At 59.0% G+C, this 55,271-nt stretch carries 48 protein-coding genes, 1 other RNA gene and 1 pseudogene; 31 read left to right on the top strand and 19 right to left on the bottom strand.

Annotated features, from left to right (window positions below; genetic code table 11):
* The coding region (locus tag HNQ83_RS23095) for a M10 family metallopeptidase (protein WP_256669141.1) at positions 1 to 1,534 on the bottom strand (1,534 nt) is incomplete at its 3' end.
* A 262-nt stretch (positions 1,535 to 1,796) separates the two neighbouring features.
* Between HNQ83_RS23095 and HNQ83_RS23090 the strand changes: the two genes are divergently transcribed.
* Together HNQ83_RS23090 and HNQ83_RS23085 are read left to right on the top strand one after the other, a co-directional pair.
* Positions 1,797 to 2,441 carry an MBL fold metallo-hydrolase gene (locus HNQ83_RS23090; RefSeq protein ID WP_175391065.1) on the top strand — a complete coding sequence of 215 codons (645 nt, stop codon included), beginning with the start codon at positions 1,797 to 1,799 and terminating at the stop codon, positions 2,439 to 2,441.
* 104 nt (positions 2,442 to 2,545) lie between these two features.
* Positions 2,546 to 3,274 carry an OmpA family protein gene (locus HNQ83_RS23085; RefSeq protein WP_175391064.1) on the top strand — a complete coding sequence of 243 codons (729 nt, stop codon included), beginning with the start codon at positions 2,546 to 2,548 and terminating at the stop codon, positions 3,272 to 3,274.
* Positions 3,275 to 3,533: 259 nt separating this feature from the next.
* On the opposite strand, the gene HNQ83_RS23080 is transcribed toward HNQ83_RS23085, so the two are convergent.
* On the bottom strand, positions 3,534 to 3,968 hold the full coding sequence (locus HNQ83_RS23080; protein WP_047533043.1) for a YhcB family protein: 435 nt from the start codon (positions 3,966 to 3,968) through the stop codon (positions 3,534 to 3,536).
* Positions 3,969 to 4,112: 144 nt separating this feature from the next.
* On the opposite strand from HNQ83_RS23080, the gene HNQ83_RS23075 reads away from it, so the two are divergent.
* From HNQ83_RS23075 to zapE, 3 genes are all read left to right on the top strand, one after another.
* The gene (locus HNQ83_RS23075) at positions 4,113 to 4,742 is read left to right on the top strand and encodes an alpha/beta hydrolase (protein WP_175391063.1); all 630 of its coding nucleotides are present in this window, start codon (positions 4,113 to 4,115) and stop codon (positions 4,740 to 4,742) included.
* Positions 4,743 to 4,766: 24 nt separating this feature from the next.
* Positions 4,767 to 6,122, top strand: coding sequence for a tryptophan--tRNA ligase (locus HNQ83_RS23070; RefSeq protein WP_175391062.1), 1,356 nt, complete (start codon positions 4,767 to 4,769; stop codon positions 6,120 to 6,122).
* A 90-nt stretch (positions 6,123 to 6,212) separates the two neighbouring features.
* Positions 6,213 to 7,307 carry a cell division protein ZapE gene (zapE, locus tag HNQ83_RS23065; RefSeq protein ID WP_020799783.1) on the top strand — a complete coding sequence of 365 codons (1,095 nt, stop codon included), beginning with the start codon at positions 6,213 to 6,215 and terminating at the stop codon, positions 7,305 to 7,307.
* A 169-nt stretch (positions 7,308 to 7,476) separates the two neighbouring features.
* Here zapE and HNQ83_RS23060 read toward each other — a convergent pair whose 3' ends face one another.
* The 5 genes and pseudogenes from HNQ83_RS23060 to HNQ83_RS23040 all read right to left on the bottom strand — a co-directional run bounded on the left by HNQ83_RS23060 (position 7,477) and on the right by HNQ83_RS23040 (position 13,993).
* The gene (locus HNQ83_RS23060; protein ID WP_175391061.1) at positions 7,477 to 8,472 is read right to left on the bottom strand and encodes an asparaginase; all 996 of its coding nucleotides are present in this window, start codon (positions 8,470 to 8,472) and stop codon (positions 7,477 to 7,479) included.
* Positions 8,473 to 8,551: 79 nt separating this feature from the next.
* A pseudogene (locus tag HNQ83_RS23055) lies at positions 8,552 to 9,752 on the bottom strand (hypothetical protein).
* Between the two features lie 17 nt (positions 9,753 to 9,769).
* Positions 9,770 to 10,657: a nitrilase family protein gene (locus tag HNQ83_RS23050; RefSeq protein ID WP_175391060.1), complete on the bottom strand. Its 888-nt coding sequence runs from the start codon at positions 10,655 to 10,657 to the stop codon at positions 9,770 to 9,772.
* Positions 10,658 to 10,863: 206 nt separating this feature from the next.
* The gene (locus tag HNQ83_RS23045) at positions 10,864 to 12,810 is read right to left on the bottom strand and encodes an FAD-dependent oxidoreductase (protein WP_175391059.1); all 1,947 of its coding nucleotides are present in this window, start codon (positions 12,808 to 12,810) and stop codon (positions 10,864 to 10,866) included.
* Between the two features lie 262 nt (positions 12,811 to 13,072).
* The gene (locus tag HNQ83_RS23040) at positions 13,073 to 13,993 is read right to left on the bottom strand and encodes a GlxA family transcriptional regulator (protein ID WP_175391071.1); all 921 of its coding nucleotides are present in this window, start codon (positions 13,991 to 13,993) and stop codon (positions 13,073 to 13,075) included.
* Between the two features lie 220 nt (positions 13,994 to 14,213).
* On the opposite strand from HNQ83_RS23040, the gene HNQ83_RS23035 reads away from it, so the two are divergent.
* Positions 14,214 to 15,350 (top strand): acyl-CoA dehydrogenase family protein, encoded by a 1,137-nt coding sequence (locus HNQ83_RS23035; protein WP_175391058.1) that lies wholly within the window; start codon positions 14,214 to 14,216, stop codon positions 15,348 to 15,350.
* A 103-nt stretch (positions 15,351 to 15,453) separates the two neighbouring features.
* On the opposite strand, the gene HNQ83_RS23030 is transcribed toward HNQ83_RS23035, so the two are convergent.
* Complete coding sequence (locus tag HNQ83_RS23030; RefSeq protein ID WP_175391057.1) at positions 15,454 to 16,494, bottom strand: NADP(H)-dependent aldo-keto reductase; 1,041 nt, start codon at positions 16,492 to 16,494, stop codon at positions 15,454 to 15,456.
* Between the two features lie 247 nt (positions 16,495 to 16,741).
* Between HNQ83_RS23030 and rplM the strand changes: the two genes are divergently transcribed.
* The 7 genes from rplM to HNQ83_RS22995 all read left to right on the top strand — a co-directional run bounded on the left by rplM (position 16,742) and on the right by HNQ83_RS22995 (position 21,630).
* Positions 16,742 to 17,170 carry a 50S ribosomal protein L13 gene (rplM, locus tag HNQ83_RS23025; protein WP_003228062.1) on the top strand — a complete coding sequence of 143 codons (429 nt, stop codon included), beginning with the start codon at positions 16,742 to 16,744 and terminating at the stop codon, positions 17,168 to 17,170.
* A gap of 14 nt (positions 17,171 to 17,184) precedes the next feature.
* Positions 17,185 to 17,577, top strand: coding sequence for a 30S ribosomal protein S9 (gene rpsI, locus HNQ83_RS23020; RefSeq protein ID WP_003228056.1), 393 nt, complete (start codon positions 17,185 to 17,187; stop codon positions 17,575 to 17,577).
* A gap of 268 nt (positions 17,578 to 17,845) precedes the next feature.
* Entirely contained in the window at positions 17,846 to 18,439 is a 594-nt protein-coding gene (gene petA / locus HNQ83_RS23015; RefSeq protein WP_008060255.1) for a ubiquinol-cytochrome c reductase iron-sulfur subunit, read from the top strand.
* On the top strand, positions 18,439 to 19,650 hold the full coding sequence (locus tag HNQ83_RS23010) for a cytochrome bc complex cytochrome b subunit (RefSeq protein WP_053154935.1): 1,212 nt from the start codon (positions 18,439 to 18,441) through the stop codon (positions 19,648 to 19,650). Before petA ends, HNQ83_RS23010 begins: the two co-directional genes overlap by 1 nt.
* Positions 19,650 to 20,432 carry a cytochrome c1 gene (locus HNQ83_RS23005; RefSeq protein ID WP_175391056.1) on the top strand — a complete coding sequence of 261 codons (783 nt, stop codon included), beginning with the start codon at positions 19,650 to 19,652 and terminating at the stop codon, positions 20,430 to 20,432. The genes HNQ83_RS23010 and HNQ83_RS23005 overlap by 1 nt, the downstream gene beginning before the upstream one ends.
* Positions 20,433 to 20,582: 150 nt before the next feature.
* Positions 20,583 to 21,200, top strand: coding sequence for a glutathione S-transferase N-terminal domain-containing protein (locus HNQ83_RS23000; protein ID WP_175391055.1), 618 nt, complete (start codon positions 20,583 to 20,585; stop codon positions 21,198 to 21,200).
* A gap of 16 nt (positions 21,201 to 21,216) precedes the next feature.
* The gene (locus tag HNQ83_RS22995) at positions 21,217 to 21,630 is read left to right on the top strand and encodes a ClpXP protease specificity-enhancing factor (protein ID WP_175391054.1); all 414 of its coding nucleotides are present in this window, start codon (positions 21,217 to 21,219) and stop codon (positions 21,628 to 21,630) included.
* Positions 21,631 to 21,748: 118 nt separating this feature from the next.
* On the opposite strand, the gene HNQ83_RS22990 is transcribed toward HNQ83_RS22995, so the two are convergent.
* The 4 genes from HNQ83_RS22990 to HNQ83_RS22975 all read right to left on the bottom strand — a co-directional run bounded on the left by HNQ83_RS22990 (position 21,749) and on the right by HNQ83_RS22975 (position 25,192).
* On the bottom strand, positions 21,749 to 22,327 hold the full coding sequence (locus HNQ83_RS22990; RefSeq protein ID WP_175391053.1) for a BON domain-containing protein: 579 nt from the start codon (positions 22,325 to 22,327) through the stop codon (positions 21,749 to 21,751).
* Positions 22,324 to 22,917 (bottom strand): phosphoheptose isomerase, encoded by a 594-nt coding sequence (locus tag HNQ83_RS22985; RefSeq protein WP_095192986.1) that lies wholly within the window; start codon positions 22,915 to 22,917, stop codon positions 22,324 to 22,326. Before HNQ83_RS22985 ends, HNQ83_RS22990 begins: the two co-directional genes overlap by 4 nt.
* Positions 22,918 to 23,018: 101 nt before the next feature.
* Positions 23,019 to 23,381 (bottom strand): YraN family protein, encoded by a 363-nt coding sequence (locus HNQ83_RS22980; RefSeq protein ID WP_175391052.1) that lies wholly within the window; start codon positions 23,379 to 23,381, stop codon positions 23,019 to 23,021.
* Complete coding sequence (locus HNQ83_RS22975) at positions 23,381 to 25,192, bottom strand: penicillin-binding protein activator (RefSeq protein ID WP_175391051.1); 1,812 nt, start codon at positions 25,190 to 25,192, stop codon at positions 23,381 to 23,383. Before HNQ83_RS22975 ends, HNQ83_RS22980 begins: the two co-directional genes overlap by 1 nt.
* A gap of 209 nt (positions 25,193 to 25,401) precedes the next feature.
* On the opposite strand from HNQ83_RS22975, the gene rsmI reads away from it, so the two are divergent.
* From rsmI to lpxC, 18 genes are all read left to right on the top strand, one after another.
* A complete protein-coding gene (gene rsmI / locus HNQ83_RS22970) occupies positions 25,402 to 26,274 on the top strand; it encodes a 16S rRNA (cytidine(1402)-2'-O)-methyltransferase (RefSeq protein WP_175391050.1) in 873 nt (290 codons plus the stop codon).
* A gap of 75 nt (positions 26,275 to 26,349) precedes the next feature.
* Positions 26,350 to 26,703: RNase P RNA component class A (rnpB, locus tag HNQ83_RS22965), an RNA gene on the top strand.
* Positions 26,704 to 27,149: 446 nt separating this feature from the next.
* Complete coding sequence (gene mraZ / locus HNQ83_RS22960) at positions 27,150 to 27,605, top strand: division/cell wall cluster transcriptional repressor MraZ (protein WP_003205355.1); 456 nt, start codon at positions 27,150 to 27,152, stop codon at positions 27,603 to 27,605.
* A complete protein-coding gene (rsmH, locus tag HNQ83_RS22955) occupies positions 27,602 to 28,549 on the top strand; it encodes a 16S rRNA (cytosine(1402)-N(4))-methyltransferase RsmH (RefSeq protein ID WP_372241926.1) in 948 nt (315 codons plus the stop codon). Before mraZ ends, rsmH begins: the two co-directional genes overlap by 4 nt.
* Positions 28,546 to 28,839, top strand: coding sequence for a cell division protein FtsL (gene ftsL / locus HNQ83_RS22950; RefSeq protein WP_003205353.1), 294 nt, complete (start codon positions 28,546 to 28,548; stop codon positions 28,837 to 28,839). Before rsmH ends, ftsL begins: the two co-directional genes overlap by 4 nt.
* Complete coding sequence (locus tag HNQ83_RS22945; RefSeq protein ID WP_175391069.1) at positions 28,839 to 30,578, top strand: penicillin-binding protein 2; 1,740 nt, start codon at positions 28,839 to 28,841, stop codon at positions 30,576 to 30,578. The genes ftsL and HNQ83_RS22945 overlap by 1 nt, the downstream gene beginning before the upstream one ends.
* Positions 30,578 to 32,041, top strand: a complete 1,464-nt coding sequence (locus tag HNQ83_RS22940) for a UDP-N-acetylmuramoyl-L-alanyl-D-glutamate--2,6-diaminopimelate ligase (protein WP_175391049.1) — start codon at positions 30,578 to 30,580, stop codon at positions 32,039 to 32,041. The genes HNQ83_RS22945 and HNQ83_RS22940 overlap by 1 nt, the downstream gene beginning before the upstream one ends.
* Positions 32,034 to 33,401: a UDP-N-acetylmuramoyl-tripeptide--D-alanyl-D-alanine ligase gene (gene murF / locus HNQ83_RS22935; RefSeq protein WP_175391048.1), complete on the top strand. Its 1,368-nt coding sequence runs from the start codon at positions 32,034 to 32,036 to the stop codon at positions 33,399 to 33,401. The genes HNQ83_RS22940 and murF overlap by 8 nt, the downstream gene beginning before the upstream one ends.
* Positions 33,401 to 34,483: a phospho-N-acetylmuramoyl-pentapeptide-transferase gene (gene mraY, locus HNQ83_RS22930; protein WP_015096766.1), complete on the top strand. Its 1,083-nt coding sequence runs from the start codon at positions 33,401 to 33,403 to the stop codon at positions 34,481 to 34,483. The genes murF and mraY overlap by 1 nt, the downstream gene beginning before the upstream one ends.
* 6 nt (positions 34,484 to 34,489) lie before the next feature.
* On the top strand, positions 34,490 to 35,836 hold the full coding sequence (gene murD / locus HNQ83_RS22925; RefSeq protein WP_175391047.1) for a UDP-N-acetylmuramoyl-L-alanine--D-glutamate ligase: 1,347 nt from the start codon (positions 34,490 to 34,492) through the stop codon (positions 35,834 to 35,836).
* Positions 35,833 to 37,050, top strand: coding sequence for a putative lipid II flippase FtsW (gene ftsW / locus HNQ83_RS22920; protein WP_175391046.1), 1,218 nt, complete (start codon positions 35,833 to 35,835; stop codon positions 37,048 to 37,050). The genes murD and ftsW overlap by 4 nt, the downstream gene beginning before the upstream one ends.
* Positions 37,040 to 38,110, top strand: a complete 1,071-nt coding sequence (gene murG / locus HNQ83_RS22915; RefSeq protein WP_175391045.1) for an undecaprenyldiphospho-muramoylpentapeptide beta-N-acetylglucosaminyltransferase — start codon at positions 37,040 to 37,042, stop codon at positions 38,108 to 38,110. Before ftsW ends, murG begins: the two co-directional genes overlap by 11 nt.
* Positions 38,103 to 39,563: a UDP-N-acetylmuramate--L-alanine ligase gene (gene murC / locus HNQ83_RS22910; protein ID WP_175391044.1), complete on the top strand. Its 1,461-nt coding sequence runs from the start codon at positions 38,103 to 38,105 to the stop codon at positions 39,561 to 39,563. Before murG ends, murC begins: the two co-directional genes overlap by 8 nt.
* The gene (locus tag HNQ83_RS22905; RefSeq protein ID WP_175391043.1) at positions 39,560 to 40,528 is read left to right on the top strand and encodes a D-alanine--D-alanine ligase; all 969 of its coding nucleotides are present in this window, start codon (positions 39,560 to 39,562) and stop codon (positions 40,526 to 40,528) included. The genes murC and HNQ83_RS22905 overlap by 4 nt, the downstream gene beginning before the upstream one ends.
* Positions 40,529 to 40,532: 4 nt before the next feature.
* Positions 40,533 to 41,399 (top strand): cell division protein FtsQ/DivIB, encoded by an 867-nt coding sequence (locus HNQ83_RS22900; RefSeq protein ID WP_175391068.1) that lies wholly within the window; start codon positions 40,533 to 40,535, stop codon positions 41,397 to 41,399.
* A gap of 15 nt (positions 41,400 to 41,414) precedes the next feature.
* Positions 41,415 to 42,674 (top strand): cell division protein FtsA, encoded by a 1,260-nt coding sequence (gene ftsA, locus HNQ83_RS22895; protein WP_175391042.1) that lies wholly within the window; start codon positions 41,415 to 41,417, stop codon positions 42,672 to 42,674.
* Between the two features lie 78 nt (positions 42,675 to 42,752).
* Positions 42,753 to 43,946, top strand: a complete 1,194-nt coding sequence (gene ftsZ / locus HNQ83_RS22890; RefSeq protein WP_150772183.1) for a cell division protein FtsZ — start codon at positions 42,753 to 42,755, stop codon at positions 43,944 to 43,946.
* A 112-nt stretch (positions 43,947 to 44,058) separates the two neighbouring features.
* The gene (gene lpxC, locus HNQ83_RS22885; RefSeq protein WP_027619572.1) at positions 44,059 to 44,970 is read left to right on the top strand and encodes a UDP-3-O-acyl-N-acetylglucosamine deacetylase; all 912 of its coding nucleotides are present in this window, start codon (positions 44,059 to 44,061) and stop codon (positions 44,968 to 44,970) included.
* A gap of 172 nt (positions 44,971 to 45,142) precedes the next feature.
* Here the strand turns inward: lpxC and HNQ83_RS22880 are convergent, their stop codons facing one another.
* The 7 genes from HNQ83_RS22880 to HNQ83_RS22850 all read right to left on the bottom strand — a co-directional run bounded on the left by HNQ83_RS22880 (position 45,143) and on the right by HNQ83_RS22850 (position 55,036).
* The gene (locus HNQ83_RS22880) at positions 45,143 to 46,642 is read right to left on the bottom strand and encodes a sensor domain-containing diguanylate cyclase (protein WP_175391041.1); all 1,500 of its coding nucleotides are present in this window, start codon (positions 46,640 to 46,642) and stop codon (positions 45,143 to 45,145) included.
* A gap of 101 nt (positions 46,643 to 46,743) precedes the next feature.
* Positions 46,744 to 48,063 (bottom strand): OprD family outer membrane porin, encoded by a 1,320-nt coding sequence (locus tag HNQ83_RS22875; RefSeq protein WP_175391040.1) that lies wholly within the window; start codon positions 48,061 to 48,063, stop codon positions 46,744 to 46,746.
* A gap of 195 nt (positions 48,064 to 48,258) precedes the next feature.
* On the bottom strand, positions 48,259 to 48,483 hold the full coding sequence (locus tag HNQ83_RS22870) for a hypothetical protein (protein ID WP_175391067.1): 225 nt from the start codon (positions 48,481 to 48,483) through the stop codon (positions 48,259 to 48,261).
* Between the two features lie 253 nt (positions 48,484 to 48,736).
* Complete coding sequence (locus HNQ83_RS22865) at positions 48,737 to 50,101, bottom strand: heavy metal sensor histidine kinase (RefSeq protein ID WP_175391039.1); 1,365 nt, start codon at positions 50,099 to 50,101, stop codon at positions 48,737 to 48,739.
* On the bottom strand, positions 50,091 to 50,768 hold the full coding sequence (locus tag HNQ83_RS22860) for a heavy metal response regulator transcription factor (RefSeq protein WP_175391038.1): 678 nt from the start codon (positions 50,766 to 50,768) through the stop codon (positions 50,091 to 50,093). The genes HNQ83_RS22865 and HNQ83_RS22860 overlap by 11 nt, the downstream gene beginning before the upstream one ends.
* Before the next feature lie 9 nt (positions 50,769 to 50,777).
* Positions 50,778 to 53,879 (bottom strand): multidrug efflux RND transporter permease subunit, encoded by a 3,102-nt coding sequence (locus HNQ83_RS22855; RefSeq protein ID WP_175391037.1) that lies wholly within the window; start codon positions 53,877 to 53,879, stop codon positions 50,778 to 50,780.
* Complete coding sequence (locus HNQ83_RS22850; RefSeq protein ID WP_175391036.1) at positions 53,876 to 55,036, bottom strand: efflux RND transporter periplasmic adaptor subunit; 1,161 nt, start codon at positions 55,034 to 55,036, stop codon at positions 53,876 to 53,878. The genes HNQ83_RS22855 and HNQ83_RS22850 overlap by 4 nt, the downstream gene beginning before the upstream one ends.
* Between the last annotated feature and the right edge of the window lie 235 nt (positions 55,037 to 55,271).

The raw sequence follows: 55,271 nt of genomic DNA, 5'->3' as shown, positions 1-55,271 counted from the left end.
ACGAGAACACCCGGTCGTAGGCGGTGAGGGACGCGTCGGTTTCGATCACCACATCGCCGACGTTGTCGACGTAGTAGGTATCGATACCTGCGCCACCAATCATGGTGTCGGCGCCGAGGCCACCGTCGAGGGTGTTGTTCTGATCGTTGCCGGTCAGGGTGTTATCGAGATTGTTGCCGGTACCGTTGAGGGCGGTGCCGGTCAGAATCAGGTTTTCGACATTGGCACTGAGTGTCCAGTTTACCGAGGCGCGCACGGTATCGATTTCGCTGGCCAGGGCACTGGTCTCGGTGACGGTGTCGCCGAGGTTGTCGACGATGTAGGTGTCATTGCCAAGACCGCCTTCCAGGTTATCGGCGCCGAGGCCACCGTCGAGAATGTTGTTGCCGTTGGTACCGACGATGCGGTTGTTCACGGCGTTGCCGGTGCCATTGAGGTTGGCGCTACCGGTCAACAGCAGGTTCTCGACGTTGGCGGCCAGGGTGTAGTCGATGGACGAGAACACCCGGTCGTAGGCAGTGAGGGACGAGTCAGTTTCGATCACCACGTCGCCGACGTTGTCGACGTAATAGGTGTCGACGCCGTCTCCACCGATCATGGTGTCGGCGCCGAGGCCACCATTGAGAGTGTTGTTCAGGTCATTGCCAATCAGCGTGTCATCAAAAGCCGAACCGATGGCGTTTTCGATTTTGGCGCCGAAAGCAATCGCCAATGCATCAGTAACATTCGTCTGGTGCGCGATATCGAGAAATGCTTTACCGATGGTGCTGAAAGCGCCTTCATTTAGGTTGATTCGTACTGATTGAAGCTGGTTGCTGCCATCGATAGTGTCGTTACCGCCTCCGTCCCAGATAGTCTCGAAAATTGATTGATCCGCAGCCCATTTGTAGACGGTGTCACCGGCTTGCCACAAATTGTTGGCGCCATACAGGCTTTGGATCGCGTATATGTCGAGCAACATCGGCGTCGTCGGTTCATAGGAGTACGCGTTGTTGTAACTCATGACAGTGTAAAAAACGCTGTCCATCGATGGGTCAAGAATCTGGTTGTTTGTCGCACTTGCAGAGAACGGATGCTTCAGGCCAAGTGCATGTCCGATCTCATGTACAAAGGTCAGGAAGTCATAAGTGCCTTTGACAGGATTGGGGTTGTTGGTTACCGGACCAATCCATACATCCCCGCCTCTTGGGCTGTTGTCTGGGTAATAGGCCCAGGCGGCCGTATCGGAGTCCATCGAGGAGTAACCACCAAAACGCAAGTCGCCGACGTTTGTACGGGTATCGCTGGTCAGGGTGAATTTGATATCTGCAACGGCGCTCCAGGTGCTTAGCGCATTGATGACCGCGTTTTGCTGTTCGGAGGTCAGCGAATAGGCATCAGTGTATTCATTTACGGGACTGTATTTTGTGGCGAAGTACGAAGTGGTTTCCGAAATGAAGCTGTAGCTGAGCTGGGTAGACCCGAAGGGACTCCAATCGTTGCCTAGCCAATAGGTGCCTGAGATGAGACTGTCGACGGCCTTGATGCCGGTCATCCACGAAGGAAAGCTAAAGGAGTAACTAGTAGGCGTAGGCATGCGAAATTCCTGAGTGCGCTGCGGTCCTTCCTGAATGCGACCGCTACAAAAGTTCGATTTTGCAACAAAATTGATACGCTTGGTATCATATGGCCACTATTTTCTGATTGCTGGCGTCAGATAACCGGCTCGGGGAAATGTATCGACGAGTAACGTAGAATTCTGAAGTGAGGCTCACTTCACACTGTCCAAGACAGGCCATCGATTTTCAGGACTTCTCATGACCACCCCAAGCCCTGCTCTTATCCGCGAAACCTTCCCCGTCGGCCCTTTGCAGTGCAATTGCACGATCATTGGCGACCCAATCACTAAAAAGGCTATCGTCGTTGATCCGGGTGGCAATCATGAATTGATCCTGGCCCGCCTCGATGCTCTCGGCTTGAAGGTGGTCAGCATCGTTCATACCCATGCGCATCTCGATCACTTCCTGGCATCCGGTCAATTGAAAGAGAAAACCGGCGCCACCCTGCACTTGCACAAGGAAGATCAATTTCTCTGGGATAACCTGGAGATGCAGTGCCAGATGTTCGGTGTTCCCTACACGCCCGTACCGTCACCCGATCGCTGGCTGGCCGATGACGAAGAACTGGCCTGTGGTTGCGGTGTGGCATTGCACACGCCGGGTCATACGCCGGGTTCCATGAGCTTCTGGTTTTCCGAGGCCAAGCTGCTGATTGCCGGTGACACACTGTTTCGTCGTGGAGTAGGGCGCACGGATTTGTGGGGTGGCGATCAGGCGACCATCGTGCGTTCGATCAAGCAGCGCCTGTATACCCTCGACGAAGAGGCAATTGTTGTGGCCGGACACGGTCCCGACACCCGTCTGGGTGACGAGATGCGCGAGAATCCCTTTGTTCGGGCCTGATTTGTAACTCGCGGAATTTTCGTCTGCCAAAACGTTCCAACGCCCGCAATGGTTCGATGCTTGCGTCCGTTGCACCACAGAATGCAAAAAAGTAGGAGCTCCTCATGTTCACCACGCGTCGTTTGATTATTGTTGCTACTGCCGTGGCGCTGTTGTCCGGTTGTGCATCACCCAACCCCTACGACAACCAGGGCCAGGCCGATGGCGGCTCCACGGGCATGAGCAAAACTGCCAAATACGGTGGGCTAGGCGCTCTGGCCGGTGCCCTGGCCGGTGCCGCCATCGACCACAACAACCGTGGCAAAGGCGCACTGATCGGCGCTGCAGTGGTGGGTGCTTCCGCCGCGGGTTACGGCTACTACGCCGACCAGCAGGAGAAAAAACTGCGGGCCAGCATGGCCAACACGGGCGTTGAAGTTCAGCGCCAGGGTGATCAGATCAAGCTGATCATGCCGGGCAACATCACGTTCGCCACCGATTCGGCGAACATCGCATCCAGCTTTTACCAGCCGCTGAATAACCTGGCCGGCTCGCTGAAAGAGTTCAATCAGAACCAGATCGAAATCGTCGGTTACACCGACAGCACCGGCAGCCGTCAGCACAACATGGACCTGTCCCAGCGTCGGGCCCAGAGCGTCGCGACTTACCTGACCTCGCAAGGTGTGAGCGGTACTAACCTCAGCGCCCGTGGCGCCGGTCCGGATAACCCGGTAGCCAGCAACGCTGACGTCAATGGCCGTGCGCAGAACCGCCGTGTCGAGGTCAATCTCAAGGCGATTCCGGGCCAGGAGTATGGTGGCCAGCAGCAAGGCAATGTTCAGCAGTACCCTTGATTGCCTGACTGAACCCCAGGTGTAAAAAAAGCCCGATTCTCAACCGATCGGGCTTTTTTATCGTCAGTTCCGGCCTCTTCGCGGGCAAGCGCGCTCACAGGGATTAAGGTCGTACACAAGATTTGTGCTTCATGCCAAACCTTGTGGGAGCGGGCTTGCCCGCGAAGAGGCCCTGACAGATAGCGAAGATATCGGGTCAGTAACAAAAAGCCCCCGGACAATCACTTGTCCGGGGGCTTTTTGATTGCCCGAAACCTGCTTACTTCTTCAGGCCGTAATGCTCATCGAGCATGCCCGGGGCGTTCGGGGCTTTGGGTGCGTAGTCGCGCGGTGGTTCCTGGTTGCGCGGTGGCGTCAGGCGTTCCCGTGGAGCCTGTGCCGCGTCGGCGTGCAGCGAAGCCAGCAAGCGTTGGCGGGTCTGCTCGTCCAGGGCCAGACGGTTGGCACCCTCGGCGAGATGATCCTGCACTTCCTGATAGCTCTGAGTCAGTTTCTTGACCAGGGTCGCCGTGCTGTTGAAGTGGGTAACCACCTCGTTCTGATAACTGTCGAAACGCTCCTGAATATCGTCCAGCTGACGTTGCGTGCTGCTAGGCGCGGCATTCGGCGCAAGGCGAGCGATCAGGAATCCAATGGCGACACCCACAACCAGGGCAAGAGTCGGTAACAACCAAACTAAGAGCGAGTGTTCCACGAGTCCTTCCTCTATAAACGGCTTTGCTTTACGTTAACGGCTCGAACCTGCGCTGTATACCGCGATTCACTCGTAATAGACAGCCGCAGACAATTTGCTAGACGAGTCGACCCGATTCGAGGTCACGGAGTTCCTTCCTTGCTTATGCGCGAAACCCCTGTAGTGATTGAAGGCCCGGTAGGGCAATTGGAAGCACTTTACCTGGATAACGATCAGAGCCGCGGCATCGCGCTGATTTGCCATCCAAACCCGGTACAGGGCGGCACAATGCTCAACAAGGTGGTGTCGACCCTGCAACGTACCGCCCGCGATGCGGGTTTGATCACCCTGCGTTTCAATTACCGAGGCGTTGGCGCCAGTGAAGGCTCCCACGACATGGGCACTGGCGAAGTCGATGATGCCCAGGCTGTGGCCGAATGGTTTCGGGCCAAACACCCGGATTTGCCCTTGACCCTTTTTGGTTTCTCCTTCGGCGGTTTTGTTGCGGCCAGTCTTGGTGGACGTCTGGAAGCGAAAGGCGAACAGGTCAAACACTTGTTCATGGTCGCACCCGCGGTCATGCGCCTGGGGGATCAGGATCAACTACCGCAACATGGCGATCTGACCCTGATCCAGCCGGAAACCGACGAAGTCATCGACCCGCAAGTCGTTTACCAATGGTCCGACAAGCTTGAACGTCCCCATGAGCTGCTGAAAGTGGCAGAATGCGGACACTTTTTTCATGGCAAGCTGACCGATCTCAAGGATCTTATCCTGCCGCGTCTTTCGAATTGATTGCAGTCTGACAAGCGATTACCCATGACGACTCGTACCCGTATCCTCACCGGCATCACCACCACCGGCACGCCGCACCTGGGCAACTACGCTGGCGCCATCCGCCCGGCGATCGTCGCCAGCCGTGACAGCAATGCCGATTCGTTCTACTTCCTGGCCGACTACCACGCCCTCATCAAATGCGATGACCCGCTGCGCATCCAGCGCTCGCGCCTGGAAATCGCCGCGACCTGGCTGGCCGGTGGCCTGGATGTGGATCGCGTGACCTTCTACCGCCAGTCCGACATTCCGGAAATCCCCGAACTGACCTGGCTGCTGACTTGCGTCGCCGCCAAGGGCCTGCTCAACCGGGCCCACGCCTACAAGGCCTCGGTGGACAAGAACGTCGAGACCGGCGAAGACCCGGACGCTGGCATCACCATGGGCTTGTACAGCTATCCGGTGCTGATGGCCGCGGACATTCTGATGTTCAACGCGCACAAGGTGCCGGTCGGTCGTGACCAGATCCAGCACGTGGAAATGGCGCGGGATATCGGCCAGCGCTTCAACCATCTGTTCGGTCAGGGCAAAGAGTTCTTCACCATGCCCGAGGCGCTGATCGAAGAAAGCGTTGCCACGCTGCCGGGCCTGGATGGCCGCAAAATGTCGAAAAGCTACGACAACACCATTCCGTTGTTCAGCAGCGCCAAGGAACTGAAAGACGCGATTTCGCGGATTGTCACCGACTCCCGCGCACCGGGCGAAGCGAAAGATCCGGATAATTCGCACCTGTTCACCCTGTTCCAGGCGTTTGCTACCCCGGCGCAATCCGATGAATTCCGCAGCGAACTGTTGCAGGGCCTGGGTTGGGGCGAGGCGAAGAATCGTCTGTTCCAGTTGCTGGACAACGAGCTGGGTGAATCCCGTGAGCGTTATCACCAACTGATCGAGCGTCCGGCAGATCTGGAAGACATCCTGCAACACGGCGCGAAAAAGGCCCGTGCAGTGGCGACACCGTTCCTGAACGAACTGCGCGAGGCGGTGGGCCTGCGTTCTTTCGTCGCCCAGACGCAAGTGGCGGCGACTACCAAGAAGAAGGCAGCGAAAGCCGCGCGTTTTGTCAGCTTCCGTGAAGACGACGGCAGTTTCCGCTTCCGCCTGCTGGCCGCCGACGGCGAGCAACTGTTGCTGTCACGCAACTTTGCCGACGGCAAAACCGCCGGACAAGTGACCAAGCAGCTGCAATCGGGTCAGCCACTGGATGTGCGCAAAGAGGACCTGAGTTTCAGCGTCTGGCTGGAAGGCGAGTGCGTTGCCGATAGCCCGGCTTTCGCTGACAGCGCCGCCCGCGATGCAGCCGTCGAGGCACTGCGGATTGCTCTGACGCCGATTCAGGAATAATCAACGGCTCGGCCCGACCAAGGGCTGATTGCCATTCCCACGGGCCATCGCTACAGTGACGGCCCGTTTTTGTTGCCTTGCTAACGAATTATGACGCCCCTAGAACGATATCAAGCTGATCTGAAACGCCCGGAGTTCTTCCATGACGCCGCGCAGGAAACCGCCGTGCGTCATTTGCAGCGCCTTTACGACGACCTGGTCGCGGCCGAGCAGAACAAGCCGGGCCTGCTGGGCAAACTGTTTGGCAAGAAAGATCAGGCGCCGGTCAAGGGCCTGTACTTCTGGGGCGGCGTAGGTCGCGGCAAGACTTACCTGGTCGACACCTTCTTCGAAGCGCTACCGTTCAAGGAAAAGTCCCGTACTCACTTCCACCGCTTCATGAAGCGCGTGCACGAAGAGATGAAAACCCTGGGGGGCGAGAAAAACCCGCTGACCATTATTGCCAAGCGATTCGCTACCGAAGCCCGGGTGATCTGCTTCGATGAGTTCTTCGTCTCCGACATTACCGACGCCATGATCCTCGGCACCCTGATGGAAGAGCTGTTCAAGAACGGCGTGACCCTGGTCGCCACCTCGAACATCGTACCGGACGGCCTTTACAAGGACGGCCTGCAACGCGCGCGCTTCCTGCCGGCCATTGCGCTGATCAAGCAGAACACCGAGATCGTCAACGTCGACAGTGGCGTCGATTATCGCCTGCGTCACCTCGAACAAGCCGAGTTGTTCCACTTCCCGCTGGACGAAGCGTCCCACGAAAGCCTGCGCAAGAGCTTTCGCGCGCTGACGCCGGAATGCACGGCCGCTATCGAAAACGATGTGCTGATGATCGAAAACCGCGAAATTCGTGCTCTGCGCACTTGCGATGACGTGGCATGGTTCGACTTCCGCGAGCTCTGCGACGGCCCGCGCAGCCAGAACGACTACATCGAACTGGGCAAGATCTTCCACGCCGTGCTGCTCAGCGGTGTCGAGCAGATGAGCGTCACCACCGACGACATCGCCCGACGCTTCATCAACATGGTCGACGAATTCTACGACCGTAACGTGAAGTTGATCATTTCTGCTGAAGTCGAGCTCAAGGACCTCTACACCGGTGGTCGCCTGAACTTCGAGTTCCAGCGCACGCTCAGTCGTCTGCTGGAAATGCAGTCCCATGAATTCCTGGCTCGGGCGCATAAGCCGTAGGATCGTTCGGGAAATGAAAAAGGCCTGCGACTGCAGGCCTTTTTTTGCGCTACAGGTTTACCGTAATTCCTGTGGGAGCGAGCCTGCTCGCGAAAGCGGTGGGTCAGTCACATTAGTGCTGGATGTGCCGACGTCATCGCGAGCAGGCTCGCTCCCACAGGTTTTTGTGTCAATGATGAAGAACCATGTCGCTACCGAGATAGCGCGGCAGTTCATCTTGACGTTGGCAGCCAATGAGCAGCCATAGCAGAGTCCGCGCTTTTCGCGGGCAGAGAAATCCAGCCATCGAGGCACCCTTGCTGATCAAATCCATCTCCCCTCCGCTGAAACCGTAGGTTGCCCTTGCAGTTGAGCCGGAGCCCGTTCGAGTGGCAATGATCACAGGGATTTTTCTGGCGATTTTTTCAATCACTTTCGCCCAGCTCTGCGAGACATGACCGGCACCGAACCCGGCGATCACCAGCCCGTCGTATCCGAGCGCGAGGATGTTTTCGAGTAACAAGGTATCGGCGGAAAGTGAGGCCTCAAGCATCGCCACTTTCTGTGAGGTTTTTTGCGGTAGGGGTAACACCGCGCGATGCCGCGGTGGGCGAAGATAATGAACGCGATCTTCGAGCAGCAGGCCGATGGGTCCCGTGACGGGCGAGGAAAACGCCTGCAACGCCAACGAATCGGTTTTACGCACGTTGGAGGCATGATGAATCTGCCCGTTCATCACGACCTGAACACCACGCTGTTGGCTGTGATGCGCTAGGGCGACGCGGCACGCATCCAGCAGATTCGCCGGTCCATCGCCTCCTGGTTGTGCTGCCGAACGCATGGCACCGGTCAGTACCAACGGGATGTCGTGTGGCCACAAATACTCAAAAAACGATGCGACCTCTTCCAAGGTGTCGGTCCCTTGAATGATCACGACACCAACGGCGCCTTGCTTGGCCTGAAACTTTGCCCAGCACAACACACTCAGCAAAAACTCGAAGTCCAGCGAAGCACTGGGCAGCATGCCCAAGGTTTCAACGGTTACGCGGGCCAGCGTAGTCAATTCCGGTATGGCGGTGAGCAAGGTCTCGCCGCTGACGGTCGGAATAACACCTTCACCGGCATTCCTCGCTTGCATGCATACCGTACCGCCGAGCGCTGCGACGGCCAGTTTGGGCAGGTCCATGTGGTACCTCGCTTGTTATTGACGAAAAGATGGCTGTATCCGCAATTGAGGTTGCGTTACAGCCGAATGGCTGGAGTCGTTAATCCGCGATCAGTAAACCGATCAGGGGTACGATCAATAGCGTGCTGATTGCCATCGACAGGACATTAGCGATGTAGGCGTGCATATCTGCGGGCAACTTCTTGGCAATCGCACTCGCCAGAGGTGGTGACAGCATTGCCCCCAATAGTGCGCTCGAGACCATGACTTGCCAGCTGCCGCCATAGGCCAGGATCGCCGCGGGCACCACAGATACCAACGGGATGTAAGTGGGATACCAGCCACATAACATCCATTGTCGACGCCAGATCAGCACCCCGATTGCCGAAGCCAATGCTTGTGCGCCAATGATGTGCAACAGCAGCCCCGAGCCGTATGCCGGACTCAGGGGGTTTAAGTTGTAGGCCAGTAGTGCACCCAGTATCAGGCCAAGGCTGGCTAGCTCATTGCCAAAAAACGGTGCTTCGGAGAAGTCCGCCAGGATCCGGCGCAGGTACCAGATAACACCATGATCCGGCGCCTTGGTAACGGCAGCCGCGGTCGACGCGGGGGGGGGGCTTGGGCTGCTCGGGCTTCACCAAATTCGGCCAGTAGCGGCAAAGTAGAAAAGCCACGATGCTGGCAACCGCCATGCCCAGCACATTGCCGATCACCGCAGGCAGGACCAGCGGCTCACACACGTAGTTGACGATCAACAGGCACAGCGGCGTGACGAGTACAGCCCCCATGATTGCGCCGTTGATAGTGACTTTCCAACCTCCACCAAACATCAGCACCATCGCAGCTGGCAGCGAGACAAATGCGACGAATGTGGGCTGCCAGGTTGTAGCTGTAACCGTCCAGCCCCACAGCAGATTGCTCAGGAGCAGTCCCAGCAGTGAACTGGTGACCAGCCAGGGCCAAAGTCCGGTTCCATAGGAGATGGCAAACCCTTGCCAGGATTTCCCCGTTCGATTCGCCCAGTAAGCCAGATAGGCGCCCGCCAGCAGGCCGACCGAGGCGAACTCGTGCTTGTAAAAAGCCACTTCGCTGATGTCGCCCAGCACCCAGCGCAACCAGGCACTCGGCTCGGGTAGCGCCGACACCATGTCGCCGTAGCCGGGCCAATGCGCTCCCCAGAAAGAGTGGTTGCGAAAAGAAATCCAGATAATCAGCAATGTCGCGGCGATCATTAGCAGGATGACTGCAGCATCAAAGGGCGATTTGCGGGATAGACGGTTTTTGTCGGTTGTAACATTCATGGATGTTTGCCTCCTGATTAGCGTGGGAGGCAGGGATGTTGTGTGTACCCAAGCATCTGATCGTAAAGATCGGCCCGGCGATCACGATGCAGGTCGTTCAGGCTGTTCCAGATAGGCGCACTGCGGGAGGTGGTCAGGTCGATATTGGCAAACAGGATTTCCTCCCTGTCTGCCGATGCCACGGCGCCAATTGGCCAGCCATTGGTTCCAGCAATCAACGAGCACCCCAGGTAGCGAGCGCCGCGTTCTTCACCGATCCGGCTGGCGGCGGCAATAAACACATTGTTGACGTGAGCCGCTGTCATCGTCAGATACGACGCCATGCACTTGCCCGCATCGTCGAACAGAGGTGCCGGTGTCCAAACCCAATTGTTAAGGCTACAAATGATATCTGCGCCTTGCTGGCTAAGGATTCGTGGCACCTCCGGGAACCAGATATCCCAGCAGATCAACATGCCGATACGGCCGATGGGTGTATCGAATACCGGGAAACCTTGATCGCCCGGTGTAAACCAGAGCTTCTCCAGATTCCACAGGTGAGCTTTGCGGTATTTACCGATGAATCCGTCGGGCCCGCACAGAACGCTGGTGTTGAACAGTCGCATACCGTCGCGTTCCGCCAAACCTGCGACAAGGTAAACGTTGTGTTTGCACGCGAAGTCGATCCAGAGCTGCACGCTCGACCCGCCGGGAACCGGCTCGGAATGGTCGAAAGCATTTTGTCGATTGCTGAAAAAATATCCGGTATTCGAGAGCTCAGGCAGAACAATCAGATTCGCACCACCTTTTACCGCTTCAAGCGCCAATTGCAGGCTGCGACGCCGGTTGTCTTCACATTTCTCAATGCCGACTTGTGGGTCGAATTGCACGACTGCTACACGAACAGGGCTTGTTGGCTCGCTCATTTCGATGACCTCTTTTTATTGTTTTACACGCTGTTTAATGACGTGCTCATAAGAGGAGAATCGGGAGCGGGTTGTAAGTCAGCTGCTTCCGTTTAGGTTGTAGTCCTTATCCCAAAATGATGGGCGAGATGCTTGATGGCACCGGGTAGCACACAGTAGAAGTGCGAGCCATGTACAGCGTGCATGGCTCTGGAGCGGGTATGTAGTCAGGATTTGAGTTGATAGTGCGGGTAATCATTCATGGAAAATCCACCGTTGAAGGTCGCGGCGGTTTTGTTGCATATATGAATGACCGCATCGATGGCTCCGCGGAAACAAGGTTCCGTCCAGCCAGCATCGACTGAAAATGATTCACCGGACAGATACAAACCTGAGATATGCGAAAAATCCCGGTTGTACTTCATCAAGCCCACAGCATCGTAGTAGGTGCCGGGTCGGTAAAGCTTTGCACACCCCAAGGCGTTTTTATCTGTGATCCAGCGCTGAACCACTGCCTGATCAATGCCTATGTAGGGAGAAATTCTCTCTTTAATGTTGGCGGAGTTCATAAGGATGCGATCCAACTCCTCAGCGCATTTGGATACCAGTTCCTTATCGTTGAACGAGGCAAGCTTGGTTGCGTCATCTTCCCAAGTGTAACTTAGGAGAATGCAGTCATAGCTGTAGTTGTCGTTGTAGCGGTAGGTGTAGATATCGTGGATAAAACTGTCGGTTACGATGGCTTGCGGGATGTTTTTGTTTTTCGAGAGAAATGATTTTTTCAGCGGTGCAAACACTTTGCAGCTGGTTTCCCAATGCGCTGTTTTGTACGCGTTGACTGTCTCAAAAGGCAGCATCTCCTGTGTGAAGTTTTCTAGCTGGATTCGAGTTTCTATCAGCCAGGAGGGTAACGTCATGATGACCGAATCGAAGTCTTCGAAACGTTCCTGGAGTTGACTGGGTTGGCTGTGTTTCCAGTTGAAATGAACGCGGATTTTCTGGTTGGCCAATTTCTCAAGTTTGGTGACGGATGAGTCGGTGAATAGTCCGCTGTTTCTCTCAACAAGATGTTGGTAAACGGACTGTCCGGTTTCCTCGGTGTTCAGGAACAACAGACACTCGTCCAGCGCGGCGAGGCCGATATAGCGGGGCCTATCGAAACTATGCCCCGCTGAGTCAAAAACGGTTTCGCTGTTGAGGTGTGGCGAATCCATAGGATCACCGTTTGAGTTCACCCGGCCATGGATCAACTGCAATTGGCTGCTGAATCCGAATATGGCGGTACGTAGGGGGTAAAGGCAGCAGACGTCGTAAAACGCTCCCCAACTACCGTCACCTATACCTATTGCATAAAAAATTGCAGATTCCTGCGCAGACATTCCCATGCCGCCGAAATCTCCGGGCGAGCGATCATCCCAAGTTTCCAGTGCTGGCATACTGACCAGATCGCGGAACGAAACACTTTCGTATTTCTCGACGATAGCGGCCCACATGGCTTCCCATTCCTGGCTGGCATAAATCTCTGCGATGTGTCGGGTCATGCGATCGGCGAAGGCTTTCCATTTCGCATAAACCCTCTGCAGTTCTTCACCGGGAGGTGGGGTCAGGCCATTCTCGTTTTTCCATATCAACATCTGCGGTTTCGATCCACCTCCCATGCTGCCTTCTCGAAGATAGATGCCGGTCGAACTGACCCATTGGCTTCCGGGGTTAGCGAAGTCTGAAAACGCCAAGTCAAACTGCTTGGCGTAGTAAGCCATCATCGACCGGCCTTCTGTGGGTGGCTCATCCGCCCGATTGAAAAAGGGCATACGCATTGCGCCCATTTCAAAGGGTGTATGACTTGCCGTAGAGTTGCGGCTACCAGGAACAGTCAGGTGCCTGCCGCCGATGCGTCTGGATTGTTCGATGAGGGTGAGATTGGTGAAGCCGCAGCGATAGAGTTCTCTGGCGGCTGTCAGCCCGGTTACCCCGGCGCCGATAATGCAGATTGTATGTTGCGGGTCGGTAGCCCTGGCGATTCCGTTTTCCTGTTCGACCAGCGTTCGATAGTCAAAGCACAAATCTGGTGGGTTAGGGAAACGTGCTGTCCATTTACTCGTAATCGAGCGCTTCTTTCGAATGCCATCGTGAGTCACGTATGAAGGGTAGTTGTAGCTTGATCCAATAGTCACTGTTGATCTTCCCTGATAAACCTAACGTTGATTACAGGGAAAGAGCTTGTTGTTTTTGGCGCTTAACTCACATAAGACAAATCGGCGTTGTGGCGTTCTTCATTCGTTCTTTGCTGTGGGAAAAGAAAGATCGAAAAGATTGATACCTGGATCAAGCAATGCGGCGATCCGACGTGCAAGCGATGGCAGCGACGCGTTCTATGGGTTAAACCGCGTCATCGCTCATCGCGAGCAAGCTTTGCTCCTACAAAAGCGCGGGATCTTATGCTGCCTGCTGAAACTGCTGCCGATACTGGTTCGGGGACAAGTCCGTGTGCTGGCGGAACAAGCGCGCAAAGAAGCTCGCATCGTCATAACCAACTTCATAGCTGATCGTCTTGATGCTCTTGCGGCTGCCGGACAGCAAGCCCTTGGCGGTTTCGATGCGCAGGCGTTGCAAGTAATGCAGCGGCTTGTCGCCGGTGGCAGTCTGGAAGCGACGCATGAAGTTGCGGATGCTCATGCCGTGTTCGCGAGCGACGTCTTCGAAGCGGAACTTGTCGGCGAAGTGCTCTTCGAGCCAGTGCTGGATCTGCAGGATGATCCCGTCCTGGTGCAGCTTTTGCCCGCCAAAGCCAATGCGTCCTGGCGAGTAGCTGCGTTGTACTTCATAGAGAATATCCCGGGCCACCGCCTGGGACACATTGGCGCCACAGAAACGCTCGATGAGGTAGATGTACAGATCGCATGCCGAGGTGGTGCCGCCGGCGCAATACAGGTTATCGGCATCGGTCAGGTGCTTGTCCTGATTGAGATGAACCCGGGGAAAGCGTTCGGCGAAGGTATTGAAGAAGCGCCAGTAGGTGGTCGCTTCCTTGCCGTCGAGCAGCCCGGCCTCGGCCAGCCAGAACACGCCCGAGGCTTCGCCACAGAGTACCGCGCCACGCGCATGTTGCTGACGCAGCCAGGGCAGGACTTGTGGGTATCGTTGGCACAGGGTTTCGAAGTCATCCCAAAATGCGGGAATGATGATGATGTCAGTGTTTTCCAGCCCGCCGTCCACCGGCATGATCACATCGCTGAAACTGTTTACCGGTTTGCCGTCAGGGCTGACCAGTCGGGTTTCGAAGGCCGGAACCAGGCCGTGACCCAATTGTTTGCCGTAGCGCAGGCTGGCGAGGTGGAAGAAATCCTTGGCTTGCATGAGGGTGGAAGCGAAAACCCGGTCGATCGCCAGGATGCTGACGCGCCGCAAGGGCGTGGAGGCTTGGTTAGACATAATTCAACTTTATTCTTATAGGGGAAAGTGGTCACCAGACGGCTGGATCGTCTTATTTTTTGTCTGATGTGTCCAGTGTCCTGTATCGGACACGGGGCTTAGTCTCTGAAGGTCAACCTCCTCTAAAAACAACGACAGGTGCCGCATGATCCCCAGAACCTTGTTCAGTTCCGAGCACGAACTTTTTCGCGACAGCGTGCGAACGTTTCTCGAAAAAGAGGCCGTGCCGTTCCATGGGCAATGGGAAAAACAAGGCTATATCGACCGTAAACTCTGGAACAAGGCAGGGGAGGCGGGGATGTTGTGCTCGCATTTGCCAGAAGAGTACGGCGGGCTGGGGGCTGACTTTCTCTATAGCGCGGTAGTGATTGAGGAAGTGGGGCGCCTGGGACTGACCGGCATCGGTTTCTCCCTGCATTCGGACATCGTTGCGCCTTACATCCTGCATTACGGTAGCGAAACGCTGAAACACAAATACCTGCCGAAGCTGGTCTCCGGCGAGATGGTCAGTGCCATCGCCATGACAGAACCGGGCGCCGGTTCCGATCTGCAAGGTGTGAAGACCACTGCCGTGCTGGATGGCGACGAGTATGTGATCAATGGTTCGAAAACCTTCATCACCAACGGTTTTCTAGCTGACCTGGTGATAGTCGTCGCCAAGACCGATCCGAAGGCCGGGGCGAAGGGCACCAGTCTGTTTCTGGTGGAGGCCGATACGCCGGGCTTCGACAAGGGCAAGCGCCTGGAGAAGGTCGGCATGAAGGCCCAGGATACCTCGGAGCTGTTCTTCCAGGACGTCCGGGTTCCCAAGGAAAACTTGTTGGGCCAGGCCGGGATGGGCTTCGCCTACCTGATGCAGGAATTGCCTCAGGAGCGCCTTACCGTAGCCATTGGTGGCTTGGCCTCGGCCGAAGCGGCGTTGCAGTGGACGCTGGATTACACCCGCGAGCGCAAGGCCTTCGGCAAGTCGATCGCCGACTTCCAGAATACCCGTTTCAAGCTGGCGGAGATGGCGACCGAAATTCAGATCGGTCGGGTCTTTGTCGATCGCTGTCTGGAGTTGCATCTGCAAGGCAAGCTCGACGTGCCAACGGCGGCGATGGCCAAGTATTGGGGTACCGACCTGCAATGCAAGGTGCTCGACGAATGCGTGCAGTTGCATGGCGGCTACGGTTTCATGTGGGAGTATCCGGTCGCCCGGGCGTGGGCTGACGCGAGGGTGCAGCGGATTTATGCGGGGACCAATGAAATCATGAAGGAGATTATTGCGCGGTCGCTTTGAATTGAGGTGACTGTTAGGCCGCTTTCGCGAGCAGGCTCGCTCCCACAGGTACAGCGCAATTTTGGTGGGAGCGAGCCTGCTCGCGAATGGGCCTATGAATCAATCAAGGCGCAGGGTTCGGATGATCCTTGTGAATCGCCTCAATCCCTTGCAGCACTTCATCCGACAGCTTCAGGTCAAAACTGGCAATGTTGCTGTCCAGTTGCTCAAGCGTCGTTGCCCCGATGATGTTGCTGGTCACAAACGGCTGTTGCGTCACGAATGCCAGGGCCATTTGTGCAGGGTCCAGGCCGTGCTCGCGTGCCAGTGCGACATAGCGGCTGCACGCTGCCTCCGATTGTGGATTGAAGTAGCGGCTGAAGCGGCTGTAGAGGCTCAGGCGGCCTTTTGGCGGGCGGGCGCCACCTTCGTACTTGCCTGACAGGAAACCGAACGCCAGCGGCGAATAGGCCAGCAAGCCGCACTGTTCGCGAATGGCCACTTCCGCCAGGCCGACTTCGAAACTGCGGTTGAGCAGGTTATAGGGGTTCTGGATCGACACCGCGCGCGGCCAGCCACGGGCTTCGGCCAGGGCGAGGAAGCGCATGGTGCCCCACGGGGTTTCGTTGGACAGGCCGATGTGGCGGATCTTGCCGGCCTTGACCTGTTCGTCGAGGGCTTCGAGGGTGTCCTCCAGCGGCGTCAGATTGGCTTCGATCTTGTGCTTGTAGCCCAACTGTCCGAAGAAATTGGTGCTGCGCTCCGGCCAGTGCAACTGATACAGATCGATGTAATCGGTCTGCAGGCGCTGGAGGCTGGCATCCACGGCCTCGGTGATGTGCTGGCGGTTGTGTCGAAGGTTTTTGTCGCGAATGTAGTCGATGGTGTTGCCGGGGCCGGCGATCTTGCTCGCCAGGATCCAGTCGGCGCGGTCGCCGCGGCTCTTGAAGTAATTGCCGATGTAGCGTTCGGTGGTGGCGTAGGTATCGGCCTTCGGCGGCACCGGGTACATCTCGGCGGTATCGATGAAGTTGATCCCGGCGCTCTTGGCGCGCTCAATCTGGGCAAAGGCTTCAGCTTCGCTGTTTTGCTCACCCCAGGTCATGGTGCCGAGGCAGATTGCACTCACGTTCAGATTGGTCCGACCTAGCTGGCGATACTCCATCGGGGAGCTCCTTGGGCAAAACAATCATAAAAGCAGGTTGAATTATTTTTCGCAATCTGCATAATTGCGCACCTCTTTCTGCAGTGGAAGTGATGCGCCGCCGCCGAAGAATCTTGCCGTTGAACGGACGCGCCGACCCGAGCCCCCGAAAGCGTCTGTATTCCGGCTGCCTTTGACTTGTCAAAGTACGCACTATTCAGTAAGATCCGCCGTCTAATTTACAGGGCGGCCCCTGAGGCTATAAAGAATGAAAACTTTTACTGCTAAACCGGAAACAGTAAAGCGCGACTGGTTTGTCGTCGACGCTGCTGGTCAGACCCTGGGTCGTCTGGCCACCGAAATCGCGAGCCGTCTGCGTGGCAAGCACAAGCCTGAGTACACTCCTCACGTTGACACCGGCGACTACATCGTCGTTATCAACGCCGAGCAGATCCGTGTTACCGGTGCTAAAACCACTGACAAAATGTACTACTCCCACTCCGGTTTCCCGGGCGGCATCAAGTCGATCAACTTTGAAAAGCTGATCGCCAAGGCCCCTGAGCGCGTGATCGAGACCGCGGTCAAAGGCATGCTGCCTAAGAACCCGCTGGGTCGCGACATGTACCGTAAGCTGAAAGTCTATGCGGGCGCTGCACACCCTCATACTGCTCAGCAGCCCCAAGAACTGAAGATTTAACGGAATAGTTCATTATGTCGGCGACTCAAAATTACGGCACTGGCCGTCGCAAGACCGCAACCGCACGCGTTTTCCTGCGTCCGGGTACTGGTAACATCTCCATCAACAACCGTTCGCTGGATAATTTCTTCGGCCGCGAAACTGCCCGCATGGTAGTTCGTCAGCCGCTGGAATTGACTGAGACTGTCGAGAAGTTCGACATCTACGTCACCGTGATCGGTGGTGGTGTAAGTGGTCAAGCTGGCGCAATCCGCCACGGCATCACCCGCGCCCTGATGGACTACGACGAAACTCTGCGCAGCGCTCTGCGTAAAGCCGGCTTCGTAACCCGCGATGCACGTGAAGTTGAACGTAAGAAAGTTGGTCTGCGTAAAGCGCGTAAGCGTCCGCAGTACTCGAAGCGTTAATTCGCTTCCACGTTCAAAAAAGAACGCCCAGTATCCTCACGGAGCTGGGCGTTTTTTTGTGCCTGCGATTTATCAAAGAATTGCGCTGTGACAACTTGCCACATCCGTAGAGGCCCTATACTACAAGGCTCGGGAGGAGTGCCCCAGGGTAATTACCTTGTCAGAATTGGGGCTTTTCATTACCATTCGGCAAAATTTTTATAAGTACAGAGTTTTACTTAGTAGATGCCTGATTTAACAGGCCACAAAGCTGATGGGAGAGGACTGAATGAGCAATGACGGCGTGAATGCAGGCCGGCGTCGCTTCTTGGTAGCAGCCACATCCGTGGTGGGTGCTGCAGGAGCGGTGGGGGCTGCGGTCCCGTTCGTGGGGTCATGGTTTCCCAGTGCCAAGGCGAAAGCCGCAGGTGCACCGGTGAAAGTGAATGTCAGCAAAATCGAGCCAGGCCAGCAGATGATTGCTGAGTGGCGCGGTCAGCCGGTATTCATTGTCCGCCGTACTGAGGAAATCCTGGGGAATCTGAAAAAGATCGAGGGCCAGCTGTCTGACCCGACCTCCAAGAACTCGACACAACCGACCTATGTCGATCCGGAAACGCGTTCGATCAAGCCTGAGGTTTTGCTGCTGATTGGTATCTGCACGCACTTGGGTTGCTCGCCGACATTCCGTCCTGAAGTCGCTCCTGCTGACCTGGGCAAGGACTGGGTAGGTGGCTATTTCTGCCCTTGCCACGGCTCCCACTACGACCTGGCTGGCCGCGTCTACAAGTCGCAACCTGCGCCTTTGAACCTGCCAGTACCCCCGCATTCCTATGAGACCGATGACATCATTGTCGTTGGCGTCGATACGGAGAAAGCGTGATGAGCAAGTTCATGGATTGGGTTGATGCGCGCTTTCCCGCGACCAAAATGTGGGAAGACCATCTCAGCAAGTACTACGCCCCGAAGAACTTCAACTTCTTCTACTTCTTTGGCTCCCTGGCACTGCTCGTTCTGGTTAACCAGATCGTAACCGGCGTCTGGCTGACAATGAGCTACACCCCGTCGGCGGAAGAAGCCTTTGCTTCTGTCGAATACATCATGCGCGACGTCGAGTACGGCTCGATCCTGCGCCTGCTGCACTCCACCGGCGCTTCGGCGTTTTTCATCGTGGTCTACCTGCACATGTTCCGTGGCTTGCTCTACGGTTCGTACCAGAAGCCGCGTGAGCTGGTATGGGTCTTCGGCATGCTGATCTACCTGGCGCTGATGGCTGAGGCCTTCATGGGGTACCTGCTGCCTTGGGGGCAGATGTCCTACTGGGGTGCCCAGGTGATCATCTCGCTGTTCGGCGCGATCCCGGTCATCGGTAACGACCTGACCCAGTGGATCCGTGGTGACTACCTGATTTCCGGTATTACCCTGAACCGCTTCTTCGCCTTGCACGTGGTGGCATTGCCGATCGTGATTCTCGGTCTGGTCGTGCTGCACATTCTGGCGCTGCACGAAGTCGGTTCGAACAACCCGGACGGCGTGGACATCAAGAAGCACAAGGACGAAAACGGCATACCGCTGGACGGCATTGCCTTCCACCCGTACTACACCGTGAAAGATATCGTTGGTGTGGTGGTGTTCCTGTTCATCTTCTGTTCGATCGTGTTCTTCTTCCCTGAAATGGGCGGCTACTTCCTCGAGAAACCGAACTTTGAAGTGGCGAACGCCTTCAAGACCCCAGAGCACATCGCTCCGGTCTGGTACTTCACCCCGTTCTACGCGATTTTGCGTGCCGTTCCGGACAAGCTCCTTGGCGTTATCGCCATGGGTGCGGCCATTGCCGTGCTGTTCGTCCTGCCATGGCTGGACCGTAGCCCGGTCAAGTCGATGCGCTACAAAGGCTGGATGAGCAAGATCTGGCTCTGGGTGTTCTGCATCTCGTTCGTGATCCTGGGCGTGTTGGGTGTTCTGGCTCCGACTCCGGGCCGTACATTGCTGTCGCAGGTATGTACCTTCCTGTACTTCGCCTACTTCATTTTGATGCCGTTCTACACCAGGCTCGAGAAGACCAAACCGGTTCCGGAAAGGGTGACTGGCTGATGAAAAAGCTATTTGCTGTATTGATGCTTGCTGCGCTGCCAGTGTTCGCTTTCGCTGCTGAACACGGTGGCCCGGAGCTGGAAAAAGTCGACATCGACGTTTCCGACAAGGCTGCCATGCAGGATGGTGCACGTACGTTTGCCAACTATTGCATGGGTTGCCATAGCGCCAAGTTCCAGCGCTACGAGCGTGTTGCCGATGACCTGGGCATTCCTCACGAGCTGATGCTGGAGAAACTGGTGTTCACGGGTGCCAAGATTGGCGACCACATGAGCATCGGCATGCAGCCGGCTGACGCCAAGACCTGGTTTGGTGCGGCACCGCCTGACCTGACCCTGGTTGCTCGCGTTCGCGGTACTGACTGGCTCTACGGTTACCTGAAGTCGTTCTATGAAGACCCGTCGCGCCCATGGGGTGTGAACAACAAGGTTTTCCCGAACGTGGGCATGCCTAACGTCCTGGTCGGCCTGCAAGGTCGTCAGGTTGTTGGTTGCAAACAGGTTCAGATCGTCGAAGACGGCAAGAAGCAATATGATCCGTTGACGGGTACGGCGCTGACTCATGAAGCGTGCGATCAGCTGACCATCGTGCCGAAGAGTGGTTCTTTGACCGAAGAGCAGTTCGATGAGAAGGTCAAGAATCTGGTAACCTTCCTGGCTTACTCGGCTAACCCGGTTAAGCTGCAGCATCAGCGCATCGGTACGTATGTATTGCTGTACCTGGCGTTCTTCTTCGTTTTCGCTTATTTGCTCAAGCGTGAATACTGGAAAGACGTGCACTGATAAAGCTTCAAGCAATTGCTGTTAATCGCGCGCGCCCAAGGGCGTCTCTGAAGGTGTAACGAGTCTGGCTAGCCAGGCGTTACGGGAGGCGTCCTCTGGGCGCGCTCGTTTTTCCGCTTTCGATTATTTCTACAAGCGAGGAGGATCGCCATGGGCGTGACCAATCGGTTGGCCTGTTACTCCGACCCCGCCGACCACTATTCCCACCGAGTGCGAATCGTACTGGCAGAGAAGGGTGTGAGCGCCGAGATCATCTATGTGGAAGCTGGCCGCCAGCCGCCTAAACTGATCGAAGTGAACCCTTACGGTAGTTTGCCCACCCTGGTCGATCGCGATCTGGCGTTGTGGGAATCTACCGTGGTGATGGAATATCTGGATGAGCGTTACCCGCACCCGCCACTTCTGCCGGTTTATCCAGTGGCGCGCGCCAACAGTCGCCTGTTGATGCATCGCATTCAGCGCGACTGGTGTGGTCTGGTGGATCAGATTCTGGATTCCCGGACCAAGGAAGCTGCTCGAGCCGTGGCGCGTAAAGAGCTGCGCGAAAGCCTGACGGGCGTGTCGCCGTTGTTCGCCGACAAGCCGTTTTTCCTCAGTGAGGAACAAAGCCTGGTGGATTGCTGCCTATTGCCAATACTCTGGCGATTGCCGATTCTGGGTATAGAACTGCCGCGGCCTGCCAAGCCGCTGCTTGATTACATGGAGCGCCAGTTTGCGCGTGAGGCTTTCCAGGCGAGTCTGTCTGGTGTCGAACGCGACATGCGCTAAGGCTAAAGGAGCCGCTATGAACTCCAGTCGACCTTATCTGGTCCGCGCGCTCTACGAGTGGATTGTGGACAACGACTGCACCCCGCACATGCTGGTCAATTCCGAGTATCCGTCGGTGCAGGTGCCTCAGGGCTTTGCCAGTGACGGGCAGATTGTCCTGAACGTATCGCCACAAGCTGTACGCCACTTGCATATGGACAACGAGGCGGTGAGTTTCGAAGGCCGCTTCGGTGGTGTGCCGCACACCTTGTACGTGCCTATCGCGTCGATCCTGGGTATCTATGCCCGGGAGAACGGTCAGGGCATGGTGTTCGATCTGGAATCGCCTATGGAAGACGAGGACGAGATCGAGCCAGATGATGATGTTCCACCACCTGACAGTGAGCCGCCGCGTCCCAGCGGTCGACCAAGCCTGAAAGTGGTGAAGTAGTAAAAAAGGCGATCCGCAAGGATCGCCTTTTTTATTACTTGTAGGAGTACAGCTTGCTGGCGATGGCGATCTCAGAGGCGCCATCGCCAGCAGGCTGTGCTCCTACGGGAGCGTGGTATCAGTCGATGTATTCGAACAGTTTCACGATCTTCTGCACACCGGAAACGCCCTGCACCAGATTGGTGGCCTGAGCGGCTTCCTGCTTGGTCAGCAGACCCAGCAGATAGACGATGCCGTTTTCGGTGACAACCTTGATTCGCGTACCTGGGATGTTCGGGTCAGCAAGCATCTGGGTCTTGATCTTGGAGGTCAACCAGGTGTCGTTCTGGCGGGCAAGGAAGCCGGAGGGTGGCAGGATCTGTATTTCGTTGTGCACAGTCTTGACGCGTTGAACAGCGGCGGCGGCTTGTTCGGCCTTCGCCTTGAGGTCGGCGCGTGGCGTTTGTCCGGCGAGCAGTACGACGCCGTTGAAGCTGGTGACGACGATGTGCGAGTCCTTATCCAGCGCCGGGTCGGCCTTGGCGACGTTCACGCCGACTTTGGTGTCGATCAGGGAGTCGTCGATTTTGCTGCCGAATGTGCGTGTGCCGCGGTCATCTTCAATGGGGGCTTCACGGCTGGCATTAACCACCGAGGTGCAGCCGCTGATGCCGAGGCACAGGGTCAGGGCCAGTAGGCCGAGGCGATTAGGGGTCATTCTTCACTCCCGAACAGTTGGCTGTCGATCAAGTCGCAAAGGCAATGGATCGCCAGCAGGTGGACTTCCTGGATACGTGCGGTGACGTTGGCCGGTACGCGAATCTCCACGTCCTCGGGCAAAAGCAGCGACGCCATGCCGCCGCCATCGCGACCGGTCAATGCTACGACAATCATTTCACGATCATGTGCGGCCTGGATCGCCTGAATAATGTTCGCCGAGTTACCGCTGGTAGAAATCGCCAGCAGTACGTCGCCCGGCTGGCCGAGAGCACGGATCTGCTTGGAAAAAACTTCGTTATAGCTGTAGTCGTTGGCGATCGAGGTGATCGTCGAGCTGTCGGTGGTCAGCGCAATGGCGGGCAGGCTCGGACGCTCGCGCTCGAAGCGATTGAGCAACTCGGAGGAAAAGTGCTGGGCGTCACCGGCAGAGCCGCCGTTGCCGCAGGACAGCATTTTGCCTTCGTTGAGCAGGGCGTTGACCATGACCTGGCTGGCTTGCTCGATGTGCGGTGCAAGTACTTCCATCGCCTGTTGCTTGGTGTCGATACTGGCCTGAAAAAGCTGGCGAATTCGGGATTGCATGTCCATCTGTGTGACCTTAATGAGCGCGGCTATCCGGCACGTGAGTGTGCAGCTCGCAAAGCAAAGAGCAAAAGTGTTGGGTGTTGTCCGTTTCGGGGCGCGAGCGATCAGCTGTCAAAGGCATTCTGTAACCAGTTCAGCTGATCGAGATCGCTATCAATGGCGACCACGTCGAAACGGCAAGGGGAATTGGCCCAGCGTGACTCGCGCTGAAGAAAATATTGCGCGGCAAAAATCAGTTTTTGCCGTTTGCGCTCATCAATGCTATCGAGCGCGCCACCCCATTGAGTGTTTTTTCTGTAGCGAACTTCAACGAATACTACTGTATCGCCATCTAGCATGACCAGATCAAGCTCGCCGCGTTTGCATAACCAGTTCTGCGCCAGCAGGCGCAGACCTCGTTTTTGAAGATGCTCGAGCGCCTGGCGCTCGGCATCCTTACCGCTTTGCTGGCGTGACCTGTCAGGCATCAGCGCGAAGTGTCCGGCAGGCGCTGGACCTGGCCGTTGACGAACTCTGCCCATGGCAGCTGTCGTACGACGCGCTGGTGCTGCGTCATGCTCAGGCTGCCCGACTGGCCTTCGATGCGGCTGTCTGGCAGAGCCTTGAGTTGCCCCAGGCGTGGCGCCAGGCGGTAGGCGTCGACACCCATTGCGTAAAGGCGACCCAGGCTGCCTGCAGCTTGTGGCCATTGTGCCGTGACTTGCTTGCGAAGCGGATCGTTGGCATCCAGCAGCCATGGGGTTTCGCAGAAGCGAATGCCATTCATGTCGTTGTACTGGTTTACATCGCCGCTGGCACTGAACACGTGGGACGTGGCGTAAACCGGAACGTCACCCGCGTACTGAAAATTCAGGGTCGGTTTGATCTGTTGAGCCTGTTGTGGCGTGGCAGCCAGGAAGATGAATTCGATGTCCTGGCGACGGGAAGGCTGGGCGGCGACTTGCGAGCCGACCGTACTTTGCAGGCTCTTGGCGCGACCTTCGCTCTGGCGCAGTTGGAACATGTCGGCGATCTGCTGGGCCAGTTGGACCGGCTGGTCGACACGCTCGGTGGCGACGATGCTGCCGCCGTTGGCTTGCCAGTCCTGGCTGAACGCACGAAGTACCCGGTCGCCCCATTCGCCTTTCGGCACCATGATGGCGGCGCGATGCAGGCCGTCGGCGCGAGCGCGGCGAGACACTTCACGGGCCTCGTCTTCAGCGGCAAGGCCAAACTGGAACAGTTGAGCCGGGCCTTGATCGCCTTCGCTGTAGTTCAGCGCCAGGGTAGTGATCGGCAATTGCGGGCGAGTGCTCAGCTGTTTGACCAGCGGCTTCTCCAGTGGGCCGACGACCAGTTGCACGCCATCGGCCTGGGCTTTGCGATAGAACTCGTCGAGAGAGGTCAGGCGCGAGCTGTCATAAAACTCGATGGCTGGCGGCTTCTGTCCGGCTTGTTGTGCCTGGTAGTGAGCAGCCATGAAGCCTTCGCGCAGTGCTTTACCGACTGAGGCCAGCGGGCCGTCCTGAGGCAGCAGCAGGGCGATCTTGCTCAGGGGCTGGCTGGCCAGTTCCTGAAGTTTGGTCAGTGGCAATGGCAGCTGAATGGCGGCCGGGTGCTTCGGGTTCTGCTTGCGCCAGTTATCGATGGCGGCCTGTTGCTGTTCCACGGTGCCGGCAGACTTGACCGCCAGCGCCAGGCCCATCCAGCCGCCGAGGTCGTCGGTGGTGTTCGGCTGCAATTGGTCGGTCGGCAGCGAGGCGATCAGTGCCCAGATCGCTTCGTGGTTTTTGCTGGCGGCTTCTCCGCTGAGCATTGGCGCAATGAAGATGCGTTCCTTGGCGGCGGCCAGGGTCTGACCATCGGCTTCAAGGGCGCGGGCACGAACAGTGCCGGTACGGACCTGCTGCTCTTCCGGCAATTCACCCAGGCGCTGCAGGCTTGGATGGCTCAAGGCGGTCAGCGCGGCTTTCGGCTGGTTGCGGGTCATGGCCAATTCGGCGGCCAGTGTATTGGCGAAGACCTGTTGGCCGGGCTTGAGTTGCTCGACCGGCACTTGTTGCAGGATTTGCGCGGATTGGGCTGCATTGCCCTGGCGGTAGGCCAGGTCTGCTGCACTCAAGCGCAGCAGGGCAGCATCTTCCGGCGATTTGCTTTGGGCGGCTTTTTCGAGCAGTTGCTCGATACTGGCATCCGGGGTCCGTGGAAGTTCGCCAAGGCTGGAGGAGGGCGAGCTGGCGCAAGCCGCCAGCAAGGCAGCGAGGCAGAGGGCAGTGAACAGCCGCAGGCAAGCGATCATGTAAGTGTTCCTGATACTCGATCAAATTAGCGTGGAATTGTACCCAAGCACTGGCCGGGGCGCGATGTCGCTGGCGCGAATCGATCAATTTAGCTCGTGCAAATGTTGCGGCGCGGCACAAAACGCTGAAAAACCGAGTGCTGCTTGCGCGTATCGCAAGCGTCGCTACGCGCTACAATGGCGGCTTTATCGATCATGAGGTGTGCGCTTTGACTGCTCCAGGTGCTTTGAATTCCGCTGCTGGCTCGCTTTATGTGGTGGCGACGCCCATCGGCAACCTGGACGACATCAGTGCGCGTGCGCTGAAAATCCTGCGCGAGGTCGCCCTGATCGCTGCCGAGGACACCCGCCACTCCCAGCGCTTGATGCAACATTTTGGCATTCCCACGCCGCTGGCCGCTTGCCATGAGCACAACGAGCGTGACGAAGGCAGTCGCTTCATTACCCGCCTGCTTGCGGGTGATGATGTGGCGCTGATCTCTGATGCCGGTACGCCGCTGATTTCGGATCCGGGCTATCACCTGGTGCGTCAGGCACGGGCTGCCGGGATCAATGTGGTGCCGGTTCCGGGCGCTTGTGCATTGATCGCGGCATTGTCGGCGGCCGGGCTGCCGTCGGATCGTTTCATCTTTGAGGGTTTTCTGCCGGCAAAGGCAGTGGGCAGGCGCGCTCGGCTTGAGTCGATAAAGGAAGAGCCTCGCACGTTGATCTTTTACGAGGCCCCGCATCGCATCCTTGAATGCTTGCAGGACATGGAGTTGGTGTTCGGCGCCGACCGTCCTGCCTTGCTGGCGCGCGAACTGACCAAGACCTTTGAGACGCTCAAGGGTTTGCCCCTGGCCGAGCTGCGCCAGTTCGTCGAGTCGGACAGCAATCAGCAGCGCGGCGAGTGCGTGGTGCTTGTCGCAGGTTGGTCGGCGCCCGAAAGCGAGGACGCTGTCAGCAGCGAAGCGATGCGCATCCTTAATCTGTTGCTCGAAGAAATGCCCCTCAAGCGTGCCGCGGCATTGGCCGCGCAAATTACCGGTGAGCGCAAGAATGTGCTCTATCAAGTTGCACTGGATAAACAGAAGGGCGAATAAAACCCGACGCGCAGGCATGGCCAAGGGCTTTTAGCGCTTGTTCTTCGGACGCTCTGCCGTTAACCTTCGCGGCGGAGAGTCGATCGGACAGTCGCTGCCCTCTATGAAAATTAGGGGGGGGAGGAAAGTCCGGGCTCCATAGGGCGAAGTGCCAGGTAATGCCTGGGAGGCGTGAGCCTACGGAAAGTGCCACAGAAAATAACCGCCTAAGCGTTTCGGCGCCGGTAAGGGTGAAAAGGTGCGGTAAGAGCGCACCGCACGACTGGCAACAGTTCGTGGCTAGGTAAACCCCACTTGGAGCAAGACCAAATAGGGTCCCAAGGCGTGGCCCGCGCTGGGACCGGGTAGGTTGCTAAAGGTGTCCAGTGATGGCCATCGTAGACGAATGACTGTTCAAGACAGAACCCGGCTTACAGATCGACTCTCCACCTTTTTTCTCTTCTCTGCTTAAATCATTTGGCAGGGGTGGTGATAGCCATTTCCCTCCCCGCGGATCACCGGCAGAAGAGGTTTTATGATGCCGATTAGCCTGCGCTGGTAACGAGCACATAAACTCAACGCAACATCGATTTCCCCTCCTTTCAGAATCGTCGGCAGAAGCACTTTCGTAATACCGAAAAAATCTTACTCTTAATAAATTACTTTAACTTCCGAACGCAGCCTTCTGTGCTGATTCAAGTTATCGGGCAGTTTCATCTGCCGGAATCTCGTTGCACCTCCTTTTATGCTCCTAAATCTCAGTTCTGTAAGGGTTTTCCTTCAATGCGCGCCTTGACGGTGTGGTGGGCGCATTCCTATAGTGTGCGCAAGTGGCGGAAAGTGGCATGAAGTGGGTTTTTTGAGCGCAAAACGCTAATATTTGGAGAAACGCTGACGTGTTTCGCGGAGCCAACGCTATCAGTCTCGATGCAAAGGGCCGTCTCGCCATGCCGAGCCGGTACCGTGACGAGCTCGTTTCGCGTAGTTCCGGTCAGTTAATCGTCACAATTGATGCCGTTGATCCGTGTTTGTGTGTTTACCCCCTCGATGAGTGGGAAATTATTGAAACCAAACTGCGCGCACTGCCTTCGCTTCGCGAAGAGAACCGCCGTCTGCAACGTTTACTGATTGGTAATGCCGTCGACCTCGAGCTCGATGGCAGTGGTCGTTTCCTGGTTCCACCGCGTCTTCGTGAATATGCCAAGTTGGATAAGCGCGCGATGTTGGTAGGCCAACTGAACAAGTTCCAATTGTGGGACGAGGACGCCTGGAATGCGGTTTCTGCCGCCGACCTGGCAGCTATTCAACAACCGGGCGCCATGCCTGATGAACTGCGTGATTTGATCCTGTGACTATTGATAGCGGCTTTAACCACATCACCGTACTGCTTGACGAAGCCGTCGAGGCTCTCGCCGTACGTCCTGATGGCTGCTATCTGGACGGCACGTTCGGGCGCGGCGGGCACAGCCGGTTGATCCTTAGCCGGCTGGGGCCGGATGGACGACTGCTCGGATTCGACAAAGATCCTCAAGCGATTGCCACCGGGCAGACGCTAGCGGCCGAAGACGGCCGCTTTGTCGTTGTGCAGCGCAGCTTTGCCGAACTCGGATCCGAAGTGGCCGAGCGCGGCCTGCATGGCAAGGTCAGCGGTATCTTGCTTGACCTCGGCGTGTCTTCTCCGCAGCTCGATGACCCGGAGCGAGGCTTCAGTTTCCTCAATGATGGCCCGCTGGATATGCGCATGGACCCGTCTCGCGGGATCAGTGCAGCCGAATTCGTCAATACTGCGCCGGTGGAAGAAATTGCCCGGGTGTTCAAGGAGTACGGCGAAGAGCGCTTTTCCGGGCGCATGGCCCGTGCCGTGGCCGAGCGTCGCGACATCAAGCCGTTCGAGCGCACCGCCGACCTGGCTGAAGTGTTGAAAGTCGCCAACCCGGCCTGGGAAAAGGGCAAGAACCCTGCAACCCGTGCATTCCAGGGCCTGCGAATTCACGTCAACAACGAACTGGGCGATCTGGAAACCGGTCTCGAAGCCGCGCTGGATTGCCTGGAAGTCGGCGGTCGTCTGGTCGTGATCAGCTTTCACTCGCTTGAAGACCGCATCGTCAAACTGTTCATGCGCAAGCTGGTGAAAGGCGAAGCCGACAACCTGCCGCGCAACCTGCCGGTTCGGCATGTAGCTTTCGAACCGAAAATCAAAGTCCATGGCAAAGCGCAGACGGCCTCCGATGCCGAACTCAAGGCCAACCCACGTTCCCGTAGCGCTGTCATGCGTGTGGCGGAGAAGCTGCGGTGAGCAAGCTCTTCGCCAAGCCACTGCCCGGCGGAAGCTTTTTCATGCTGCTGCTGTTCATTGGCGTGCTTGTGTCTGCCATCGGCGTTTCTTACAGCGCGCACTGGAATCGCCAGTTGCTCAACTCGCTGTACAACGAGCTGAGCGTGCGTGACAAGGCGCAGGCCGAGTGGGGGCGGTTGATTCTTGAGCAGAGCACCTGGACTGCCCATAGCCGAATCGAAGTGCTGGCCACCGAACAGCTGAAAATGCGTATTCCCGGTGCCGCTGAAGTGCAGATGGTGGCGCCATGATGAAGCTCGAAGGTGCACTCTTTCCGTGGCGCTTCCGTCTGGTGGTGGGTTTGCTCGGTGTCATGGTGGCCGCGATCTGCTGGCGCATCATCGACCTGCAGGTGGTTGACCGTGACTTCCTCAAGGGGCAGGGTGACGCGCGCAGCGTTCGTCATATTCCGATTCCGGCTCACCGTGGTCTGATCACCGACCGCAACGGCGAGCCGCTGGCCGTCAGTACACCGGTGACTACCCTGTGGGCCAACGCCAAGGAAATGCAACTGGCCAAAGAGAAGTGGCCGGCATTGGCCGCTGCATTGGGCCAAGACCCTAAAGCCCTGGCCGAGCGTCTCGAGGCCCAGGCCAATAAAGAATTCATCTACCTGGTGCGCGGGCTGACGCCTGAGCAAGGCCAGGCTGTGCTCGACCTGAAAGTCCCTGGCGTTTACGGCATCGAAGAGTTCCGTCGTTTTTATCCGGCCGGTGAAGTCACGGCCCACATGGTCGGTTTTACCGACATCGATGACCATGGTCGAGAAGGTGTCGAGTTGGCCTATGACGAATGGCTGGCCGGGGTCCCCGGCAAGCGACAGGTCATCAAGGATCGGCGTGGCCGATTGATCAAGGATGTCCAGGTCACCAAAAACGCCAAGGCCGGAAAGCCCTTGGCGTTGTCCATTGACCTGCGCCTGCAATACCTGGCCAACCGCGAGTTGCGCAACGCGATCATCGAGAACGGCGCCAAGGCCGGCAGTCTGGTGATCATGGATGTGAAGACCGGCGAAATCCTCGCCATGGTCAACCAGCCGACCTATAACCCGAACAACCGTCGCAACCTGCAGCCGGCGATGATGCGTAACCGCGCGATGATCGACGTGTTCGAACCGGGTTCGACCATGAAAGCGATTTCCATGAGCGCGGCCATCGAAACCGGGCGCTGGAAGCCGACCGATACCGTCGAGGTGTACCCAGGCTCCTTGCAGATTGGCAAGTACACCATCAAGGACGTATCCAAGACCGAAGGTCCGGTGCTGGACATGACCGGCATTCTGATCAATTCCAGTAACGTCGGCATGAGTAAGGTCGCGTTCGATATCGGTGGCGAAACCATTTTCCGCCTAGCACAAAAACTTGGCCTCGGCCAGGACACTGGCCTCGGTTTCCCGGGTGAGCGCGTCGGTAACCTGCCGAACTATCGCGAGTGGCGCAAGGCCGAAACGGCCACGCTGTCCTACGGTTACGGTGTTTCGGTGACGGCTATCCAGTTGGTCCATGCATTCTCGGCGCTGGCCAATAACGGTCGCCTTGCGCCGCTGACACTGATCAAAACCGACAAAATGCCGCAAACCACGCAGGTACTGCCGGAAGCGGTCGCCAAAACCATGCACGGCATGTTGCAACAGGTGATCGAGGCCCCTCGCGGTGTGTTCCGTGCACAAGTGCCGGCCTATCACGTCGGCGGCAAGTCCGGTACTGCGCGTAAAACCTCGGTCGGTACCAAGGGCTATGCAGAAAACTCCTATCGTTCGCTGTTCGCCGGTTTCGGGCCGATGAGCGACCCGCGTTACGCCATCGTGGTCGTCATCGATGAGCCGACCAAGGCCGGTTACTTCGGTGGTCTGGTTTCGGCGCCTGTGTTCAGCCGAGTGATGTCCGGCACCCTGCGCCTGATGAATGTGTCCCCGGATAACCTGCCACCTGTTCAACAAGCCAACGCCACCCCGGTCGTTCCGCTGAAAGCCAATGGAGGGCGCGGCTGATGTCATTAAGTCTGAACAAAATTTTCCCCCACGCCGGCCACGATCTGTTGATCCGTGAATTGGCGCTCGACAGCCGCAACGTGCGCGCGGGTGATCTATTCCTCGCGGTGCCGGGCGCTAAATTCGACGGCCGTTCGCATATCGGCGATGCGTTGCAACGCGGCGCCGCCGCCGTGGCTTATGAGGTGGAAGGCGCCACCGTGCTGCCGATTACCGACGTGCCATTGATTCCAGTCAAGGGGTTGGCGGCGCAGTTGTCGGATATCGCCGGACGTTTTTACGGTGAACCGAGCCATCACCTGAACCTGATCGGCGTGACCGGTACCAACGGCAAAACCAGTGTGACCCAACTGGTTGCCCAGGCGCTGGACCTGCTTGGCCAGCACTGCGGAATCGTCGGCACCCTGGGCTCCGGTTTCTACGGCGCACTTGAAAGCGGTCTGCACACCACGCCGAACCCGATTGCCGTGCAAGCGACCCTTGGCGACCTGAAAAAAGCCGGTGCCAAAGCCGTGGCCATGGAAGTCTCGTCTCATGGTCTGGATCAGGGGCGGGTCACCGCGCTGGCATTCGATGTGGCGGTGATGACCAACCTGTCCCGCGATCATCTGGACTACCACGGGACCATGCAGGCCTATGGCGAAGCCAAGGCCAAGCTGTTCGCCTGGAACGACCTGAAATGCCGGGTGGTTAACCTCGACGATGAGTTCGGCCGGCAACTGGCCGCCGACAAGCGTGAGTCGCGGCTGATCACCTACAGTCTGCTCGACAAAAGTGCCTATCTGTATTGCCGCGAAGCGCATTTCGACGACGAAGGCGTGCGCGCCACGCTGGTCACGCCGCAGGGCGAACACCATTTGCGCAGCACCTTGCTCGGGCGTTTCAACCTGAGCAACGTACTGGCCGCTGTTGGCGCGTTGCTCGGCCTGGACTACGCACTGGACGAAATTCTCAAGGTACTGCCGAAGCTCGAAGGCCCGGCCGGTCGCATGCAGCGCCTGGGCGGTGGTATCCAGCCGCTGGTGGTGGTCGATTACGCCCATACCCCGGATGCCCTGGAAAAGGTCCTCACCGCGTTGCGCCCGCATGTCAAAGGCCGTTTGCTGTGCCTGTTCGGCTGCGGCGGCGATCGCGATCGCGGCAAGCGTCCGCTGATGGCGGAAGTGGTCGAGCGTCTGGCGGATGGCGTGCTGGTAACCGATGACAACCCGCGTACCGAAGATCCGGCGATTATTTTCGATGACATCCGCGCCGGTTTCACGGCTGTGGATAAAGTCACCTTTGTGGCGGGCCGTGGTCAGGCGATTGCTCAATTGATCGCTGAAGCTTCGGCGGACGACGTGATCGTACTCGCGGGCAAAGGTCACGAGGATTATCAGGAAATCAACGGCGTACGCCACGCCTTCTCCGATCTGGTCGAGGCTGATCATGCCTTGACCGCCTGGGAGGTGGCCCATGCTTAAGGCTTTGAAACTGAGTGAGCTGACCCGCGCGCTCAATGGCCAACTGATCAGTACGGATGCCAGCTTCGACGGCGTCAGCATCGACAGTCGCGCAATCAAGCCGGGCCAGCTGTTTATCGCCTTGGCTGGTCCACGTTTCGACGGTCATGACTATCTCAATGACGTGGCAACCAAAGGCGCAGTGGCGGCACTGGTCGAGCGCGAAGTCGCCGACAGCGCCCTGCCGCAATTGCTCGTCAGCGATACCCGCCAGGCCCTTGGGCAACTGGGCGCACTGAATCGTTCGGCCTTCAATCAGCCGGTCGCCGCCGTTACCGGCTCCAGCGGCAAGACCACGGTCAAGGAAATGCTGGCGAGCATCCTGCGTACCCGCGGTCCGGTGCTGGCGACCCGTGGCAACCTGAACAACGACCTCGGCGTGCCGTTGACCCTGCTCGAACTGGCGCCGGAACACACCGCCGCCGTGATTGAGCTGGGTGCTTCGCGCCTGGGTGAAATTGCCTACACCGTTGGCTTGACCAAGCCCCACGTCGCCATTCTCAACAATGCCGGCACCGCCCATGTTGGCGAATTCGGTGGGCCGGAAAAAATTGTCGAGGCCAAGGGCGAGATCATTGAAGGGCTGGATGCCGATGGCATCGCCGTTCTCAATCTGGACGACAAGGCCTTCGAGATCTGGAAGAAACGCGCTGCCGGTCGCAAGGTACTGACGTTTGCCCTGAGCAACAGCAATGCGGACTTCCATGCCAGTGACCTGGCCACCGATGCTCGCGGTTGCCCGGCATTCAATCTGCACAGCCCTGAAGGTGTGGAGCGTGTTCAGTTGAACCTGCTCGGTACTCACAACGTCGCCAACGCCATGGCCGCCGCAGCTGCCGCCCATGCTTTGGGCGTGTCGTTGTTCGGCATTGCCACTGGCCTCGGCGCGGTGCAGCCGGTCAAGGGGCGCACCGTCGCGCAACTGGCCACTAATGGCATGCGCGTGATCGATGACACTTACAACGCGAACCCCACCTCCATGTGTGCCGCCGTTGATATACTGGCCGGCTTTTCCGGCCGCACCGTTCTGGTGCTCGGAGATATTGGCGAGTTGGGCGATTGGGCGGAGCAGGGGCACCGCGACGTGGGCGAGTACGCCCGTGGCAAGGTTTCTGCGCTGTACGCCGTCGGGCCAATGATGCTTCACGCCGTCAACGCCTTCGGTCCACAGGCTTATCACTTCAGCACGCAGGCTGAGCTGATCAAGGCCCTGGGCGCCGAGCAAGACACAAACACCACCATTTTGATCAAGGGCTCGCGCAGCGCTGCGATGGAAAACATCGTCGCCGCTTTGTGTGGGACCAGCCTGGAGAAACATTAATGCTGCTGCTGCTAGCGGAGTATCTGCAACAGTTCTACAAAGGCTTCGCGGTCTTCCAGTACCTGACCCTGCGCGGGATTCTCGGTGTACTGACCGCGTTGGTTTTGTCGCTGTGCTATGGCCCGTGGATGATCCGCACCCTGCAGAACCGTCAGATCGGTCAATCCGTTCGCAACGATGGTCCACAATCGCACCTGTCCAAGTCGGGCACCCCGACCATGGGCGGCGCGCTGATTCTGTCCTCTATCGGCGTCAGTACCCTGTTGTGGGCTGACCTGTCCAACCGTTATGTCTGGGTCGTGCTGCTGGTGACGCTGCTGTTCGGTGCCATCGGCTGGGTCGATGACTACCGCAAAGTGATCGAGAAAAACTCCCGTGGCTTGCCGAGCCGCTGGAAGTACTTCTGGCAGTCGGTGTTCGGCCTGGGCGCGGCGATCTTCCTTTACATGACTGCCGCCACCCCGGTGGAAACCACGCTGATCCTGCCAATGCTCAAGGACTACAGCATCCCGCTGGGCGCAGGCTTCATCGTCCTGACCTATTTCGTGATCGTCGGCTCGAGCAACGCGGTCAACCTGACCGACGGCCTCGACGGCCTGGCGATCATGCCGACGGTGATGGTCGGCGGCGGCCTGGGGATCTTCTGCTACCTGTCGGGTAACGTGAAGTTCGCCGAGTACCTGCTCATCCCTTATGTACCGGGTGCCGGTGAGCTGATCGTGTTCTGCGGCGCGTTGATCGGCGCGGGCCTGGGGTTCCTGTGGTTTAACACCTACCCGGCGCAAGTCTTCATGGGTGACGTCGGCGCGCTGGCGCTGGGCGCGGCGCTGGGCACCATTGCTGTGATCGTTCGCCAGGAAATCGTCCTGTTCATCATGGGCGGTGTGTTCGTGATGGAAACCCTGTCGGTCGTGATTCAGGTTGCTTCTTTCAAGCTGACCGGTCGCCGTGTATTCCGCATGGCGCCGATTCACCACCACTTTGAACTCAAGGGCTGGCCCGAGCCACGCGTGATCGTCCGTTTCTGGATCATCACCGTGATTCTCGTGCTGATCGGCCTTGCCACCCTGAAGCTGAGGTAGAAACACGTGTCTCTGATCGCTTCTGACCACTTCCGCATCGTTGTCGGCCTCGGCAAGAGCGGCATGTCCCTGGTTCGCTTCCTGGCGAACCGGGGCAAGCCGTTTGCTGTCGCCGATACGCGGGAAAATCCACCGGAACTGGCCACGCTCAAGCGTGACTATCCGCACGTGGAAGTGCGTTGTGGCGAGCTGGACGTCGAATTCCTGTGCCGTGCCGACGAGCTCTACGTGAGCCCCGGCCTGGCGCTGGCGACCCCGGCCCTGCAGGCTGCTGCTGCCCGTGGCGTGAAATTGTCCGGCGACATCGAGCTGTTCGCGCGTAACGCGAAGGCGCCGATCGTGGCCATCAGCGGTTCCAACGCGAAAAGCACCGTGACTACGCTGGTCGGCGAAATGGCGGCGGCAGCTGGCAAGCGTGTCGCCATCGGCGGCAACCTCGGCACGCCGGCGCTGGACCTGCTCCGCGACGACGTCGAGTTGTACGTGATGGAATTGTCGAGCTTCCAGCTCGAAACCACCGATCAACTCAACGCCGAAGTGGCGACCGTACTCAACATCAGCGAAGACCACATGGACCGCTACAGCGGTCTGCCGGCGTATCACCTGGCCAAGCACCGGATTTTCCGCGGCGCGAAGCAGTTCGTGGTCAACCGCCAGGATGCCCTGAGCCGTCCACTGATGGGCGAGGGCCAACCATGCTGGACTTTTGGCCTGACCAAACCGGACTTCAAGGCCTTCGGTCTGCGCGAAGAAAACGGCGAGAAGTACCTGGCGTTCGAGTTCCAGAACCTGATGCCGGTGCGCGAGCTGAAAATTCGTGGTGCCCATAACCAGTCCAATGCACTGGCGGCCTTGGCGCTCGGTCATGCCGTCGGCCTGCCGTTCGACGCCATGCTTGAGGCCCTGCGCAATTTCGCCGGCCTCGAGCATCGCTGCCAGTGGGTGCGTGACCTGGACGGCGTGGGCTACTACAACGATTCCAAGGCCACCAACGTGGGTGCCGCACTGGCGGCCATCGAAGGCCTGGGTGCCGACATCGACGGCAAGATCGTGCTGATCGCCGGTGGCGATGGCAAGGGTGCCGAGTTCAAGGATCTTCGCGATCCGGTGGCGGCCAACTGCCGCGCCGTCATTCTGATGGGCCGTGACTCCGACAAGATCGGTGAGGCAATTGGCGATGCTGTGCCGTTGATCCGTGCCGGTTCGCTGGTCGAAGCCGTGGAACAGTGCCGCGCCGCTGCCCAGCCAGGTGACGTGGTCCTGCTGTCGCCGGCCTGTGCCAGCTTCGACATGTTCAAGAACTACGAAGACCGTGGTCACCAGTTCGTCCGTGCTGTGGAGGATCTGGTATGAGCCTCAGAGGCATCATCAAGCCGTATCCATCGCCACTCATCACCGGACGCGGTATCGACCTCGATTTTCCGATGCTCGTCGGATGCCTGTCGTTGCTCGGCCTGGGGCTGATCATGATTGCTTCGGCGTCGACCGAAGTGGCGGCGGTGCAGTCGGGCAGTCCGCTGTATTACATGATTCGCCACCTCATCTACGTCGTGCTGGGCCTGGGCGCCTGCATTGTCACCATGATGATTCCGATCGCCACCTGGCAACGCCTGGGCTGGCTGATGCTGATTGGTGCCTTCGGTTTGCTGGTGATGGTGATCATCCCGGGGATCGGACGTGAAGTGAACGGTTCGATGCGCTGGATCGGTTTCAGCTTCTTCAACGTGCAACCTTCGGAAATCGCCAAGGTGTTCGTGGTGATTTACCTCGCCGGTTATCTGGTGCGTCGTCAGAAAGAAGTGCGTGAAAGCTGGATGGGTTTCTTCAAGCCGTTCATCGTTTTGCTGCCGATGGCGGGTCTGTTGCTGATGGAACCGGACTTCGGTGCCACCGTCGTAATGATGGGGGCCGCCGCAGCGATGTTGTTCCTCGGCGGGGTCGGGTTGTTCCGGTTTTCCCTCATGGTGGTCCTGGCAGTCGGGGCGGTGGTGTTGTTGATTCAGATGCAGCCGTATCGAATGGCGCGACTGACCAACTTTGCCGATCCGTGGGCCGACCAGTTCGGTGCCGGTTATCAGCTGTCTCAAGCCTTGATCGCATTCGGTCGTGGCGAATGGCTGGGTGTTGGCCTGGGCAACAGCGTGCAGAAACAGTTTTACCTGCCGGAAGCCCACACCGACTTCGTGTTCTCGGTCCTGGCCGAAGAGCTGGGTGCCGTGGGTTCGTTGTGCACGGTGGCCTTGTTCGTCTTCGTCTGTATTCGTGGCATGTACATCGGCTTGTGGGCCGAGAAGGCCAAACAGTTTTTTGCCGCCTATGTGGCTTACGGCTTGTCGTTCCTGTGGATCGGTCAGTTCCTGATCAACATCGGGGTGAACGTCGGCCTGCTGCCAACCAAGGGTTTGACCCTGCCATTCCTCAGTTACGGCGGCAGCTCCCTGGTGATCTGCTGCGCCTGTCTCGGCTTGTTGCTGCGCATCGAGTGGGAGAGTCGAACCCACCTGGGCAGTGAAGAGATGGAATTCCATGAGAGCGACTTCGCCGAGGAGCCGAACCATGGGCGCTAACGTATTGATCATGGCCGGCGGCACCGGTGGCCACGTGTTCCCGGCGCTGGCCTGTGCTCGCGAGTTCCAGGCCCGCGGTTACACCGTGCACTGGCTCGGCACGCCGCGTGGCATCGAGAACGACCTGGTCCCGGCGGCCGGCATCGAACTGCACCGGATCAACGCCAGCGGCCTGCGTGGCAAGGGCAAGTTGTCCCTGCTAAAGGCACCCTTCATGTTGCTCAAGTCGGTCTGGCAGGCGCGGGCGATCATTCGTCAGTTGCGACCGGTCTGTGTGGTCGGCTTTGGTGGTTATGTGACCGGTCCTGGTGGTGTTGCCGCCAAACTGGCCGGTGTCCCGGTAATCGTTCACGAGCAGAACGCCGTGGCCGGTACCGCCAATCGGCTGCTGGTGCCGTTGGCCGCCCGGGTCTGTGAAGCGTTCCCTGACACCTTTACCCTGTCGGGCAGCCGGAGGACCACGGGTAACCCGGTGCGCACCGAGCTGTTCCTCGAAACACCGCGACCTGCCCTGGCCGGTCGCAAGGCGCGTTTGCTGATCCTGGGCGGAAGCCTGGGCGCAGAACCGTTGAACAAGCTGCTGCCTGAAGCCCTGTCGCAAGTCGCCGTCGATTTGCGTCCGGAGGTGTTCCATCAGGCTGGCAAAAACCACGATGAAGTGACTGCAGAGCGCTATCGCGCGGCTGGCGTCGAGGCGCAAGTGCAGCCTTTCATCAAAGACATGGCCCAAGCCTACAGCTGGGCCGACCTGGTGGTATGTCGCGCAGGCGCGCTGACCATCAGTGAACTGGCTGCCGCCGGTCTGCCCTCGATGCTGGTGCCCTTGCCTCATGCGATCGACGATCACCAGACCCGCAACGCCGATTATTTGGCCCGCGAAGGCGCTGCCTTCCTGATGCCGCAAAGAACGACTGGCGCAGCGGATCTTGCCGCGCGCCTGACAGAGGTCCTGATGCAACCACAACGACTCAACGATATGGCCACTGCGGCCCGCCGCCTGGCCAAACCCGATGCCACCCGTAACGTGGTCGATACCTGCCTGGAGGTGGCCCATGGTTGAGAAACAGAAAGCCATGCCACAACCGGAAATGCGCCGCATCCGTCGCATCCACTTCGTCGGGATCGGCGGTGTGGGCATGTGCGGCATTGCCGAAGTGTTGCTGAACCTGGGTTACGAAGTATCCGGTTCCGACCTGAAAGCATCGCCGGTCACCGAGCGCCTGGAGTCCTTCGGCGCGCAGATTTTCATTGGTCACCGCGCCGAAAACGCCGCCGCTGCCGATGTGCTGGTGGTGTCGAGTGCCGTGAACACCTCCAACCCGGAAGTGGCCAACGCGCTGGAACGTCGCATCCCCGTGGTGCCGCGTGCAGAAATGCTCGCTGAGCTGATGCGCTATCGCCACGGCATCGCCGTCGCCGGTACCCATGGCAAGACCACTACCACCAGTTTGATCGCTTCGGTGTTTGCCGCCGGCGGTCTGGACCCGACGTTTGTCATCGGTGGCCGTCTGAATGCCGCGGGCACCAACGCCCAGCTGGGCACCAGCCGTTACCTGATCGCTGAAGCCGACGAAAGCGATGCCAGTTTCCTGCACCTGCAGCCGCTGGTCGCGGTTGTCACCAACATTGACGCCGATCACATGGCGACCTACGACGGCGACTTCAACAAACTGAAGAAAACCTTCGTCGAGTTTCTCCACAACCTGCCGTTCTACGGTCTGGCGGTGGTGTGCCTGGACGATCCGGTGGTGCGTGAAATCCTGCCGCAGGTCAAGCGTCCGACCGTTACCTACGGCTTCGGCGACGACTGCGATGTGCGCGCCATCAATGTTCGCCAGCAAGGCATGCAGACCTTCTTCACCGTGCTGCGTCCGGATCGCGAGCCGCTGGATGTGTCGGTGAACATGCCGGGCAACCACAACGTACTCAATGCATTGGCGACGATCTGTATCGCCACCGACGAAGGCGTCAGCGATGAAGCCATCGTTCAGGGCCTGTCCGGGTTCCAGGGCGTCGGTCGACGCTTCCAGGTCTACGGCGAACTGCCGGTCGACGGCGGCAACGTGATGCTGGTCGACGACTACGGCCATCACCCGACCGAAGTCGCGGCGGTGATCAAGGCTGTGCGCGGTGGCTGGCCGGAGCGCCGACTGGTGATGGTCTACCAGCCGCATCGCTACAGCCGTACCCGCGACCTGTACGACGACTTCGTCAATGTACTGGCTGATGCCAACGTCTTGCTGCTGATGGAAGTCTATCCGGCCGGTGAAGAGCCGATCCCGGGCGCCGACAGCCGCAAGCTGTGCAACAGCATCCGCCAACGTGGCCAGCTCGACCCGATCTACATCGAGCGGGGTGTCGACCTGGCACCTGTGGTCAAGCCGCTGCTGCGTGCCGGCGACATTCTGCTGTGCCAGGGCGCCGGTGATATCGGCGGTCTCGCACCGAAACTGTTGAAAAGTGAGTTGTTCGCCGGCGCCGTGGCTGCGCCGGTCGAGGGGAAGTTGAAATGACTGCTGCCTACGCCAATCTCGTCTCCACCGTTGCGCCGAAAGACTTCGGCCGGGTCGCCGTGCTGTTCGGTGGCAAGAGTGCCGAGCGCGAAGTGTCCCTGAAGTCGGGTAACGCGGTTCTCGATGCGCTGCAAAGCGCGGGTGTGGATGCGTTCGGTCTCGACGTGGGCGATGACCTGCTGCAGCGCCTGCTGAGCGAGAAAATCGACCGCGCCTTCGTCATCCTCCACGGTCGTGGCGGTGAAGACGGCAGCATGCAGGGCCTGCTCGAATGCCTGGGCATTCCCTACACCGGCAGCGGCATCCTCGCGTCGGCGCTGGCCATGGACAAGCTGCGCACCAAGCAGGTCTGGCACAGCCTGGGCATTCCTACACCACGTCACGCGGTACTGAGCAGCGAGGCCGATTGTATTTCGGCGGCCACGGAACTGGGCTTCCCTTTGATCGTCAAACCGGCCCATGAAGGTTCAAGTATCGGGATGGCCAAGGTGACTTCCGCGTCCGATTTGATCGACGCCTGGAAAGCGGCCAGTACCTACGATTCGCAAGTTTTGGTCGAGCAATGGATTCAAGGTCCGGAGTTCACCATCGCCACCCTGCGTGACCAGGTGTTGCCACCGATTGCCCTGGGCACGACGCACAGCTTCTACGACTACGACGCCAAATACATTGCCAACGATACCCAGTACCGCATTCCGTGCGGACTGGACAGCGCCAAGGAAAAGGAACTCATGGACCTCACGGCAAAAGCCTGTGAGGCGCTGGGTATCGCCGGTTGGGCGCGCGCGGACGTGATGCAGGACGCCGACGGACAGTTCTGGTTCCTGGAGGTCAACACCGCCCCGGGCATGACCGATCACAGCCTGGTGCCGATGGCGGCCCGTGCTGCCGGTCTGGATTTCCAACAATTGGTTCTGGCGATTCTGGCGGCGAGCGTTGCCGGCAACGAAGAGCCAAGAGGTTAAGACCATGCAAGGCGCTCAGTTGAGACATCAGCCACCCGCACCCGGCCGCAAGCCGGTGCCGCGGGGTGCCAGCCGAATGGTGGCCAAAGAGCCGATGTCCGCGCGCCTGCCGAAAGCCAATTTCGGCTTTCTGAAAAGCTTGTTCTGGCCAGTGCTGTTGGTGGCGCTGGGGTTCGGTACTTACGAAGGCGCGCAGCGTTTGCTGCCGTATGCCGATCGGCCGATCACCAAAATCAACGTGCAGGGCGACCTCAGTTACATCAGCCAGCAAGCCGTGCAGCAGCGGATCGCCCCTTATGTGGCGTCGAGCTTCTTCACCATCGACCTGGCGAGCATGCGCACCGAGCTGGAACAGATGCCATGGATTGCCCACGCCGAAGTGCGTCGGGTGTGGCCGGATCAAGTAGTGATCCGCCTGGAGGAGCAACTGCCGGTCGCCCGCTGGGGCGACGAGTCGCTGCTGAATAACCAGGGGCAGGCGTTCACGCCGCGAGAGTTGGCAAATTACGAGCATCTGCCGCAGTTGTTCGGGCCTCAGCGGGCTCAGCAGCAGGTGATGCAGCAATATCAGATTTTGAGCCAGATGCTCAGACCGCTGGGCTTCTCGATCGCACGCCTGGAGTTGCGTGAACGAGGTAGCTGGTTCCTGACTACCGGCCCCGGCAGCGCGGGCCCCGGGATCGAGCTGCTGCTGGGACGCGGCAACCTCGTGGAAAAGATGCGCCGTTTCATTGCCATCTATGACAAGACGCTCAAAGAACAGATTACGAACATTGCGCGCATCGATCTGCGCTATGCCAACGGCCTCGCTGTTGGCTGGCGGGAACCAGTAGCGCCGACGACAGCCGATCCCGCTGTCGCGAAGAATTAAGAGAGGCAGGACCCCATGGCAAACGTGCAAAGCGGCAAAATGATCGTCGGTCTCGATATCGGCACCTCCAAAGTGGTGGCGCTGGTAGGCGAGGTCGCGGACGACGGCACGCTCGATATCGTCGGGATCGGTACACACCCATCCCGCGGCCTGAAGAAAGGCGTGGTGGTGAACATCGAGTCCACCGTGCAGTCGATCCAGCGCGCCATCGAAGAAGCGCAGCTGATGGCCGGTTGCCGAATCCATTCGGCATTCGTTGGCGTGGCCGGTAATCACATCCGCAGCTTGAACTCCCACGGCATCGTGGCGATTCGCGATCGCGAAGTCAGCTCCGCCGACCTCGAACGCGTGCTCGACGCCGCCCAGGCCGTGGCGATCCCGGCCGACCAGCGCGTGCTGCACACCCTGCCGCAGGATTACGTGATCGATAACCAGGAAGGTGTCCGCGAGCCCCTGGGCATGTCCGGCGTCCGCCTGGAAGCCAAGGTTCACGTGGTCACTTGCGCCGTCAACGCCGCACAGAACATTGAAAAATGCGTGCGTCGCTGCGGCCTGGAAATCGACGACATCATTCTCGAGCAACTGGCGTCCGCGTACTCGGTGCTGACCGATGACGAGAAAGAGTTGGGCGTGTGCCTGGTGGACATCGGCGGTGGCACCACCGACATCGCGATCTTCACCGAAGGCGCGATCCGTCACACCGCCGTGATCCCGATTGCAGGCGATCAGGTGACCAACGACATCGCCATGGCGTTGCGCACTCCGACCCAGTACGCCGAAGAAATCAAGATTCGCTACGCCTGTGCCCTGGCCAAACTGGCCGGTGCCGGCGAAACCATCAAGGTGCCAAGCGTTGGCGACCGTCCGCCGCGCGAGCTGTCCCGCCAGGCCCTGGCCGAAGTGGTCGAGCCGCGCTACGACGAGCTGTTCACGCTGATCCAGGCCGAACTGCGCCGCAGCGGCTACGAAGACCTGATCCCGGCCGGCATCGTGCTGACCGGTGGTACGTCGAAGATGGAAGGCGCCACCGAACTGGCCGAGGAAATCTTCCACATGCCCGTGCGCCTTGGCGTGCCTCACGGCGTGAAAGGCCTGGATGACGTGGTTCGCAACCCGATTTATTCCACCGGTGTCGGCCTGTTGATGTACGGCCTGCAGAAGCAATCCGACGGCATTTCGTTCTCGGGTATCGGCAGCCGCGACAGCTACAGCAACGAAGAACCGAAGGGCGCCTTGCTCGATCGCATCAAGAGCTGGGTCCAGGGCAATTTTTAAGCTTCACCGCAGCAACGCTTCACCGTTGTAGATACAGGCAGTAGGCGAAAAAACTAGAGAACGTAAAGGAGAGGGAAAATGTTCGAACTCGTAGACAACATCCCCGCAAGCCCGGTTATTAAAGTTATCGGTGTTGGCGGTGGCGGCGGCAACGCCGTGAATCACATGGTCAAGAGCAACATTGAAGGCGTCGAGTTCATCTGCGCCAACACTGATGCCCAGGCGCTGAAGAGCATCAGCGCGCGGACCATCCTGCAACTGGGTACCGGCGTGACCAAAGGTCTGGGCGCCGGCGCCAACCCTGAAGTAGGTCGTCAGGCCGCTCTCGAAGACCGTGAGCGCATTGCCGAAGTCCTGCAGGGCACCAACATGGTGTTCATCACTACCGGCATGGGCGGTGGTACCGGTACCGGTGCTGCGCCGATCATTGCTGAAGTGGCCAAGGAAATGGGGATCCTCACCGTTGCGGTGGTGACCCGTCCGTTCCCGTTCGAAGGTCGCAAGCGCATGCAGCTGGCCGACGAAGGCATCCGCCTGCTGTCGGAAAGCGTCGACTCGTTGATCACCATTCCCAACGAGAAGCTGCTGACCATCCTCGGTAAAGACGCCAGCCTGCTGTCGGCTTTCGCCAAGGCTGACGATGTACTGGCCGGTGCCGTTCGCGGTATCTCCGACATCATCAAGCGTCCGGGCATGATCAACGTCGACTTTGCCGACGTACGTACCGTGATGAGCGAAATGGGCATGGCGATGATGGGCACTGGCTGCGCCAGCGGTCCGAACCGTGCACGTGAAGCGACCGAAGCGGCCATCCGTAACCCGTTGCTTGAAGACGTGAACCTGCAAGGCGCACGCGGCATCCTGGTGAACATCACCGCCGGTCCTGACCTGTCCCTGGGTGAGTACTCCGACGTGGGTAGCATCATCGAAGCCTTCGCTTCCGAGCACGCCATGGTCAAGGTCGGTACCGTTATCGATCCGGACATGCGCGACGAGCTGCACGTGACTGTCGTTGCGACCGGTCTGGGCGCTAAAATCGAGAAACCTGTGAAGGTCATCGACAATACCGTTCACACCTCGATGGCTTCGCAGCCACAACAACAAGCCCCTGTTCGTCAGGAAGCTCCAGCGGTGAACTACCGTGACCTGGACCGTCCGACCGTCATGCGCAACCAGGCCCAGGCCGGTGCTGCGACTGCCGCGAAGATGAATCCGCAGGATGATCTGGATTACCTGGACATCCCGGCTTTCCTGCGTCGTCAGGCCGATTGATGAAATGTATCAGGGCTATGAAGGTGATTGGTGTTCAGCAAAGGCGTGGTCTGCTATCATCGCCAGCCTTTGTTGATACCAGTTCGCAATTTGCGCTGAAGCGGCCCAAGCCATGATTAAACAACGCACACTGAAAAATATTATCCGTGCCACAGGTGTAGGTCTGCACTCCGGGGAGAAGGTTTACCTGACCCTCAAGCCTGCGCCGATCGACACCGGCATCGTCTTTCGCCGTGCCGACCTCGATCCCGTGGTCGAGATCCCGGCTCGTGCGGCCAACGTCGGCGAGACAACCATGTCGACGACGCTGGTCAACGGTGACGTCAAGGTGGATACGGTTGAGCACTTGCTCTCGGCCATGGCTGGCCTGGGCATCGATAACGCCTACGTCGAGCTCTCCGCGTCCGAAGTCCCGATCATGGATGGTAGCGCTGGACCCTTCGTATTTCTGATTCAGTCGGCTGGCCTGGAAGAACAGGACGCCGCCAAGAAGTTCATCCGTATCCTGCGGGAAGTGACAGTGGAAGACGGCGACAAGCGCGCCACTTTCGTTCCTTTCGAAGGTTTCAAGGTGAGCTTCGAGATCGATTTCGATCACCCGGTTTTCCGTGACCGCACACAAAGTGCAAGCGTGGATTTTTCCAGCACTTCGTTCGTTAAAGAAGTCAGCCGCGCCCGTACCTTTGGTTTCATGAGTGACATCGAGTACCTGCGCAAGCACAACCTCGCACTCGGCGGCAGCGTTGAAAACGCAATCGTGGTTGACGCCGATGGTGTTCTGAACGAAGACGGTCTTCGCTATGAAGACGAATTCGTGAAGCACAAGATCCTCGATGCAATTGGTGACCTCTACCTGCTGGGCAATAGCCTGATTGGTGAGTTCAAGGGCTTCAAGTCCGGCCACGCACTGAACAACCAGCTGCTGCGCAAGTTGATTGAGCAGACAGATGCCTGGGAAGTCGTGACGTTCGAAGATGCCAGCACTGCACCGATCTCTTACATGCGCCCTGTTGCGGCCGTGTAAGTAAAAACCTCTCTAGTTTTTAAAGGCTGCCTTCGGGTGGCCTTTTTTTATGCCCGGATTTTGTGTTGCCGGGGCAGGCCCCTTCGCGAGCAGGCTCGCTCCCACAGGAGGACGCGGACAAACTGTGGGAGCGGGCTCGCCCGCGAAGGGGCCAGTAGGCGCACCGCCAGTTTCAGGCAGAAACCACCCGATTACGCCCCCGTTCCTTGGCCTGATACAGCGCCTTGTCCGCCGAAAACAGCAGCTGTTCCAGGCTGATGTCACTCTCTGTCGTCCAGGTGCTGATGCCGATGCTGACCGTCATCGGTTGATCATCGCCTGCCACCACGGGCAACTGTTCCACCTGCACACGGATGCGCTCGGCAATCTGTCGTGCACCTTCATTGTCGGTTTCAGCCAGGATCACCGAAAACTCTTCGCCGCCATAACGGGCCACAAGGTCTGTGGGGCGATGGACATTGGCGCCGATGACCTCGGCCAGCGAGCGCAAAGCCTCGTCGCCGGCCTGATGGCCGTGACGGTCGTTGAAGGCCTTGAAGTGATCGGCATCGATCATCAGCACTGACATCGGTTTGCCCGAACGTTGCGCCCGAAACCATTCATGACGAAGGGTCTGGTCAAGGGTTCGGCGATTGGCCACGCCGGTCAAGGCATCGGTGGCGGCCAGTTGCGCCAACTCTTGCTCGGCGCTGTGGCGCAGGCGCAATTCGCGGCAGAGCAGCCAGGTCAGCCACAGCAACGCGGCGCACAGGACGCCGGTGGCGCCGCTGATCACCATCGCCGTGCGCCTCCAGGTGGCGAAGACCTCGTCACTGGAAAGGGCGACGATAACCGTGAGCGGCAGGTTGCCGACCCGGCTGAAGGTGTACAGGCGTGGCTGCCGGTCAACGCTCGACACGCCGTCAAAGCTGCCGCTGCCCTCGCGCAGCATGCGCACGACGTTGGGCCGACCGGCAAAACTTTTGCCCACCGAGTTGTCCTGCAAAAAGGGCTTCTGCGCCAACAGCACCCCATCGTCGTTGATGATGGCCAGTGTGCTGCCGGTGCCGATGTCGAGGCTGTTGAACAACTGATCGAAGTACGCCAGGCGCATTGAGGCCACCGCGACACCCAGGAACTCACCCGTGGTAGAAGAAATGCGCCGGCTGAAGCTGATTTGCCATTCGTCGCTGTAATCGCAATCACAGCGGGGTTTGAACGGCCGACTGATGAACATCCCCGCGTGGCGGTTGAAGGCATGAGCGAGAAAATAATCGCGGTCGGCGAAGTTGCCCGGTTTGGGTTCGATCAACGACGAGTCGGCGAGAACCTCGCCTTGTTTATCGAGCAACAGGATGTCGCTCTTGAAGCGTGCGGTGGTCGAGCGGTCGAAGAGCACCAGGTGGCGGATCTGTGCCGAAACCTCCTTGAGGTCATCCCGTTGCGCGGCGGCGATCAGGCCTTGCAGGGTCAGGTCGTAGAGCTCCACCGTGCGCAGCACGTCGGCGTCGATCAATTGTGCGATGGTGGTTGCGCTGCGTATGGCCGCCTGTCGGGCGTTGGCGTGTTCGCGGATCAGCAGAAAGGTCACGATGCCGAGAATCGCAATGACCGTCAGGCTGCTGCCGAGGATCACCAGGATCTCGGGCCGTCCGGCGCTGCCGGAAGGGGATGGGGTGCGGCGTACGGTCATGGGGCTGATGTCTGCTGGAATGACTGGGTAAGCGTAGTTCCTTAACCGTAGCAGCCGGGAAAAAGGCCAGCGACTGGGCCGGCCTTTTGATTAATTGCCGATCAGAACACATTGATCGGGTAGTCGATGATCACCCGGTATTCATCAGTGTCCTGATCCAGCGCGCCATAACCGTTGCCGCCCCGGTTGGTCGCCCATTGCAGGCGCAGGGCCAGGTCCTTGGCTTGACCACTCTGGACCACGTATTTCAGATCAATGTCGCGTTCCCAGTGTTTGGCGTTCTTGCCATCAACGCTGTACCACGCGGAGTAACCGGGGCTTTCTGGATCGACCTTGGTCAGGTCCAGTTTGCCGCGGGAGTAAGACACCGCCGACGTCAGGCCCGGCAGGCCAAGGCCGACAAAGTCGTAGGCATATTTGAGTTTCCACGAGCGTTCATTCGGGCCGTTGAAGTCTGAGTACTGCTGGGAGTTGTCGAGGAAAATGCTGTCGCCCTGGCTGATGTAATCGAACGGTGTGTTGCCGTTGACCCGCTGGTAAGCGGCCGTGACGCTGTGATTGCCCAGGCCGACGGTGAAATGCAGGCTCCAGGTGTTGTTGTCGATGTTGCCCAGTAGCGCGTCACCGGTGTCCTGCGTGTGATAGATGTGCAGGCCAGGGTTGAGGCTGATCAGGTTATTGAGCGCGTAGACGTAATCCAGGTCGTAGTAGTACTGGTTCCAGATGTCCTTGAGCTCGGCGGCATACAGGCTGCTGGACAGTCCCGGCAGGCCATTCCAGGCCACGCCAGCCCAGGTCAGGTGCTGGCTGTCCTCACCAAAGGGCAGGCTACCGTAGGACGTGCCGATGCGGGTATGGCCGCTCTGGTTGTAAGGCTTGGTGAAGCTGGCTTGTCCGCCCTCGATCATTACGCCGTCGACGCTGTGGTTGGTCAGGCTGGCCCCGCGAAAGGTCTGGGGCAGCAGGCGGGTTTCGCCACCGGCAATCACCGGATTGGCCAGAAACAGGTCGCCAGCCTTCAATTCGGTATCGAAAGCACGCATTTTCAGGGTGCCACCGGCGGTCGAGAAGGACTCCGGTGCTTTGCCGTTGCCATCACTGACCGGCAGGATGCTCGAGTTGTCCGTGCCGCCACCGCCGTCAAGCTTGAGCCCGAGCATGGCGTGGGCATCGATGCCAAAGCCGACGGTGCCCGTTGTATAGCCCGACTCGAAGACACCCAGAAAGCCCTGGCCCCACTCAATGTTGTCGTCTGTCTGCTGCAGCCGATTGCGGTTCATGTAGTAGTTACGGGCGTTGAGGTTGAGGCGCGAACCCTCGACAAATCCGGCGTCGGTCGAATCATCAGTAGCATGGGCGTTGGCGGACATCGTTACGGCGAATGCAACGAACAGCGAAGAGAAGCGGAAGGGGAAACGCACGTGCGGACAAGCTCCTTGGGTCAACGGGGAACATCACTGTTTTTGTCGTCGGGATGTTTTTTGCAGGGAGGGCGATTCAAACGGCGTTGAAGCCACAACGAAAAAAAGCCGCTGAGGGCAGCGGCTTGGAAGACAACTTTTCAAGGGGAAGAGCCGATGAAAAGTGTCGAGGGAAACTGGAGCGATGCGCAGAAATCAGCTGTCTTTTTCAACCCGAGGCTGGGCTTGAATGCTCGATGCTTGCGGGGCCTGGGTGGCTTCCTGAGCTTTGGCGGTCATCTCGATCTGGTGTTCTTCGTAAGCGGAGGCGCGTGCGGCGTTTTGTGCGACGAAAGCCTGCGACTCTTCAGCCATGGCGAACGAAGAGACAAACAAAGAGGACAAAACGAAAGCGCTGGCAATACCCATACTGTTGGACATCTTTAAAACCTTCTTGCTTGGCAAGTGCTGTTTGGTGCGGGCAAAGATAAGGATGTCGGGCGATGGGAAAAAGAGCGGATTCATGAAAGGACTGTTGCGTAAAAGGCAACAGTTGGTTGTACACACGTTTGTGGTCAACCCGAAACCACTGTGGGAGCGAGCCTGCTCGCGAAAGCGGTTAAACGTTCAAACCTGCGTTGACTGACACACCGCATTCGCGAGCAGGCTCGCTCCCACAAAAGAAGGTACTGGATCAGACCGGCAGATGAATGCCGAAGGTATTCATGCCGTGGTCACTGCGCACAAACACATCCCCGCCATGCATCAGCGCGATCGCCTTGACGATCGCCAACCCCAACCCGTGGTTGTTGCCGCTGTTGCTGCGCGAAGCGTCGACGCGATAGAAACGTTCGAACAGGCGTGACAAATGTTCGCTGGCAATCGGTGAACCCGGGTTCGCCACGCCGATACTGACCTGATGCTCCTCGGCTTCGATCCGCACCTGGATCACCTGCCCGGGCTCGGTGTGCTGCACGGCGTTGTTCAGCAGATTGATCAGCGCCCGTCGCAAGTGCGCGATCTCGATTCGCACCTGGGCATCGCCGCTGACCTGGACCTGCACCTGGGCGTCTTCGAGGATGAAATCCAGATACTCCAGCGTCGTCGCCACCTCATCGGCCAACGACGTCGACGTCAGTTTGGTGGCCTTGCTGCCCTGATCCGCACTGGCGAGAAATAACATGTCGTTGATGATCGAGCGCAGTCGCTCAAGCTCCTCGAGGTTCGATTGCAGGACCTCGAAGTAATGCTCGGCCGAGCGTCCACGGGTCAGGGCAACCTGGGTCTGGCCGATCAGGTTGGTCAATGGCGAACGCAGTTCATGGGCGACATCGGCGTTGAACGACTCCAGTCGCGAGTAGGCCTGCTCGACCCGCTCCAGCGTGGAGTTGAACGAATGGACGAATTGGTTGAGTTCCGGCGGCAGTGACGACATTCGTAAACGCCCGGAACGCAGGGGCGGCGCCAGGCGCTGGGCTTCCTGAGACAGTTTGATCAGCGGTTTCAGCCCGATTCGCGCCACCCAGTAACCCAGCGCCGAGGCCAGGAGCACGCCGACAATCGCCAGGCTGACCAGGGCAATCAGCAACTGATGCTGGGTCTGGTAAAACGTCTCGGTGTCGATGCCGATCATGAAACGCAATGGCGGCCGTTGGTCCTTGGCCGGGAACTGGCTGACCAGCACTTTCAGCGGGTAGGGATGGTCTGGCAACTGCATGTCACGCATGCCCAGCGGGCCTTGGGCGAACGCGCGGATCTGCGGTGTCAGCTGGCCGTATTCGTAGTGCGGATCGCCGCTGATGATCCAGAAACTGATGCGCTTGTCTTCTTCGCCGAGCAGCTTGAGCTTGTTGTTGATCTTCACCCAATGCTCGGGCGTGCCGTAACGGCCGACGGTGGATTCGAGCACGCTGTAGCGTGCATCCAGTTCGGCTTCGGGCAACAGGCCCAAGCCTTTGTCGACCTGTTGGTACAGTGCCCAGCCGATCAACAGGAACACCAGGAGCGCCACCAGGGTGAACATCCCGCTGAGGCGCAGTGCGATCGAGTTACTGGACACCACGGCTCTCCAGCACATACCCCATTCCGCGGATCGTGTGCAGCAGTTTTTCTTCGAACGGCCCGTCGAGCTTGGCCCGCAGACGTTTGATCGCCACTTCGACGACATTGGCGTCGCTGTCGAAATTGATGTCCCAGACCATTTCGGCAATCGCCGTTTTCGACAGGATTTCGCCCTGACGCCGGGCCAGCACACTGAGCAGCGAGAACTCCTTGGCGGTCAGGTCCAGGCGCGTGCCGGCACGGGTGGCCTTGCGGCTGATCAAATCGATCCACAGGTCGGCGATGCTCACTTGCACCGGTTCGTGCCCGCCGCTGCGACGGGTCAGCGCTTGCAGGCGTGCCACCAGCTCAAGGAAGGAAAAGGGTTTGCCCAGGTAATCATCAGCGCCATCGCGCAGGCCACGGATGCGGTCTTCAACCCGCTCGCGGGCAGTGAGCATGATCACCGGGGTTTGCTTGCGCGCACGCAAGGCGCGCAGCACGCCGAAGCCGTCGAGGCCCGGCAGCATCACGTCGAGGACGATCACCGCGTAGTCGCTTTCCAGCGCCAGGTGCAGGCCTTCCACGCCATCACGGGCCAGATCCACGGTGTATCCCTGTTCCGTCAGGCCACGGTGCAGGTAGTCCGCGGTTTTTTCCTCGTCTTCGATAATCAGAACGCGCATGACCCCGCCTCAGTCTGTGGTCGCCAGCGCCGGCAGCGCTGTAGGTTTAGGTCGATGGAATAGCCGCTCCAGCCACAAGTATATGACCGGCGTGGTGAACAGCGTCAGCATCTGGCTCACCAGCAAGCCGCCCACCACCGCGATCCCCAGGGGTTGGCGCAGCTCGGCGCCGGTGCCATAACCGAGCATCAGCGGCAGGGCGCCGAGCAGGGCGGCCAGGGTGGTCATGATGATCGGCCGGAACCGCGTCAGGCAGGCCTGGAAGATCGCTTCTTCCGGCGACAAGCCGCCCTTGCGCTGGGCTTCGAGGGCGAAGTCGATCATCAGGATGCCGTTTTTCTTGACGATGCCGATCAGCAGCACCAGGCCGATCAGCGCCATGATCGAAAAGTCCTGGCCGCAGATCCACAACATGATCACCGCACCCAGTCCCGCCGCAGGCAGGGTCGAGATGATGGTCAGCGGATGGACGAAGCTCTCGTAGAGCACGCCGAGAATGATGTACACCGCCACCAGCGCCGCCAGGATCAGCCAGGGCTGGCTGGCCAGCGAACTCTGGAACGCCTGGGCCGCGCCCTGGAAGTTGCCGCTGATCGCTACCGGCATGCCGATGTCGGCCTTGGCCTGGTTGAGCATGATCACCGCATCGCCCAACGCCACGCCGGGTGCGAGGTTAAACGACATGTTGGCGGCAGGGAACATGCCGTCATGGGCAATGGACAGCGGGCCTATGCTGGGCGCATCGAACCGGGCCAGCGCCGACAGCGGGACCATCTCACCGCTCAAGGGCGAACGCAGGTAGAAATAGTTGAGGCTTTCCGCCTTGCCGCGCTGCTTGGTGTCCAGTTCCAGGATCACGTTGTATTGGTTGATTTGGGTCTGGAACTCATTGATCTGGCGTTGACCGAAAGCGTCGTAGAGGGCTTCGTCGACATCGCTGGCGGTCAGGCCGAAGCGTGCCGCCGCGCTGCGGTCGATGCTGATGTGCGTGATGCTGCCGCCCAGTTGCAGGTCATTGGACACGTCGCGGAAGGCCGGGTTGCTGCGCAGTTTTTCCGTCAGGCGCTGGGTCCAGGTGCTCAGCACCGCGCCGTCGTTGCTCTTGAGCACGTATTGGTACTGGGCGCGGCTCGGGCCGGAACTGAGGTTGATGTCCTGGCCGGCGCGCAAGTACAGGACGATGCCCGGGACTTTCATCAGTTGCGGGCGAATGCGGTCGATGAACTCACTGGCCGAGACATCGCGGTCACCGCGTTTTTTCAGGGCAATCCAGAAGCGGCCGTTGGCGATGGTCTGGTTGCTGCCCGAGACACCGACCGAGTGGGAGAACGTTTCGACGGCGGGATCGGCGGCGACGATTTCGGCCATCGCCAGGTGTTTTTTCACCATGTCCCCGTAGGAAATGTCCGCAGCCGCTTCGGTGGTGCCGAGGACGAAACCGGTGTCCTGCACCGGGAAGAAGCCCTTGGGAATGAAGACATAACCACCGACAGCCAGTGCCACCGACAGGCCGAAAATACCGATCATCAGTTTCTGGTGGGCGAGGGCGCGGCGCAGGCCTTTTTCGTAAAGGGCCAACAGCCGCTCGCCAAAGCCCTTCTTGCCATGGGCGTCGTGCACCGGGGCGCGCATGAACAGCGCCGCCAGGGTAGGCGCCAGGGTCAGGGAAACGACCACCGAAATCAGGATGGTTGAAGTGGCAGTCAGAGCGAATTCCTTGAACAGCCGTCCGACCACGCCGCCCATGAACAGCAGCGGAATGAACGCCGCCACCAGCGAGAAACTGATCGACACCACGGTGAAGCCGATTTCCCCGGCACCCTTGATCGCGGCCTCGCGCATGCCATCGCCGGCCTCCAGATGACGGTGGATGTTCTCCACCACCACAATCGCATCGTCGACCACAAAGCCCACGGCGACCACGATCGCCACCAGCGTCAGGTTGTTCAGGCTGAAACCCATGATGTACATCAGGGCGAAACTGGCGATCAGCGACACGCCGAGCACCGCCGACACGATCAGGGTGGCCGACAGCTGGCGCAGGAACAGCGCCATCACCGCCACCACCAGCATGATCGCGATCAGCAGGGTGATTTCCACTTCATGCAGCGAGGCGCGGATGGTCTGGGTGCGGTCGATCAGCGTCTTGACCTGCACCGAGGCGGGCAGCATCGCTTCCAGGCCCGGCAGCGCCGCCTGGATGCGGTCCACGGTTTCGACGATGTTGGCCCCCGGCTGGCGGAAGATCACCAGGTTCACCCCCGGCTGCGAGCCGGCCCAGGCCTGGACGTAGGCATCTTCCGAGCCGTTGACGACTTTGGCCACGTCCTTGAGATGGACCGGTGCACCGTCCTTGTAGGAAACAATCAATTGACTGTAATCCTCGGGGTGGAACAACTGGTCGTTGGTGGACAGGGTCGAGATGCTCGATTCCCCGTACAGCGCACCTTTGGCCAGGTTCAGGCTGGTTTGCTGGATCGCCAGGCGAATGTCCGCCAAGGTCAGGCCGATGGCGGCGAGTTTGTCTGCCGAGACCTGGACGCGGATCGCCGGACGTTGCTGACCGGTGATGGCGACCTGACCTACACCGTCGATCTGACTGATCTGACGGGACAGCAGGGTTTCCGTGAGGTCGCTGAGTTCGGGACCGGGCATCAGCGAAGAATTGACGCTGAGGATCAACACGGGGCTGTCGGCCGGGTTGACCTTGCGCCAGGTCGGCAGGTTCGGAATGTCCTTGGGCAGTTTGCCGGCGGCGGTGTTGATCGCGGCCTGGACTTCCTGGGCGGCGGTATCGATGCTTTTGTCGAGGGTGAATTGCAGGGTCAGGATGGTCGAACCGAGGGCGCTGCTTGAGGTCATCTGGGTCACGCCGGGGATGGCGCTGAACTGCACTTCAAGGGGCGTTGCCACCGAGGAGGCCATGGTTTCCGGGCTGGCGCCGGGCAGTTGTGCCGCCACCTGGATGGTCGGAAATTCCGCCTCGGGCAAGGGCGCCACCGGCAGGCGCGGAAAAGCGATGGCACCGAGCAGCACCAGGGCAAACGTCAGCAGCACCGTCGCCACCGGGTGGTCGATGCACCAGGCGGATATCGAACCGTGGCCTTTCATTGCGCGGCCTCCGATTGCACCACCTGCGGTGGTTCGGTCAGCACTTGCACGGTGGCGCCCGGCTTGAGCCGCGACTGGCCGTCGCTGACCAGCACGTCACCCGGTGCTACGCCCTTGATGATGTTCTGGCCGCTGCCCTGATAGAGCATCTGCACCGGCACGGTTTCAACCTTGTCACCCTTGAGCCGGTAGACGAAAGGCTGATCAAGGCCACGCTGTACGACGGTGGGCGGTACCACCAGCGCATCTTTGTCCAGCGCCGTCTGAATTTTTACCGTCACCAGCAGGCCCGGCCAGAGTTTCTGCGAAGCGTTGTTGAATTCAGCCTTGGCGCGGATCGTCCCGGTGTTGGCGTTGATCTGGTTGTCGATCAGGGTCAGGTGGCCTTCACCCAGCAGATTGCCGGTTTCGCCGTCGGTGTCGGCGCCGATGTAGGCCTTGACCCGGGCATGTTGCGGATCACTGATCAGGCCCTGCAAGGTCGGCAGCATTTGTTGCGGCAGGGAGAACTCCACGGCGATCGGGTCGATCTGGGTGACGGTAAACAGACCTTGGGTGTCGGTCATGCGCAGGAAGTTGCCTTCGTCCACGGTGCGAATACCGACGCGGCCGCTGACTGGAGAGCGAATCTGCGTGTAGGAAAGTTGTACCTGAGCCGCATCAATCGAGGCCTGGTTGCCCTGCGCGGTGGCTTTGAGTTGGTTGACCAGCGCCTGTTGCTGGTCGTAAGTCTGTTTCGACACGCCATCATCGACGCTCAGCAGCTTGTAGCGCTTGAGGTTGACCAGGGCCACTTGCAACTGTGCCTGGCTTTCGCCCAGTTGCGCCCGGGCCTGGTCGAGGCTGGCGCGGATCGAGCGGTCGTCGATGGTGGCCAGCAGGTCGCCTTTGTTCACCAGTTGGCCTTCCTTGACCAGGATTTTGGTGAGAATGCCGTCGATTTGCGGGCGGACGACGACGCTGTGCAGCGACAGGACCGAGCCGATGCCGCTGACATAGCGGGGCACGTCTTTTTCGACAACGCTGACCACGCGCACGGGGATGGCGCTGGGTGCCGCGAGCTTTGCCTTGGCGGGTTTGGTGGCATACCACAGGCCCAGCGCTGCCAGGAGGATCAGAAGGGCGACGAGCAGGGCGGGTTTTTGCTGGATTCGCATGCGAGTGAGGCGCCAGGGCTGGATGATCGACAGGTTGGTATGTTCCTTTATAAACCTGTTTGACGGTCAGGAAAGTGACTGCTAACTGACGGCGCTGTCAGTTTGGGTTTGGCTTGGCGGCCTTATAGCCGACCATGCTGTGGGTGGGGGTGTACATATCCGTTGCTGCGGTAACGGCCACTTATGGTTTCGCCCTTACGGCGAGTCCCTTTTGGCAAACGCCCCAAAAGGAACC

This window comes from Pseudomonas sp. C2B4 (genome assembly GCF_013359695.1).
Taxonomy (GTDB): Bacteria; Pseudomonadota; Gammaproteobacteria; order Pseudomonadales; family Pseudomonadaceae; genus Aquipseudomonas.
The sequence above is the reverse complement of the archived record's forward strand: the minus strand, read 5'-3'. Positions and strand labels throughout refer to the sequence as shown.

Coding starts and splice junctions, on each gene's coding strand:
- rplM (WP_003228062.1), top strand. CDS start 16,742: ATGAAAACTTTTACTGCTAAACCGGAAACAGTAAAGCGCGACTGGTTT.
- HNQ83_RS22975 (WP_175391051.1), bottom strand. CDS start 25,192: ATGATCGCTTGCCTGCGGCTGTTCACTGCCCTCTGCCTCGCTGCCTTG.
- murC (WP_175391044.1), top strand. CDS start 38,103: ATGGTTGAGAAACAGAAAGCCATGCCACAACCGGAAATGCGCCGCATC.
- HNQ83_RS22990 (WP_175391053.1), bottom strand. CDS start 22,327: ATGACCCCTAATCGCCTCGGCCTACTGGCCCTGACCCTGTGCCTCGGC.
- HNQ83_RS23060 (WP_175391061.1), bottom strand. CDS start 8,472: ATGGACCTGCCCAAACTGGCCGTCGCAGCGCTCGGCGGTACGGTATGC.
- HNQ83_RS23010 (WP_053154935.1), top strand. CDS start 18,439: ATGAGCAAGTTCATGGATTGGGTTGATGCGCGCTTTCCCGCGACCAAA.
- murG (WP_175391045.1), top strand. CDS start 37,040: ATGGGCGCTAACGTATTGATCATGGCCGGCGGCACCGGTGGCCACGTG.
- HNQ83_RS23040 (WP_175391071.1), bottom strand. CDS start 13,993: ATGCAAGCCAAGGATTTCTTCCACCTCGCCAGCCTGCGCTACGGCAAA.
- HNQ83_RS23085 (WP_175391064.1), top strand. CDS start 2,546: ATGTTCACCACGCGTCGTTTGATTATTGTTGCTACTGCCGTGGCGCTG.
- HNQ83_RS22900 (WP_175391068.1), top strand. CDS start 40,533: ATGCAAGGCGCTCAGTTGAGACATCAGCCACCCGCACCCGGCCGCAAG.
- HNQ83_RS23035 (WP_175391058.1), top strand. CDS start 14,214: ATGATCCCCAGAACCTTGTTCAGTTCCGAGCACGAACTTTTTCGCGAC.
- HNQ83_RS22850 (WP_175391036.1), bottom strand. CDS start 55,036: ATGCGAATCCAGCAAAAACCCGCCCTGCTCGTCGCCCTTCTGATCCTC.
- HNQ83_RS23000 (WP_175391055.1), top strand. CDS start 20,583: ATGGGCGTGACCAATCGGTTGGCCTGTTACTCCGACCCCGCCGACCAC.
- HNQ83_RS23090 (WP_175391065.1), top strand. CDS start 1,797: ATGACCACCCCAAGCCCTGCTCTTATCCGCGAAACCTTCCCCGTCGGC.
- lpxC (WP_027619572.1), top strand. CDS start 44,059: ATGATTAAACAACGCACACTGAAAAATATTATCCGTGCCACAGGTGTA.
- HNQ83_RS22980 (WP_175391052.1), bottom strand. CDS start 23,381: ATGCCTGACAGGTCACGCCAGCAAAGCGGTAAGGATGCCGAGCGCCAG.
- murF (WP_175391048.1), top strand. CDS start 32,034: ATGCTTAAGGCTTTGAAACTGAGTGAGCTGACCCGCGCGCTCAATGGC.
- mraY (WP_015096766.1), top strand. CDS start 33,401: ATGCTGCTGCTGCTAGCGGAGTATCTGCAACAGTTCTACAAAGGCTTC.
- ftsZ (WP_150772183.1), top strand. CDS start 42,753: ATGTTCGAACTCGTAGACAACATCCCCGCAAGCCCGGTTATTAAAGTT.
- HNQ83_RS23005 (WP_175391056.1), top strand. CDS start 19,650: ATGAAAAAGCTATTTGCTGTATTGATGCTTGCTGCGCTGCCAGTGTTC.
- ftsA (WP_175391042.1), top strand. CDS start 41,415: ATGGCAAACGTGCAAAGCGGCAAAATGATCGTCGGTCTCGATATCGGC.
- rpsI (WP_003228056.1), top strand. CDS start 17,185: ATGTCGGCGACTCAAAATTACGGCACTGGCCGTCGCAAGACCGCAACC.
- HNQ83_RS22855 (WP_175391037.1), bottom strand. CDS start 53,879: ATGAAAGGCCACGGTTCGATATCCGCCTGGTGCATCGACCACCCGGTG.
- ftsW (WP_175391046.1), top strand. CDS start 35,833: ATGAGCCTCAGAGGCATCATCAAGCCGTATCCATCGCCACTCATCACC.
- HNQ83_RS22940 (WP_175391049.1), top strand. CDS start 30,578: ATGTCATTAAGTCTGAACAAAATTTTCCCCCACGCCGGCCACGATCTG.
- HNQ83_RS22945 (WP_175391069.1), top strand. CDS start 28,839: ATGAAGCTCGAAGGTGCACTCTTTCCGTGGCGCTTCCGTCTGGTGGTG.
- HNQ83_RS22880 (WP_175391041.1), bottom strand. CDS start 46,642: ATGACCGTACGCCGCACCCCATCCCCTTCCGGCAGCGCCGGACGGCCC.
- HNQ83_RS22905 (WP_175391043.1), top strand. CDS start 39,560: ATGACTGCTGCCTACGCCAATCTCGTCTCCACCGTTGCGCCGAAAGAC.
- HNQ83_RS23070 (WP_175391062.1), top strand. CDS start 4,767: ATGACGACTCGTACCCGTATCCTCACCGGCATCACCACCACCGGCACG.
- HNQ83_RS22860 (WP_175391038.1), bottom strand. CDS start 50,768: ATGCGCGTTCTGATTATCGAAGACGAGGAAAAAACCGCGGACTACCTG.
- HNQ83_RS22870 (WP_175391067.1), bottom strand. CDS start 48,483: ATGTCCAACAGTATGGGTATTGCCAGCGCTTTCGTTTTGTCCTCTTTG.
- HNQ83_RS22995 (WP_175391054.1), top strand. CDS start 21,217: ATGAACTCCAGTCGACCTTATCTGGTCCGCGCGCTCTACGAGTGGATT.
- HNQ83_RS23075 (WP_175391063.1), top strand. CDS start 4,113: ATGCGCGAAACCCCTGTAGTGATTGAAGGCCCGGTAGGGCAATTGGAA.
- HNQ83_RS23030 (WP_175391057.1), bottom strand. CDS start 16,494: ATGGAGTATCGCCAGCTAGGTCGGACCAATCTGAACGTGAGTGCAATC.
- HNQ83_RS22985 (WP_095192986.1), bottom strand. CDS start 22,917: ATGGACATGCAATCCCGAATTCGCCAGCTTTTTCAGGCCAGTATCGAC.
- zapE (WP_020799783.1), top strand. CDS start 6,213: ATGACGCCCCTAGAACGATATCAAGCTGATCTGAAACGCCCGGAGTTC.
- petA (WP_008060255.1), top strand. CDS start 17,846: ATGAGCAATGACGGCGTGAATGCAGGCCGGCGTCGCTTCTTGGTAGCA.
- HNQ83_RS23050 (WP_175391060.1), bottom strand. CDS start 10,657: ATGAGCGAGCCAACAAGCCCTGTTCGTGTAGCAGTCGTGCAATTCGAC.